This is a genomic window from Metabacillus idriensis (genome assembly GCF_050483325.1).
GTDB lineage: Bacteria > Bacillota > Bacilli > Bacillales > Bacillaceae > Bacillus_P > Bacillus_P idriensis_A.
The window spans coordinates 1-57,671 of sequence record NZ_JBCMYF010000026.1 but is presented as its reverse complement, the minus strand read 5'-3'; the positions used below and the strand labels follow the sequence as shown (position 1 = coordinate 57,671).

General features: G+C 38.3%; 52 protein-coding genes and 17 tRNA genes (1 of these 69 running past the window's edge). 8 read left to right on the top strand and 61 right to left on the bottom strand.

Annotated features, from left to right (window positions below; genetic code table 11):
* The 6 genes from ABEQ24_RS15190 to ABEQ24_RS15165 form a co-directional block, all read right to left on the bottom strand.
* A protein-coding gene (locus ABEQ24_RS15190; RefSeq protein ID WP_430007561.1) for a ThuA domain-containing protein crosses the window boundary here: on the bottom strand, positions 1-664 show its 5' portion. It extends 59 nt beyond the left edge of the window; only the first 664 of its 723 coding nucleotides appear in the window; the start codon lies at positions 662-664; the stop codon falls past the left edge of the window.
* A gap of 89 nt (positions 665-753) precedes the next feature.
* On the bottom strand, positions 754-1,575 hold the full coding sequence (locus ABEQ24_RS15185) for a carbohydrate ABC transporter permease (RefSeq protein WP_430007560.1): 822 nt from the start codon (positions 1,573-1,575) through the stop codon (positions 754-756).
* Positions 1,575-2,438 (bottom strand): carbohydrate ABC transporter permease, encoded by an 864-nt coding sequence (locus ABEQ24_RS15180; protein WP_133312166.1) that lies wholly within the window; start codon positions 2,436-2,438, stop codon positions 1,575-1,577. The genes ABEQ24_RS15185 and ABEQ24_RS15180 overlap by 1 nt, the downstream gene beginning before the upstream one ends.
* A 145-nt stretch (positions 2,439-2,583) precedes the next feature.
* A complete protein-coding gene (locus ABEQ24_RS15175; protein ID WP_430007559.1) occupies positions 2,584-3,816 on the bottom strand; it encodes an ABC transporter substrate-binding protein in 1,233 nt (410 codons plus the stop codon).
* 117 nt (positions 3,817-3,933) lie between these two features.
* Complete coding sequence (locus tag ABEQ24_RS15170; RefSeq protein WP_430007558.1) at positions 3,934-4,944, bottom strand: LacI family DNA-binding transcriptional regulator; 1,011 nt, start codon at positions 4,942-4,944, stop codon at positions 3,934-3,936.
* Between the two features lie 188 nt (positions 4,945-5,132).
* Positions 5,133-5,966 (bottom strand): alpha/beta fold hydrolase, encoded by an 834-nt coding sequence (locus ABEQ24_RS15165; protein WP_430007557.1) that lies wholly within the window; start codon positions 5,964-5,966, stop codon positions 5,133-5,135.
* A gap of 245 nt (positions 5,967-6,211) precedes the next feature.
* On the opposite strand from ABEQ24_RS15165, the gene ABEQ24_RS15160 reads away from it, so the two are divergent.
* Complete coding sequence (locus ABEQ24_RS15160; RefSeq protein ID WP_430007556.1) at positions 6,212-6,664, top strand: hypothetical protein; 453 nt, start codon at positions 6,212-6,214, stop codon at positions 6,662-6,664.
* Positions 6,665-6,695: 31 nt separating this feature from the next.
* Here ABEQ24_RS15160 and ABEQ24_RS15155 read toward each other — a convergent pair whose 3' ends face one another.
* From ABEQ24_RS15155 to ABEQ24_RS15135, 5 genes are read right to left on the bottom strand one after another with little or no spacing between them, the layout of a single operon-like run.
* Positions 6,696-6,908: a ferritin-like domain-containing protein gene (locus ABEQ24_RS15155; RefSeq protein WP_430007555.1), complete on the bottom strand. Its 213-nt coding sequence runs from the start codon at positions 6,906-6,908 to the stop codon at positions 6,696-6,698.
* A gap of 14 nt (positions 6,909-6,922) precedes the next feature.
* Entirely contained in the window at positions 6,923-7,135 is a 213-nt protein-coding gene (locus ABEQ24_RS15150; RefSeq protein ID WP_430007554.1) for a hypothetical protein, read from the bottom strand.
* Between the two features lie 10 nt (positions 7,136-7,145).
* A complete protein-coding gene (locus ABEQ24_RS15145; RefSeq protein ID WP_430007553.1) occupies positions 7,146-8,261 on the bottom strand; it encodes a GerAB/ArcD/ProY family transporter in 1,116 nt (371 codons plus the stop codon).
* Between the two features lie 12 nt (positions 8,262-8,273).
* A complete protein-coding gene (locus ABEQ24_RS15140; protein WP_430007552.1) occupies positions 8,274-9,455 on the bottom strand; it encodes a Ger(x)C family spore germination protein in 1,182 nt (393 codons plus the stop codon).
* A complete protein-coding gene (locus tag ABEQ24_RS15135; protein WP_430007551.1) occupies positions 9,452-10,861 on the bottom strand; it encodes a spore germination protein in 1,410 nt (469 codons plus the stop codon). The genes ABEQ24_RS15140 and ABEQ24_RS15135 overlap by 4 nt, the downstream gene beginning before the upstream one ends.
* Positions 10,862-11,020: 159 nt before the next feature.
* Between ABEQ24_RS15135 and ABEQ24_RS15130 the strand changes: the two genes are divergently transcribed.
* From ABEQ24_RS15130 to ABEQ24_RS15115, 4 genes are all read left to right on the top strand, one after another.
* Positions 11,021-11,206, top strand: a complete 186-nt coding sequence (locus ABEQ24_RS15130; RefSeq protein ID WP_430007550.1) for a hypothetical protein — start codon at positions 11,021-11,023, stop codon at positions 11,204-11,206.
* A 56-nt stretch (positions 11,207-11,262) separates the two neighbouring features.
* Positions 11,263-11,976: a response regulator transcription factor gene (locus tag ABEQ24_RS15125; RefSeq protein WP_430007567.1), complete on the top strand. Its 714-nt coding sequence runs from the start codon at positions 11,263-11,265 to the stop codon at positions 11,974-11,976.
* On the top strand, positions 11,973-13,703 hold the full coding sequence (locus ABEQ24_RS15120) for a sensor histidine kinase (protein ID WP_430007549.1): 1,731 nt from the start codon (positions 11,973-11,975) through the stop codon (positions 13,701-13,703). Before ABEQ24_RS15125 ends, ABEQ24_RS15120 begins: the two co-directional genes overlap by 4 nt.
* Before the next feature lie 167 nt (positions 13,704-13,870).
* Positions 13,871-14,893, top strand: coding sequence for an acyltransferase (locus ABEQ24_RS15115; RefSeq protein ID WP_430007548.1), 1,023 nt, complete (start codon positions 13,871-13,873; stop codon positions 14,891-14,893).
* Between the two features lie 82 nt (positions 14,894-14,975).
* On the opposite strand, the gene chbG is transcribed toward ABEQ24_RS15115, so the two are convergent.
* From chbG to gabT, 4 genes are all read right to left on the bottom strand, one after another.
* Complete coding sequence (chbG, locus tag ABEQ24_RS15110) at positions 14,976-15,665, bottom strand: chitin disaccharide deacetylase (RefSeq protein WP_430007547.1); 690 nt, start codon at positions 15,663-15,665, stop codon at positions 14,976-14,978.
* A gap of 224 nt (positions 15,666-15,889) precedes the next feature.
* Positions 15,890-17,281, bottom strand: a complete 1,392-nt coding sequence (locus tag ABEQ24_RS15105; protein ID WP_430007546.1) for an NAD-dependent succinate-semialdehyde dehydrogenase — start codon at positions 17,279-17,281, stop codon at positions 15,890-15,892.
* The gene (locus tag ABEQ24_RS15100) at positions 17,256-18,647 is read right to left on the bottom strand and encodes an APC family permease (RefSeq protein ID WP_430007545.1); all 1,392 of its coding nucleotides are present in this window, start codon (positions 18,645-18,647) and stop codon (positions 17,256-17,258) included. Before ABEQ24_RS15100 ends, ABEQ24_RS15105 begins: the two co-directional genes overlap by 26 nt.
* Positions 18,648-18,673: 26 nt before the next feature.
* Positions 18,674-19,975, bottom strand: coding sequence for a 4-aminobutyrate--2-oxoglutarate transaminase (gene gabT / locus ABEQ24_RS15095; protein ID WP_430007544.1), 1,302 nt, complete (start codon positions 19,973-19,975; stop codon positions 18,674-18,676).
* Between the two features lie 105 nt (positions 19,976-20,080).
* On the opposite strand from gabT, the gene ABEQ24_RS15090 reads away from it, so the two are divergent.
* Positions 20,081-21,502, top strand: coding sequence for a PLP-dependent aminotransferase family protein (locus ABEQ24_RS15090; protein ID WP_430007543.1), 1,422 nt, complete (start codon positions 20,081-20,083; stop codon positions 21,500-21,502).
* A gap of 357 nt (positions 21,503-21,859) precedes the next feature.
* Here the strand turns inward: ABEQ24_RS15090 and ABEQ24_RS15085 are convergent, their stop codons facing one another.
* From ABEQ24_RS15085 to queG, 7 genes are all read right to left on the bottom strand, one after another.
* Positions 21,860-23,245: a M48 family metallopeptidase gene (locus tag ABEQ24_RS15085; RefSeq protein ID WP_430007542.1), complete on the bottom strand. Its 1,386-nt coding sequence runs from the start codon at positions 23,243-23,245 to the stop codon at positions 21,860-21,862.
* 130 nt (positions 23,246-23,375) lie between these two features.
* Positions 23,376-24,548, bottom strand: coding sequence for a sporulation protein YhbH (gene yhbH / locus ABEQ24_RS15080; RefSeq protein WP_430007541.1), 1,173 nt, complete (start codon positions 24,546-24,548; stop codon positions 23,376-23,378).
* A 352-nt stretch (positions 24,549-24,900) separates the two neighbouring features.
* Positions 24,901-25,062: a hypothetical protein gene (locus tag ABEQ24_RS15075; RefSeq protein ID WP_154317796.1), complete on the bottom strand. Its 162-nt coding sequence runs from the start codon at positions 25,060-25,062 to the stop codon at positions 24,901-24,903.
* 163 nt (positions 25,063-25,225) lie between these two features.
* Positions 25,226-27,121 (bottom strand): PrkA family serine protein kinase, encoded by a 1,896-nt coding sequence (locus tag ABEQ24_RS15070; RefSeq protein ID WP_430007540.1) that lies wholly within the window; start codon positions 27,119-27,121, stop codon positions 25,226-25,228.
* A gap of 748 nt (positions 27,122-27,869) precedes the next feature.
* Complete coding sequence (trmL, locus tag ABEQ24_RS15065) at positions 27,870-28,355, bottom strand: tRNA (uridine(34)/cytosine(34)/5-carboxymethylaminomethyluridine(34)-2'-O)-methyltransferase TrmL (RefSeq protein ID WP_430007539.1); 486 nt, start codon at positions 28,353-28,355, stop codon at positions 27,870-27,872.
* A gap of 44 nt (positions 28,356-28,399) precedes the next feature.
* The gene (locus ABEQ24_RS15060) at positions 28,400-29,290 is read right to left on the bottom strand and encodes an amidase domain-containing protein (protein WP_430007538.1); all 891 of its coding nucleotides are present in this window, start codon (positions 29,288-29,290) and stop codon (positions 28,400-28,402) included.
* 65 nt (positions 29,291-29,355) lie between these two features.
* Positions 29,356-30,489, bottom strand: coding sequence for a tRNA epoxyqueuosine(34) reductase QueG (gene queG, locus ABEQ24_RS15055; protein WP_430007537.1), 1,134 nt, complete (start codon positions 30,487-30,489; stop codon positions 29,356-29,358).
* An 87-nt stretch (positions 30,490-30,576) separates the two neighbouring features.
* Here queG and ABEQ24_RS15050 point away from each other — a divergent pair, with 87 nt between their 5' ends.
* Positions 30,577-31,242 (top strand): B3/B4 domain-containing protein, encoded by a 666-nt coding sequence (locus ABEQ24_RS15050; protein ID WP_430007536.1) that lies wholly within the window; start codon positions 30,577-30,579, stop codon positions 31,240-31,242.
* Positions 31,243-31,354: 112 nt separating this feature from the next.
* On the opposite strand, the gene ABEQ24_RS15045 is transcribed toward ABEQ24_RS15050, so the two are convergent.
* The 18 genes from ABEQ24_RS15045 to ABEQ24_RS14960 form a co-directional block, all read right to left on the bottom strand.
* Positions 31,355-31,428 (bottom strand) — tRNA-Gly (locus tag ABEQ24_RS15045).
* A gap of 115 nt (positions 31,429-31,543) precedes the next feature.
* Positions 31,544-33,121: a response regulator transcription factor gene (locus ABEQ24_RS15040; RefSeq protein WP_430007535.1), complete on the bottom strand. Its 1,578-nt coding sequence runs from the start codon at positions 33,119-33,121 to the stop codon at positions 31,544-31,546.
* Positions 33,102-34,913 carry a cache domain-containing sensor histidine kinase gene (locus ABEQ24_RS15035; protein WP_430007534.1) on the bottom strand — a complete coding sequence of 604 codons (1,812 nt, stop codon included), beginning with the start codon at positions 34,911-34,913 and terminating at the stop codon, positions 33,102-33,104. Before ABEQ24_RS15035 ends, ABEQ24_RS15040 begins: the two co-directional genes overlap by 20 nt.
* A gap of 653 nt (positions 34,914-35,566) precedes the next feature.
* A complete protein-coding gene (locus tag ABEQ24_RS15030) occupies positions 35,567-36,850 on the bottom strand; it encodes an ABC transporter substrate-binding protein (RefSeq protein WP_430007533.1) in 1,284 nt (427 codons plus the stop codon).
* A gap of 82 nt (positions 36,851-36,932) precedes the next feature.
* Complete coding sequence (locus ABEQ24_RS15025; RefSeq protein WP_430007532.1) at positions 36,933-37,760, bottom strand: carbohydrate ABC transporter permease; 828 nt, start codon at positions 37,758-37,760, stop codon at positions 36,933-36,935.
* Positions 37,760-38,701 carry a carbohydrate ABC transporter permease gene (locus ABEQ24_RS15020; RefSeq protein ID WP_252203609.1) on the bottom strand — a complete coding sequence of 314 codons (942 nt, stop codon included), beginning with the start codon at positions 38,699-38,701 and terminating at the stop codon, positions 37,760-37,762. Before ABEQ24_RS15020 ends, ABEQ24_RS15025 begins: the two co-directional genes overlap by 1 nt.
* 269 nt (positions 38,702-38,970) lie before the next feature.
* Positions 38,971-40,878, bottom strand: a complete 1,908-nt coding sequence (locus tag ABEQ24_RS15015) for a cell wall-binding repeat-containing protein (RefSeq protein ID WP_430007531.1) — start codon at positions 40,876-40,878, stop codon at positions 38,971-38,973.
* A 506-nt stretch (positions 40,879-41,384) separates the two neighbouring features.
* The gene (locus tag ABEQ24_RS15010) at positions 41,385-41,783 is read right to left on the bottom strand and encodes a hypothetical protein (RefSeq protein ID WP_430007530.1); all 399 of its coding nucleotides are present in this window, start codon (positions 41,781-41,783) and stop codon (positions 41,385-41,387) included.
* Between the two features lie 226 nt (positions 41,784-42,009).
* Positions 42,010-42,747: a hypothetical protein gene (locus ABEQ24_RS15005; RefSeq protein ID WP_430007529.1), complete on the bottom strand. Its 738-nt coding sequence runs from the start codon at positions 42,745-42,747 to the stop codon at positions 42,010-42,012.
* A 216-nt stretch (positions 42,748-42,963) separates the two neighbouring features.
* On the bottom strand, positions 42,964-43,461 hold the full coding sequence (locus ABEQ24_RS15000) for a hypothetical protein (protein ID WP_430007528.1): 498 nt from the start codon (positions 43,459-43,461) through the stop codon (positions 42,964-42,966).
* Between the two features lie 144 nt (positions 43,462-43,605).
* Positions 43,606-44,298 (bottom strand): hypothetical protein, encoded by a 693-nt coding sequence (locus ABEQ24_RS14995; RefSeq protein ID WP_430007527.1) that lies wholly within the window; start codon positions 44,296-44,298, stop codon positions 43,606-43,608.
* Entirely contained in the window at positions 44,291-44,716 is a 426-nt protein-coding gene (locus ABEQ24_RS14990) for a hypothetical protein (RefSeq protein WP_430007526.1), read from the bottom strand. Before ABEQ24_RS14990 ends, ABEQ24_RS14995 begins: the two co-directional genes overlap by 8 nt.
* A 2-nt stretch (positions 44,717-44,718) precedes the next feature.
* A complete protein-coding gene (locus ABEQ24_RS14985; protein ID WP_430007525.1) occupies positions 44,719-45,531 on the bottom strand; it encodes a ParA family protein in 813 nt (270 codons plus the stop codon).
* 204 nt (positions 45,532-45,735) lie between these two features.
* Entirely contained in the window at positions 45,736-45,948 is a 213-nt protein-coding gene (locus tag ABEQ24_RS14980; RefSeq protein ID WP_430007524.1) for a hypothetical protein, read from the bottom strand.
* 1 nt (position 45,949) lies between these two features.
* The gene (locus ABEQ24_RS14975; protein ID WP_430007523.1) at positions 45,950-46,411 is read right to left on the bottom strand and encodes a hypothetical protein; all 462 of its coding nucleotides are present in this window, start codon (positions 46,409-46,411) and stop codon (positions 45,950-45,952) included.
* A gap of 550 nt (positions 46,412-46,961) precedes the next feature.
* Positions 46,962-48,485, bottom strand: a complete 1,524-nt coding sequence (locus tag ABEQ24_RS14970) for a phage major capsid protein (RefSeq protein ID WP_430007566.1) — start codon at positions 48,483-48,485, stop codon at positions 46,962-46,964.
* A gap of 623 nt (positions 48,486-49,108) precedes the next feature.
* Entirely contained in the window at positions 49,109-50,590 is a 1,482-nt protein-coding gene (locus tag ABEQ24_RS14965; protein ID WP_430007522.1) for a DEAD/DEAH box helicase family protein, read from the bottom strand.
* Positions 50,591-50,888: 298 nt separating this feature from the next.
* Complete coding sequence (locus tag ABEQ24_RS14960) at positions 50,889-51,080, bottom strand: hypothetical protein (protein ID WP_430007521.1); 192 nt, start codon at positions 51,078-51,080, stop codon at positions 50,889-50,891.
* Positions 51,081-51,315: 235 nt separating this feature from the next.
* Between ABEQ24_RS14960 and ABEQ24_RS14955 the strand changes: the two genes are divergently transcribed.
* Complete coding sequence (locus tag ABEQ24_RS14955) at positions 51,316-52,722, top strand: metal-binding protein (RefSeq protein WP_430007520.1); 1,407 nt, start codon at positions 51,316-51,318, stop codon at positions 52,720-52,722.
* 83 nt (positions 52,723-52,805) lie between these two features.
* Here ABEQ24_RS14955 and ABEQ24_RS14950 read toward each other — a convergent pair whose 3' ends face one another.
* The 21 genes from ABEQ24_RS14950 to ABEQ24_RS14850 form a co-directional block, all read right to left on the bottom strand.
* Positions 52,806-53,003 carry a hypothetical protein gene (locus ABEQ24_RS14950; protein ID WP_430007519.1) on the bottom strand — a complete coding sequence of 66 codons (198 nt, stop codon included), beginning with the start codon at positions 53,001-53,003 and terminating at the stop codon, positions 52,806-52,808.
* Positions 53,004-53,099: 96 nt separating this feature from the next.
* Positions 53,100-53,312: a hypothetical protein gene (locus ABEQ24_RS14945; RefSeq protein ID WP_430007518.1), complete on the bottom strand. Its 213-nt coding sequence runs from the start codon at positions 53,310-53,312 to the stop codon at positions 53,100-53,102.
* 171 nt (positions 53,313-53,483) lie between these two features.
* Positions 53,484-53,840, bottom strand: coding sequence for a MerR family transcriptional regulator (locus ABEQ24_RS14940; RefSeq protein ID WP_430007517.1), 357 nt, complete (start codon positions 53,838-53,840; stop codon positions 53,484-53,486).
* A 29-nt stretch (positions 53,841-53,869) separates the two neighbouring features.
* Entirely contained in the window at positions 53,870-54,733 is an 864-nt protein-coding gene (locus ABEQ24_RS14935; RefSeq protein WP_430007516.1) for a hypothetical protein, read from the bottom strand.
* Positions 54,734-54,886: 153 nt separating this feature from the next.
* Positions 54,887-55,813: a tyrosine-type recombinase/integrase gene (locus ABEQ24_RS14930; protein ID WP_430007515.1), complete on the bottom strand. Its 927-nt coding sequence runs from the start codon at positions 55,811-55,813 to the stop codon at positions 54,887-54,889.
* A 118-nt stretch (positions 55,814-55,931) separates the two neighbouring features.
* Positions 55,932-56,012 (bottom strand) — tRNA-Leu (locus ABEQ24_RS14925).
* Between the two features lie 20 nt (positions 56,013-56,032).
* A tRNA-Leu gene (locus tag ABEQ24_RS14920) sits at positions 56,033-56,121 on the bottom strand.
* Positions 56,122-56,140: 19 nt separating this feature from the next.
* A tRNA-Cys gene (locus ABEQ24_RS14915) sits at positions 56,141-56,214 on the bottom strand.
* An 8-nt stretch (positions 56,215-56,222) separates the two neighbouring features.
* A tRNA-Gly gene (locus tag ABEQ24_RS14910) sits at positions 56,223-56,297 on the bottom strand.
* Between the two features lie 59 nt (positions 56,298-56,356).
* Positions 56,357-56,431 (bottom strand) — tRNA-Gln (locus ABEQ24_RS14905).
* Between the two features lie 32 nt (positions 56,432-56,463).
* A tRNA-His gene (locus ABEQ24_RS14900) sits at positions 56,464-56,539 on the bottom strand.
* 27 nt (positions 56,540-56,566) lie between these two features.
* Positions 56,567-56,640: transfer RNA gene (locus tag ABEQ24_RS14895), tRNA-Trp, on the bottom strand.
* Positions 56,641-56,657: 17 nt separating this feature from the next.
* Positions 56,658-56,742 (bottom strand) — tRNA-Tyr (locus ABEQ24_RS14890).
* A gap of 10 nt (positions 56,743-56,752) precedes the next feature.
* Positions 56,753-56,828 (bottom strand) — tRNA-Thr (locus tag ABEQ24_RS14885).
* A gap of 13 nt (positions 56,829-56,841) precedes the next feature.
* Positions 56,842-56,917, bottom strand: a tRNA-Phe gene (locus tag ABEQ24_RS14880).
* 172 nt (positions 56,918-57,089) lie between these two features.
* Positions 57,090-57,165: transfer RNA gene (locus tag ABEQ24_RS14875), tRNA-Asp, on the bottom strand.
* Positions 57,166-57,168: 3 nt separating this feature from the next.
* Positions 57,169-57,245 (bottom strand) — tRNA-Met (locus ABEQ24_RS14870).
* Positions 57,246-57,288: 43 nt separating this feature from the next.
* Positions 57,289-57,364 (bottom strand) — tRNA-Val (locus ABEQ24_RS14865).
* Positions 57,365-57,380: 16 nt separating this feature from the next.
* Positions 57,381-57,455 (bottom strand) — tRNA-Glu (locus ABEQ24_RS14860).
* Positions 57,456-57,469: 14 nt separating this feature from the next.
* Positions 57,470-57,559: transfer RNA gene (locus tag ABEQ24_RS14855), tRNA-Ser, on the bottom strand.
* A 4-nt stretch (positions 57,560-57,563) separates the two neighbouring features.
* Positions 57,564-57,638: transfer RNA gene (locus tag ABEQ24_RS14850), tRNA-Asn, on the bottom strand.
* Positions 57,639-57,671: the final 33 nt, after the last annotated feature.

Below are 57,671 nucleotides of genomic sequence, written 5' to 3'. Positions count from 1 at the left end.
GTTTTGTAGGTGCTGCCCATTTAGCAGCATTGACTAATACTTTTTGAACCTCTTTGTTGTGGTAAGTCGGGTATGTTTCATGTCCTGGACGGAAGTAGAAAATCTTTCCGTTGCCTCTTTGGTATGTGCAGCCTGAACGGAACACTTCGCCGCCTTCAAACCAGCTGACAAATACTAATTGATCAGGAGCCGGAATATCAAAGTGCTCTCCGTACATTTCTTCCTTTTCAATTTCGATGTATTCGCCGATTCCTTCTGCAATCGGATGAGAAGGATCAACTACCCATAGACGCTCTTTGTCATCAGCCTCGCGCCATTTAAGGTCACAAGATGTACCCATCAGCTTTTTGAAGATTTTTGAGAAGTGTCCTGAATGAAGAACAACTAAGCCCATTCCTTCAAGTACACGTTTTTGAACACGCTCAACGATTTCGTCAGAAACCTCATCATGAGCAAGATGCCCCCACCAGAAAAGAACGTCTGTCTCGTTTAATACTTCTTCTGTTAACCCGTGCTCAGGCTGATCTAATGTAGCTGTCGCAGCATCAAGACCGTTGTCTTTTAAGAAGTTAGCGATAGCGCCGTGGATGCCTTCTGGATAAATTTCTGCTACTGCTGGATTTTTTTGTTCATGGCGGTTTTCGTTCCAAACTGTAATTTTCATTGTAAAATCTCCCTATAATAATTTTTTTAATATTTATGCTAATCTTTCTATTTCAATATACAATAAACCGGCCTATTAATTAAGCCATATTATTTAATTGATCCCTTCATGACTCCGCTGATGATCCATTTTTGTGCAAAGACATAGACAATAATCATCGGGATCAGTGCAAGAAGGTACGAGGCAAATGCCAGGTTATAATCTGTGCTGAACTGCGATTGGAAAATATACTGCACAAGCGGCAATGTGGCCATGTCGCTGTCGCTCAGTACGACGAGAGGCAGAAGAAAATCGTTCCACGCCCCAAGACATGTAAGGATGGCGACAGTTGCATTCATAGGTGCAAGCAGCGGGAAAATGACCTTCCAGAAAACTCCCCATGTTGTTGCGCCATCTACGATTGCTGCTTCTTCCAGCTCTTTCGGAATGGATCTTATATACCCTACATAAATAAAGATATTAAAAGATAAATTGTAGACGATGTACAAAATCACTAGTCCCAATAGGTTATCCATACCCCATAATGCTGTTTGTCTTACAATCGGAAGCATGATGATCGGAAATGGAATAAACATCGCACTAACAAAATAGTAAAAAGTGAATTTATAAAACTTCTTATGCATGTTGCGTGCAATCGCATATGCGACCATTGAATTCGTCAGAACCGTAAAGATGACGACTAATACAGTGACGAATACGCTGTTTTTTAATGCATTGAAGAAATTCGTCATTTCGATTGCTTTAGTAAAGTTATCAAAAGACCATGACTGCGGCAGGGCAAGCAGATTTCCAGCAAGCTCCTGCGGTGTTTTAAAGGCAATGGTAACGGTTAAATAAAGCGGCAGGATAATGAACATGGCCCCTAAAATCAAGAGAATGGTGACAGGCCAGTTTGTCTTTTTGCTGATCATCAGTTCCCCACCTCTCTTTTTTCAAGGATTTTAAGCTGAAAGATTGAAAAGATCACAATCACAATAAAGTAAATGACTGCATTTGCAGACTGATAGGCAAATTCTCCGCCCTGGAAGCCGCCTCTGTAGATCAGAAGTGAAATCGATTCTGTTGATTGACCCGGTCCTCCGCCTGTAAGGGCAACAATCTGGTCAAACACCATCAGAAAGCCTTTCATTGATAAAATCATATTGATGGTGAAAAATGGAGCAATCAGCGGAAACGTGATTTTCCAGAACTTTGTCCAAATCCCGGCACCGTCAATGCTTGCCGCTTCATATAAATCCTCTGTAATGGTAACAAGACCTGCAAGGTACAAGATTGTATTAAACGCGATAGCCTGCCAAACAGCTACGATCACGATACCGACCCAGGCAAGGTTCGGGTCACCAAGAATATTTTTAGATAATGCCTCAATTCCAAGGCCTCCTGCAATATCAGGCAGGAAATGCGTGAAAATGAAGTTGAAGATAAAACCAACGATCAGAATACTTAAGATATAAGGCATGAAATACACAGCCCGAAGTGTTTTCTGAAACTTAATCTTCGCATTAAGCCCCATCGCCACAAGCAAGCTGAAAAAATTCACGAGAATCGTTGAAATGATGGCAAATTTAAACGTAAAACCATACGCATCAAGTGCTCTTTCGTCTTTAAAGACATTCAGATAATTTTTAAATCCGACAAAGTTCCATTCCCCGTACCCTCTCCAGTCTGTAAAACTGTAGAATATCCCCTGAAGCGCAGGATAGGTATGAAAGATAAAGAACAGGATTACGGCAGGAATGGTCATGATCAGAAATACTCTGTTTTTAGTGTTCATCGATTCATCTCCTTTACTAGAAATGCGCCCGTTTAGACCCTGCAGGCAGATAAGGATTCATACCGTGAAAGTCAGATTTTGACTTTATTTTGGAATCTATTCTGACCGAGGGGAGCGGGCTGTGCGGCTGGACAATATCGCCCGATCAGCGATCCTCTACTTTCTCCCACTCTCTATCCATTTTCTTTAAGAAAGCGCCTTTCTTTTTCTCAATCAGAAATTCCTGAAGAATGTTTTCTGCACCCATTCCTGCTGGATAATAGTGATCTTGGAAGCTTGTAATCTTTCCTTTTTCAAAGTTCTCTTTTATTCCTTCAAAAACCGGATCCTCTTGATAAACGCCTTCTATTGCAGAGAAAGCTTTTTGCTCATCGATATAACGTTTTGCTGTCTCTTTCTCAAGCATAAATTCGAGGAATTTTTCAGCTTCTCTTTTGTGCTCGCTGTCTTTGCTGATCGTAAGCAGAACATCAACACCTGAAACAAGTTTGTTTTGCTCCGGGTCGTTTGTTACAGGCATTGGGAAAACGCCAAGCTCTGCTTCAGGATTCGCTTTTAAGATCTCAGGAATCGCCCAGTTTCCTTGAATATACATGACACCCTCACCTGCTGCGAACGCATTGTTGCCATCGCCGTAAGCAATCCCAAAGTTGTCTTTGTGTCCGTATTCAGCGAGGGTCAGCAGCTTGTCAGCGACTTCATCGTAGCTTTTTACAAAAGAGGTCTTTCCGGAGCTTTTCTTTTCTGCAAATTCTTCACCAGCAAGATTACCTCCAAGTGAGTTCAAGGAAATCATGCCAGTCCAGGCATCCTTAAGAGTTAAATAGATTGGTATTTCGCCTGCAGCTTTTGCTTTTTCCAATACGGCAATGAATTCATCCCATGTTTTCGGAACTTCAAGACCAAGCTCTTCAAATTTCTGTTTGTTATAAATAACCGTGTTTGCGTTTGTCGCATAAGGCAGCCCGTAGACACCATCTTTTTCAGGGCCTACTAAGCGGTCAATCATGTCAAGATAGGAAGGCTGAATCGAGTCAATCAGCTCTGAATCAGCAAAATCCTCAAGCACTCCTGCCCTGCCCAATTCTCCGTAGGTAGCGTTCCCTGCAATCAGCATGACGTCAGGAATATCATTCTTTATAAGCTTTGTCCGCAGCACAGTCTCTGCTTCCGGAGGAGAATCAAATTTAATTCTGATATCTGGATTCTCTGCTTCAAACTCTTCTATCAAACCTTTATACGTATTGATGTTTTCAGATTTGTTGGAGAAAAGATTCAGTGTTACTTTCCCTTCTTTCTCCTCTCCCGAAGAGCATCCTGCTAGTATCGATACGCCAAGTACAATGCCAGCGGCGATGGCGGTTACCTTTTTGATCATTCATTTCGCCTCCCAATTCAGAATAAGTAAACGTTTACTCTTTTCTTCAAAAAAAGAACCATTTGATCACTTTATCAACGTAAACGTTTACGTCATGAGCTAAAAAAAGAAGAAAATCTAGTCCTCTTTTTCCGCCACACTGCTTCTTTCCATGATCGAATGCGGCATAATCCGGCTCTCTACGAGCTGCTCGCCGTTTATCATGTCAAATATCATGTTTGCAGCCTTTTTTCCCATTTCATAAAACGGCTGAGCAAGTGATGTTAAAGGGGGAATCGACATTTCAGCGATGCTTAAATTATCATAGCCGATAATCGATAATTCTTCTGGTATTCTTATGCCCTGCTGATAAGCCGCTGAAATCGCTCCGAATGCAATTTCATCGCTTGCTGCAAAGATTGCTGTCACATCAGCTGCCTGGTCTTTCATTTTCTTTAATCCTTTTATTCCGTCTGCAAAGGTAAATCCCCCGCAGCTGACAATCCGGCTGTCATCAACGGACAATTCATGGTCAATTAACGCATCCTTGAAACCGTCAATTCTCGGTTTTCCAGCGATAAGATCGTTTTGATTTCCGCTGATCATGCCGATGCGAGTGTGTCCTTTTTTGATTAAGTACTGTGTGGCGGAATACGCTGCATGCCTGTCATCCACTTTGACGTAAGGCACTGAATAAGCACGTGATTCAGTTGATAAAAGAACGAGGGGAATATTCATTTTCAGAATAAATTCGTAGTATTCTTCTTTTAAGATCTCACTCGTAAAAATAATTCCGTCAACACGCTTTTCACTTAGCAATTGCAGATATTTCATTGTTTTCGAACCATTGGACTCTGTATGGCAGACAATCACGCTTGATCCAAGCTGATGAGCTGCTTTTTCGATTCCGGCTAACAGTTCCGTCACGAGCATACTTGAAAGTGCCGGAAATAATACACCAATCGTTGACGTTTTTTTATTGATCAATCCTCTTGCAATCGCGTTTGGATGGTAGTCCAATTCTTCTATGGCTAAAAGAACCTTCCGTTTCGTTTTCTCAGAGTAACCCTTCTGATTATTGAGAATTCTTGAAACAGTTGCAATCGAAACATTGGCCTTTTTTGCTACATCTTTGATGGTATAATTCATTTCCCACCTTCTCTCTGCTGAAACGTAAACGTTTTCGTAAATTTATAGTACCACCTAATGAAAGCATTTACAATATGAAAATAATTAAATTTTTCTCCTCAAATAAAGCGGCAAAGCTGGAACTGCCATTTGATTATTGAAAGAGTTGCCATATTAATGCAAAAAAAAAGCCCTCTCTGGACTTTTTCTTACTTCCACAAAAACCTGCCGACTTCCTCGTCGACTTCCTTATTTTCATGAAGGCCATTATGAGTAGCTTTCTTGGATACAATAATTTGCTCACGGTAATGGTCTGCTGCGACTACCTTTTTCAGGGATGTTGCACTTTGAACAGAGACCAGACCGTCTCCGTCTTCTTTTTTACTGATTTTCCCTGCGATTGAATACACTTGTACATTTGGATCGAAGTTACCTTTTTCTGCATATAATTCCTGAATTGCCTGAGAATCTGCGATTAAATCATGCTTTTTCTCATGATATCTTTTTTCAAATACTTCTCTTTTGATGCCCTTAAATGGAGTTCCGATTGTGACAAGCTTTTCTACCTTCGGGAACTCTTCTTCCTGTCTAGTTTCTTGAATATAATTGACTGAAACAAGGCCTCCCATGGAATGGGCAACGATATTGATTTTATCATACCCGTATTTTTCTTTTAAAAGCTTCAGGATATTGCCAAGTTCTATGCTAGTATTCTCAAAGTTTGAATCGTTGTCTTCAAAATAAACTTGAATAAGAGGATTTTTCACCTTTTCCTCTGTAAGGGCACTACATTCTGCTACTCGATTATCCGATGTGCACACAAGTTTTTTTTCTCCCCATTCGTAATCGGACTGAAATCTCTCCATCATGCCTTCGAACGAATTCAGGGACCCTCTGTAGCCGTGCACGAAAACCGTCGGCGTTTCTTCATGCTTTACCTCACTTGCTCCATTTGAAATCTCAGGCTTTATAATCTCTGCGATTATAACAACGGCTAATAAACAAATACCTGTAATAAGTGCAATATTCTTTTTTGATTTCATTAAGGAATCCTTTCATCTTCCGCGATTTTCTTGTCGTAAGATATATTTTTACCCTTTTCTTCTTTCCTTTAAACGATTCCTAAGGTATCTGTAGTTTGTATGAGAATTCCTGCGCGTGGATGTGTCTCTTTCTTTAATTAACCGCATCATTTTCAATATCCTGCCGGCAACTCTCTATCCTTTGCTTCTTTCCCCCTTTTTAGGCGATAATAAGAGAGAGAGTTTATAACAGGAAGGGATCTGCTATGAAGAAATTGAAATTAAGCCTTTTGTTTGTTGCTGCCGCTGCATTCATTCTGTCTGGATGCAACCGCCCGCAGCTTCAGAACGAAGATTACAGTATGCAGGGCATCTATAACGGGACTTGGGTAGACCGGGTTAAAGTGAAAGAAGAAGGCAATTTTGCCATTGTTGCGTTTCCTGAAGATGGACAGGTTGCTGAGCTGACACTCGGACTGAAGTCGAAAGACAACAAGATTCTGAAAGAACACAAAACAAAAACGACCATCCGCGGAAATGGAGATGGCCCTTTTACAATAGAAGATACTGCAATTAAAAAACCTGTTGAAGGAACGATTTCCCTGCGCGGTGACGAAATTGTAATCAGTATTAACGGTCTTAATGAAGACCAGGAAAAAAAGCTTGGGCTTCACAACGGAACGAGGCTATACAGCAAAGTCGATTATCAATTGAAGTGACATCAGGCATCAGCGATGATAATGCCCTCAGCTATTTCTGCATTAAATAATACAGGAACCATACGGCATGATTCTGTTCATCTGCTGATGCTCTTTTTAATTGTTTTCGAATATAGAGGCTGCTTGCATTCTCCGCAATATCAAGATAGAAATCCACAGTTTCCTGCACGTCTTTAAAAGCAGCTGTCAGCGCAGCATAATAATCCCCCGGGCATTCTTCTATTTGTGCAGGATTGTACGGCATCCCTGACAGGCTTATTATTGCTGATTGGGGACTTTGATCAAATAAAAGATCAATAAACCAAGCCATATGGACATTGAAAAATAATCATCCAGTTTAAGCGTTCCGAAATGAAATTTTGCTTCTTTAAAAAAAACACTCCATTTCATTCCCTGGATCAGGTCCATTCCGACCGCAAGACCAAATAATGAAATAAAACTTATCGCGACAAAACCAATCATCTTTATCATTTTCCCCCTCCTATTGCTTAAGCGGCATTTTCCTTTGTTTTTCCAAATACGACTTTACTGCAAGCGATAAAAATAAAAGTACAGGCAAGACGATCTGAAAGGGAATATGAAGAAAGTACGGAACGACTTCAATTCCTTCTTTAATATGTTCAATGTAATCTGGTGCCATGAGCACTGCTAAAAGAATGACGAAAATACCGAAAACAACAGAGATTTGCTTGATTTTCACTCCTGATGCCTCTTCTGCCATTCTGGTTGCTCCGTAGAAGAAAATATAAACTTTCATAAAGCCTGTGACAATCATCAATATCACAACAAATGCATCAAGTCTTTCAATAAAATCTGAAATGCTGACGAGAGAAACGGTGGTTAAAATAGGAAACATGGACCTTTCGACCATATCGGCACCTAAAATGGCAGCATGCAAAAACGCTGTTGTCATTAATACAAATGTCGCCATAATCAGTGCTGTGAATGTTACCTTTAATGCCTTCTTTTTCTCATCCAGCAGTGGGAAAATCATTAAAAATACGACCATTTCTCCAAATGGAAAGGTCAGGATTGTTGGAAAGATCGTTTTTAATACTGGCCCCCATCCGTTTCCGAGGATGGGCTTAACATACTCCACATGAACAAGCTGCGAGAGAATTTCAAACATAATAATGACAAAGAACGGAACGATAATTAACACAAATAATAGAACACCGAGCTTTGCAACAACCTGAAAGGACTTTAGCGAAAAATAGATAACGCAGAGAATCATGAAGCTATTGATCACAATCATGGACGTATCCTTATACGCAGAAATGATCAGCAGCTCTCCAAAATCTCTTAATACTCGTGCACTTATGTAGAGAAAATAAATCATATACGCAAAGCAGAGCAGGAGACCGATTTTCTTTCCAAATCCTTTCATTAATAGACCAGTAAGAGTTAGTTTCGGATTTTTCCGGTAGAGAGAAAGATATAATAATATCAGCGGAATCGCCGCAGTAAAACCAAGCAGGATTGCAATCCATGCATCCTGCCTGGCACCTTTAGCCGCATCAAGCAAAATGGCGCTTCCTATTTCAAATATAAATATGGTAAACAGCAATTGGTTTGATGTAATGGAAGGAATTTGCATAGCATCTGTCCCTTAATTTGAATTTGTGATATTGCCCGTTCGTTTAATCTCCGCTTCCGCATGTACTTCAACATCTGCACCGGAAAATAACTCTTTCCACTCGCCCTTAAGCTTTTTCCACTGATCAGGATTTTGACGGTAAATCGTTTCTCCAAATCCATAGATATCGGTTTGACGATCTTGGGCTTCTTTGATTGACGCCATTATTTCTTGTTCAATGAGCCCTTCCAGCTCTTGCTCAAAGTCTGTAATTGTCCTTTTTTTATTCATTTTTTGATTCTCACAGCCTAAACCGTCTATTTCAGCTTCCGTTTTAATGTTGACGCTCAGTTTAATGTGATCACCTGTCATACTGGCTTTCTTTTTAGCTTTTGCATACGTCACCTTAATTGTTGTTGAATTTTCATCGTCGCAGGGCACCGTGATGAATGCCTGCTGTATCCTGTTTTCCAGAAAAAGAACACTTCTTTTTTGCTCCTCATCAAGCCAATAAAGAAATTTCCCTTCTTGGTCAAAAACAGCCAGTCCTGACACAAGACTTGATTTTGGAGCTGCCTGTTCAAGGTTCACTTTTTGACTTGTCTTTTCCGTATAGTCTGGAGTTTTCACCCCGCTGACGATAGGATATCCAGCTTCAGAATCTTTCTTTATGAGGAATTCTTTAATAGACACAGTCATCGTATTCCCGAAGCTCTCCTCATTCATTTTCAGCTTGCCTTTGATGGAGAATGCCGGAAGTTTATTGATCATTGTCAAAGAGTTAAGAACCTGAAAGGCTGATGCCTGATTCCCTATCACAATCGGAATGTTTTCCCTGATCTCAGGTTCTCTTTCTAAAATATCAAGAAGCGGAAAGATTCCCCGCTCAGCTAAATCCTGCCCGATGACAATTAAGGCCACATGAGTGTAAAAAGTGCTGCGGGATACTTGCTTTGCTGCATCCTCCAGGGCCTCGATAAAGGTTGGCCCCACACCTGTATAGTTAACAATCGGAATGGAAGTTGTACCGCTTGTGGCACCTGTAATAGATATAATTTCACTCGGATCAGCAATTTGAAGGGTGACCCGATAGCCGCTGTCATCATATACGTCCACTCCAAGCGACAAAATTAAGGCAAGCTCATTTAACTCTTTTTGAGTGCCGCAGCCGCTCATAAATAAGACAAAACAGATCATCATCGCGATTTTCTTCATGTTGAACTCTTCCTGACTTTTTTGCCCGAATCTTTATAGGTAAAATAAGGCATATTGAGTGATTTTAAACTCATTAAATGTCCCATTAAAATAAGCATTGCGAGAAGCAGACCGTAAAACCCGAGAAAATAAGAAACGAACATGAAGATAAACCTGAGCATCCTTGCAGTTGTAGCCAAGCTGTAGTTTGGTGTTGTAAAGCTTGAGATTGCCGTAATGGAGACCACAATCACAACCGCTGTGGATACAAGACCCGCCTCTACTGCCGTTTGTCCAATAACTAATGCGCCAACAATGGATACGGCCTGACCGATTGCTCTAGGCATTCGGATTCCTGCTTCCCTTAATATTTCAAAAGTTGTCTCCATAATAAGAGCCTCGATTAAGGAAGGAAATGGAATCCCTTCCCTTTGAGCATAGAGACTCAGCAGCAGACTGTTTGGAATCATTGCCTGATGATGAGTCACAAGTCCAACATAGATTGAAGGGGCAAACAAGGACAGGAAAAAAGCAAAATATCTTAGGCCCTGCATGAATTTATCAATGCTGAACTGCTGAAAATAATCCTCCGTTGTCTGAAAAAAAGTACGGAATTCGATTGGGCAATAGAGAACAAAAGGAGTACCGTCAATAAAGATGGCGATTCTTCCCTCATACAGGTTACTGACAATTTCATCAGGTCTTTCTGTATGATTAATCACTGGAAATGGAGTAATCTGATCGTTTTGAACAATTTTTTCGATATAGGCAGATTCCATGATAATATTCGGATCTTTATTCACCAGCTTTTCTTTTACTGCTTTAAGAGCTTTCTCATTCACCTTATCTTTTAAATACATCAATTCAACTTTTGTATGGGAGTATTTGCCTTCTTCAAGCTTTTCCACACAAAGTCCAGTACATTTCAGACGTCTTCTGACGAGTGAAGTATTTACTCTGATATCTTCTATAAAACTATCCTTCGGTCCGCGGATAACTGTTTGGGATGTAGGTTCTGAAATTGGTCTTTTTTCTCCGCCTGATGTTCCTACAATTAATGCAAATCCAATTTGATCAAAAAAGAGTATAGTATTACCGTCCAGCAGCTCTTTCGTGATGTTCTCCCACTTATTTTCGATCTGAATGTCATCGATTGCGATGATCGTATCTTTTAATTCTTTTAAATATTCGGGGGATGCATACTGTTTTTTTTCAGCGAGCGATTCGATGAGAGGCTTTAAAGTAAATTCAAACACTTTTGTATCATCCGATATTCCGTCAATCCTTGTCATAATTCCTTTGATGTTTGAATGGCTGAATGATTGGATCTGGTGAATAATCATGTCAGCGCTTCCGCCTGTAATTTCTTTCACCAACTCACAGTTCAGTGTTAAAACGGACGAGATCTTGTCATCAGTTATGGTCATTTAACCACCGCAATTGTTTTTAAGTAGTATGTCTCCTGCATTCTTAAATATGTATTTTTATCCTATTTTTAACAATTAAGCTGGTATTAAGGTTTCGATAACCATGTGTAAAGCTAATACTGCTAGACTGGGGATAGTGTAAAAAAAGGAGCTGGCTAAATGAAGGCAATTTTCAGATATACCGCAACGGCTGCGTGTCTTTTGATGATTTCAAGACATTTTGGAGTATCAATCGCATCCCAGTATTATTGGTGGCTTGCTGCTCTATTCTTGGGCAGTCTAACCGGAAACATCATTTGTCGCCTGATTGAAAAAAACAAACTGAAACATACAGGAAGCTCTTAACAAATGAACGGATTTAAATTAAGGTTATGAAAGACAGAAAGGGGAAGGTTTCCTTGATTCATACTTGCAGAATTCTATTAGTGGACGATGAAGAAGCGATTATTAAGCTAGTCCGCACAGTGTTGCAAAAAGAAGGCTTTTTACATATAGATGAATGCTTAACAGGAGCAAACGCTCTTAAAGCAATAGAGCGAAAACAGTATGATTTAATCGTTCTCGACATCATGCTTCCTGATATAAGCGGATTTGATCTTTGCCCGCTTATCAAACAAAAAACAGATGCGCCAATCATCTTTTTAAGCGCAAAAAGCAGTGATCTCGACAAATTATCAGGCTTTGCATATGGCGCCGATGACTATATTACAAAGCCTTTTAACCCTCTCGAAGTGGCGGCACGCGCTAAAGCCCTGTTAAAGCGCACGTTGCCTCAAATCAATCAAAAGACTGCTCTAGAAGAGCTTTATGAGTACGATCGCTTCACATTAAATGTTTCTTCAGCTGAATTGACCGTAGCTAATCAGACAGTTGACTGTTCGGCACAGCTCTTTCAGCTGCTGATTTTCTTTTGCAAGCATCCAAATCGCGTATTTACCAAACATCAGCTTTATGAGAACGTCTGGAATGAGCATTATATGGTTGATGACAACACGGTTATGGTCCACATCAGAAAACTCCGCGAGAAAATTGAAGAAAATCCAAGTCAGCCGCGCTACATTAAAACAATCAGAGGCCTTGGCTATAAATTTGTTGATAACAGGGTCAAACCATGAACTTAAAAAGAAAGCTTACACGTTTCTTCATTTTTCATATGATTGTCTGGTTTCTTCTGTTTTTAACCATTACCGGAGCATCACTTGCAATTTTGATGACACAGGATTTCAATAACATGCTTGAAAAAGAAGTGAAACGGATTGACCCGCTGTATATTGGAGATATCTTTCATTTTTCAGATCATGATGACATAACGCTTGATGAGTCAGCCAGAAATGCAATCAAAAAGCAGAACGGCTGGCTGCAGGTCATTGATGAGAAGGGACAAGTTGTCTTTTCATACTTGACACCTTCTTCAATTCCAAAGAAGTATGCACTGACTAACTTTTTTGCAGATGCAGAAAAAGCATTCCATTATGATCAGACATATTGGATGCTTCACCAGGAAGAAGAGTCCTATATCGTCCTCTACGGAAAGCACTCTGCTAATACGGACCTGATGACATCACTTATAGAAAAAGGCACTGCACTTAATAAGAAGCCCTTGCTTTCAAAAGAAATGCAGGCTGATTTTAAAAAACAAAAAGCTTGGCTTGCAATCTATGATTCTGAGTACGCTCTAATTTACTCTTTTAATAAAGACAATAAAAATCTGCCTCAATACTTCGAATTGATGTCTTATAAGAAAGAACCATGGAACCATAAGGTGTCTATTTCCACTTACGACGATCCGGAAACTGGAAATAAATACATCATTGGGTCCCCAAATAAAGAGTACTTCCCCGATGATCAATTTGACAACAGTCTCATGGTTTCCTTATTCAAATGGATTATCGTTTTCGTTCTTTTCACTGGAATCTTATTTTTCATTATCTCTATCTGGTATTCAAATAAGCTTGGAAAGCCGCTGCTTCATATGATTCTATGGCTTGAAAATCTTGCGACAGGAAGATATGAGGAGCCTCTTTCTAAAAAAGGCGTCCGGGCAAGCTCACGTCAAAACGGAAAATTAAAAAATTCGTTTAGAATCTATCATGATATTATCTACTCCCTCAACGTGCTTACCTCAAATTTAATTCAAAAAGATAAGGACCGGGCAATGATGGATGAAAGAAGGGAAGACTGGATTACAGGCCTGTCCCATGATCTGAAAACGCCTTTAAGCTCTCTGTACGGATATGCATACATGCTTGAGTCCGATCAATATGACTGGACAAAGGAAGAAGTTCAGGAGTTTGCCTGCATTATGAAAGACAAAGCAAGCTATATGACGTCTTTGATTGATGACTTCAATCTGACCTATCGCCTGAAAAATAAGGCTCTGCCTCTCCAGATTGAGAAAGAGGAAATGAACGAAACAATCAGAAGATCCATCGTGCATGTTTTAAATGATCCGCAATATCAAGAACGGGAAATCGATTTTCACCCTTCTGATGATGAAATCTATTTCCCTATCGATAAACGGTGGTTTCACCGTATTGTTGAAAACCTTGTCGCTAATGCGTTCAAGCATAATCCTTCTTCAACAGAGGTTGGTATTTCTCTGAAGAAAGAAGCAGCCTTCTTCTCTATCCTGATTAAAGACACCGGAAACGGGATGGACGAGGCAACAAAGGATAATCTTTTTGACCGTTATTTCAGAGGAACAAATACAGAAGAATCTACAAAAGGGACCGGACTCGGACTTGCTATTGCAAAGCAGCTGATCCTTGCTCATAATGGCGAGATTACCGTCTGGAGCGAGCTTGGAAAAGGGACAGTCATTACACTTAAATTCCCCCTTTAATTTATTTGGAGCAGTCCTGATCCATCTTATTTAAAAATAAGAGCAGTGCTAAACTTAAAAAACGTCCGTCTGCTGTAAATCAGACGGACGTTTTTTTAATGATAAAAGCTATATTTGCAAATAATAAAACAATTCTCAATCAAGGTGAAAATCGAAGGGGTTAAATAATGGAGAGAAATTATGCAATAGACTTTATAAAATTTTTTGCAATATTTGCTGTAGTAGTGATTCATACATTTCCATTAGACAGCAGGATTGAATGGTTTGTTCTCGACAACCTTTCCAGATTTGCTGTGCCTTTTTTCTTTGTTGCTTCTGGTTACTTGTTTGGAAATAAAATCATCAATACCCGGGAGTCTGTGCTGTATTTCAGAAGGTATGTTATCAAAATTGTTAAAATTTACGTATGCTGGCTCATTTTTTATACAATATATGATGTTCTCGTCATATATCTTGGTGATTCTGATGTACTTCAGGAATTAATGAAGTATTTTGATGAATTCACCTTGCTGAATCTACTTTATTATGGAAAAGGGACCAGCGGATACCAATTATGGTTTTTAACATCTTTAATTTGGAGTATCATCATTCTATTTATTGCTTATAGACTAAAAAAAATAAATGTCCTATTAACCCTTAGCTTCATTTTGAACATAATTGGACTCTTCGGACAATCCTATTCCATGTTCTTTAACCTTCCAATCAGTTCCAGGGATGCTATATTCTTAGGATTATTTTATACAACTCTGGGATGTTTCTTTGCTTTACATTCACAAATGATTAAATCCCTGAAAATAAACGCAGCTGCTTTTTTCTATTTATTTCTTGTCTTTTCATTTCTGCAAGTGATGGAGGGCTACACTTTAGAAAAGGGATTATCAGGCAGTCACGGGGAATATTTTATATCCACCATTTTTCTAACCGTGTTTTTATTTTCCTTTGCCCTGAATAATAGCCAGCTGGGAAAAGGGATGCTTATAACAAAAATCGGAAGTAACGCTCTTGGTATTTACATTATCCATGTTTTTTTCATAAAAGTAATGGACATGTTAGTAACTATTTTGAGACTGAAAAGCATGACAGAAAATTCAATTTGGCCACAGCTGTATTCTCTGTTTATTTTTGTCATTTCGTATCTTGCATATAATGGTATTCAATCTATAAAACTGACAATCAGGGAGCAGAAATGAAACAAAAAGGCGTTTTTGAATATAAATGGTGTCCGCAGTGGTCCGGGTAACATAGACTCCAATGCGCTTTGAGCTCAGGAAGCTACTCAAACCGGGCTGCCATTAATATGGACAGTTCCTTGCTTCTCTGCAAACAATAGGAAGAACCCTTTATTAGAGCTTCATCAATATACGCTGGGTGGCACATTACTTCAACAATGATATCCCCTTGATAATTCTCTTTTAAAGCAGAAAAATAATCCGGGTTTAAATCATCTCCGTAAAAATCAAACAAAAACACATCTGAAAGCGCCTTGAGCCCCTCTATTTCCCCTTTCCAAAAACGCCTGACCGGAAGTTCATACTGATTTGAAAGCTTTTTAATGACCGGTTCAAGAATTGGCCAGGAATGAACGTGATGATGGCTGTCCAAATGGGATGGTGTTAAACCAAAAGACAAAAACCGCTGAATCTGACTCTCCCATTCTGCTTCCACTTCATCCGCATTCAAATCTTGGTATTGGCTTTGGTCATTTTTAATTCTAAAAAAACCATTATCATCAACCAATGATGGCACTTGAGAGCTTACTGCCTTACCGCAAGTCAGGGTTAAATGGACACCCGTCTTAAGCTTGGGGTGTTTTTTAGCAAGCGAAGCTGCGTGAAGAGCACCTGGCATGTTCACCATCATTGTCGCTGAATTTACAATCCCGTCTGCATGGGCATCAATTATTCCGTAATTCACCCCTCTGGAATAGCCAAAATCATCTGCATTGATAATAAATTGAGGCATGATCTTCCCCCTCTGTCATAAACGATTTAATTGTTCTTTGAAGCGGTTCCATTTTGTCCTTCCAATCTAAATATACTTATGCTTCGAATACCATATGATTCAATCCTGCAAAATCACTATGTATTCCTCCAATTTGATATTAAGAATACAAAAAACCTAATTCCTCCGTGATTCATGAGAGAAATTAGGCTTTCATTTCTATTACCTATTTTGGGAAATACAATCTATAAATTCCCGATCGAAATAAATTTTGTTTCTAAATATGGCTCAATGCCTTCCGTACCGCCTTCTCGTCCCAGACCGCTTTCTTTCATTCCGCCAAACGGCACATGCGCAGCAGAAGGAGCTCCATCATTCCAGCCAATAATACCAAAGTCTAAATGTTCACTTAAATAGGTTCCGATTTTGTAATCATTGGTGAAGAAATACGCAGCAAGTCCATAAGGGGTACTGTTAGCAATTTCTGCAGCTTCTTCAATATCTTTAAAGCTCATAATCGGCGCTACAGGTCCAAATGTCTCTTCCCGCATGATTTTCATGTCTTCATGAACATTTTGCAAGACTGTTGGATAGACAAAGAAATAACCCTGTTCCTTGCTTGCGCGGAATTCATTGCCAGTCAGTACTTTCGCCCCTTTATCAAGAGCATCATTGATTTGTTCAACAATCTTGTTAAATCCTTTTTCATTGATAATAGGACCTATTTGAGTACCCTCTTCAAGACCGTTTCCTACTTTTAATTCTTTCACTTTCTCTGTCAGTTTTTGAGAAAATTCTTCAATAATCGTTTCATGAACGATAATACGGTTAGCACATACACATGTTTGTCCCGCGTTTCTGAATTTAGAGGCGATGGTTTGCTGAACAGCAAACTCAAGGTCTGCATCCTCCGCAATGATTAGAGGAGCATGTCCGCCTAATTCCATTGTGACATGTTTGACCGTATCTGCACTGTTTTTGATGAGAGACTTTCCTACAGGAGTCGACCCCGTAAACGTAATTTTTCTTACATATTCACTTGAAGTAAATAAGTCTCCCACTTCTTTTCCGTCACCGATCACATATTGAATGGCATCCTCCGGAATCCCTGCTTCATGTGCGAGTTCAATAACCTTTATAGCAGTTAAAGGCGTATCTTCTGCAGGTTTCACAATAAAGGTACAGCCGGCTGCAAGGGCCGGGGCTGCTTTTCTGGTCATCATTGCAGCCGGGAAATTCCACGGGGTAATCGCAGCGACCAGCCCTATTGGCTGTTTGCTTACAATAATACGTTTTGATTCTGAAGATGCGGGAATGGTGCGGCCATAGATGCGTTTGGCTTCTTCAGCATACCAGTCGATATAGCTTGCGGCGTAGTCGACTTCACCCAAGGATTCCTTTAAAGGTTTCCCGTTCTCCAGTGTCATGACTTCAGCAATTTCGCTTTTATTTTCCTGTATTTTTCGGGACCATTCTTTTAACAGTCTTGATCGTTCGTGAGCGTTTATTTTAGACCAGCTTTTAAAGCTATCATGTCCTTTTTTCAGTGATTGTTTGATTTGCTCTTCAGAATGAATGCTAACTTCTGCAATCATCTGCCCTGTAGCAGGATTATTTACTTTCAACGATTCCGGCATTCGTATTCATCTCTTTTCTATTTTCATTTGGACTTGTGAAATATAAAGCAGCTCCTATTAAACACCATACAGCAAGGATGATCCATTCCATCGGCCAGACAAGAGCAGAAGGCATGCCGGGCAAATAGAAACTTAAGAAAATGATGCTTAATATGATAGCAATAGTTCCTGTTGTTTTCCAGTATTTCACTTTATATGGACGTTCTAAATTCGGTTCTGCTTTCCGAAGCTTTAAAAAAGCAATAGACACGATCAAATACCCGACGACGATTCCAACCCCGCCTGCATCTACAATCCAAACGAGAGCCGGTCTGCCCAAGAAAGGAGCGATGAAGGCAAGCAGCCCCAGAAAGAGAATGGCATTTGTCGGAGTTTTATATTTTGGATGGATATGAGCAAACCATTTAGGGATCATATCCCGAATGGCCATCGCATAGAGAATCCGGCTGCCCCCGATAATAAAGGCGTTCCAGCTTGTAACGATTCCTGCTACGCCTCCCAGGACAAGAATGGTGCCAAACCATTGATTCCCGAATAAATTGACCATGGCATCAGCAGTAGCTAATTGAGAACTGGCAATCTGTGACTCTGTTAACCCTGTTGTAACCCCAAATACGATAAATAAATAAAACACGACAGAGGTGATAATAGAAATAATCAAGATCCGGCCAATAATCTTCGGCGGAGCGTTAATTTCAGACGCGACTTGCGGAATAACATCAAAGCCGACGAACAGGAATGGAATCATAACCAATACGGCCATTGTTCCTCCGGCTCCGTTCTTAAAAAGAGGCTCAAGGTTAGCTGTATTCCCATTTTTAATCGCCCCAAATACTAACAGGAGGCCAACTGCGACAATAGCAACTGTAAAAACAGACTGGAAAATGGCTGCCGGTTTTATCCCAAAATAATTTAAAGCTGTTAAAAGAACGGCTCCGACAGATCCGATCAGGGCCCAGGTTAAGTAAACATCCCATCCCCCCAATGTCCAGAGAAAGACTTGATGCTGAACGGGATAAATATAATCTAAAACGGTAGGAAGCGCGACGGCTTCGAAGGTGATAACAGAAACATATCCAAATAAAACAGCCCAGGCTGCTACAAATGAACTCCGTTTTCCAAATGCGCGCAAGACGAAAACCAGTCCCCCGCCTGTTTCCGGAATCGCTGCTGCAAGTTCTGCATAAGTTAAGCCAATGAAAATAACCAATAGTCCGCCAATCAAAAAGGCGATGATGCTTCCTAAAAATCCTGCTTTAGATACCCATTCACCTGAAAGAACAACCCATCCCCAACCAAGCATGGCACCCATGGCTAAAAATAAGACATCTACCTTCGACATTGATTTCGAAAAATTCTTCTCCATCTAATTCCCCCCCTTGTCATTCAGAATTATTGAAACGCCTTTTTCAAAATAGCCAGTCCTTTTGCCAATTCCTCCTCCGTAATCACAAGCGGCATAAGGAAACGAATAACATTGCCTTTTAAACCTGCAGAGAGAAGCAATAAACCATTTTCATTTGCGTACTTCACAATTTCTGCTGTCTTCTTTTTATCAGGCAGCTTACTTATGCGGTCTTCCACAATTTCAACCGCGACCATAGAACCTAATCGGCGAATATCTCCCATGTAATCATGTTTTTCATAGAGTTCATGTAAAACGTCTTCCATTTTTTGTCCAAGCACTTCTGCCTTTTCCACCAGTTTTTCTTCCTCCATGATATCAATTACCGCCAATGCTGCAGCACATGCGACCGGACTTCCTGCATATGTGCCTCCGAGTTCTCCTGGATCAGCTACATTTAACATTTCCGTTTTGCCGACAACACCGCTTAATGGCAAACCGGCTGCCAATGACTTTGATACTGTTATCAGATCAGGGGCTACATTAAAATGCTCAATTGCAAATAACTTGCCTGTTCTTCCAAACCCAGTCTGAATTTCATCCGCTACGAAAACAATCCCGTTCTCCTGACAAAAATCATAAACGGCTTGTACAAATTTAACAGGTGGAATAATAAATCCGCCCTCACCCTGTACAGGCTCCATGACAACACAAGCAACTGTTTCCGGAGCAACTGTAGCAATGAAGAACTCCTTAAATTCCTCAATTTTCATGTTTACATAGGATTCTTCCGTCATTTCATTTGGTTTTTGATAGAGATATGGAAATGGAGCCTGATAGATTTCCGGAGCAAACGGCCCAAATCCAAATTTATATGGTTTTACTTTGCTGGTCATCGTCATTGTCAAATTCGTTCTGCCATGATAACCGCGGACAAAGGAAACGACAGCTTGTCTTCCTGTATAGCGGCGGGCTATTTTGATTGCATTTTCCACAGCTTCAGCACCTGAATTAAATAAAATAGCTTGCTTGTCAAAGGTGCCTGGAGTAATGCGGCATAATTTTTCTGCCAAATTAATATAGCCTTCATACATCATGACATTAAATCCAGGATGCAAAAATTTATCGACTTGCTCTTTCACTGCCTGAGTTACTTTTGGATGACTGTGCCCTACATTCAAAGTGCCGATCGCACCTGCAAAATCTATCCATTCATTCTGATCCATATCTGTAACTGTTGCACCGGAAGCATATTGGGCAATGTTCAAGTTTCCATTGCTCACACCTTTCGGGACATACTTCCTTCTTTTCTCTTGTAATTCTTTAGTAGTTGAATGTGCAGTTATCATAATAATCCTCCTTATCAGAATTTATTCATAATTATGATAACTATCTGGTATAATGAAAAGTACCAAATAGAAAATATTTTAGGTACCAGATGAAGAGGGATAATCATGATTAACTTTTCAATTAATAAAAAAATGGATTCCCATTTTATTTATCAGCAAATTTATAAGGGGATTAAAGCAAATATATTAGAAGGAAGAATGAAGCCGGATGATAAGCTCCCTTCTAAACGGATTTTGGCAAAACAATTAGAGGTCAGTGTCAATTCAGTGATGAATGCCTATGATCAATTATTGGCTGAAGGTTATATTTATCCCGTTGAAAGAAAGGGATATTATGTCGAAAATATTACTCAGTTTATTAATCAAAGAGCATCAGTGAAAAATACATTGCCGGCTGATCTAAGAGAAACTAAATCCGGCAGCGGAGATTCACTATCCCTTTCTCATATGACTTCAAGTTTATCGTTATTTCCATTTAAAGAGTGGGTGAGATGTCAGGAAAAAGCCATAAAGAATCACGCAAGAGAGCTTTCGGAAATGCCCCATCCTCAGGGGCCATACTCAGTCAGGAAATCGATTTGCCATTTGATCGCGTTAACACGAGGGGTCATATGTGAACCAGAACAAATTGTGATTGGGGCAGGGACAAAATCATTAGTCCGCCAATTAATGGAGCTCCGTAATAAAGAGACCATCATTGCCATGGAAGATCCAGGATATTCAAGACTCTATCATTTACTGAAAAAGATGGAATTTGACATCCGTCCAGTTAAAATGGATAAAAAAGGGATTAACATCAATGAAGTGGAACGGTCCGGTGCAAATTTTGCAGTCGTCACACCTTCACACCAATTTCCAACCGGTAAAATCATGCCGATTGCAAGACGAATTGAACTATTAAACTGGTCGATTTCTTCTATTGACCGGTACATTATCGAAGATGATTATGACAGTGAATTTAAATATGAAACAGATCATATTCCCTCTTTGCAAAGCTTAGATCGAAATCAGCGGGTCATCTATACAGGCACATTTTCAAAAACAATGTTTCCGGGACTGCGGATCAGTTATATGGTCCTTCCCCCCAATTTATTAAGGGAACATCGCGGGTATTATGCTGATTTAATTCAATCGAGCAATACACTGAGTCTATTTACGATGCATTACTTTATAGAAAGCGGCGAATACATCCGGCATGTTAAACGGATGAATCACCATTATGAAATCAAAAGAAAAACGTTAATCAAAGAACTGCAGCACCGCTTTAAACATAATGTCTCAATAGAAAATGTCCCCGCCGGACTTCACTTTCTTGCTCATTTCAAGACGCAGCTGGATTATGGGGAGATTGAAAAGAGAGCAATTGCAGAAAATCTGGAAATCTATACAATGAAGCGTTTCATGCTAAAACACAGAATAATAGAAGAAAACAAAATCAGTCTCGTTCTCGGATTTGCCAATATTCAAGAGGAAAAAATAAAAGAAGCGGTGAATCGGCTGTATGCGATATTTTCTTGTAAGGTATAGAAAAAAGTCCAAATCATATCTGATTTGGACTTTTAATGCATCTATTAATCAATATATTTCTTATCTAGAACGAAGTTCCTGATAAGACTGGACAGCAGGCAAATGACCGGAGGCCATTTGCACACGCGGCGGATTGTTTACTTCTAAGGTTAAAATACTGAGAACAAACAGAATCACGAGTACAATAAATGTAAGTGATATGTGCAGTCTCCTTCAACTATCAAGATCCAACTAAAACCGTTTCTCCTTTTATGGTAAATTTAGATAAGAATATAGAAGAACGATTTACTTACACGGTGTATCTCCCTTTCAACTGTAAATTACCAAAATTATATCATTTTCTGTGAAAATTGCAATCTACTTGTTTAACAGGGCAGTAATTTCCGGCACCTTTAATTCCTCTGCAATCGATCGCGCCGTTTCACTTTCACTTGTGGCATAATCGGGATCCGCTCCTGCATTCAACAGCAATTCGACCATTTTTACATCCTCTTCATAAACTGCAGCAATAAGCGCTGTTTGCCCGTAGCCGTCTTCAAGATTGATATCGGCATTCTTTTCAAGCAGCAGTTCGGCTAAATCAAGATCACCTGAGTAAATGATATCTACCGTAGCCACATCTCCATTATCTGACATGATATTCGGATCTGCCCCATTTTTAAGGAGGAGCTCCACCATTTCTGCATTGATGATCAACTCTTCTTCGTACTCATCTGCCGGCGGATAACTTGCGTACATAAGCGGAGTCATGCCAATGGAATCCAGTGCGTTTACGTCTTCCCCGCTTTCTATAAGCTCTTTTGCACGTTCTAAATCATTCTCTGAAGCTGCAAGCATAAGCTGGGTTGTTCCCTCGCTGTCCAGTACAAAATCACTGTAAAGACTTGTTTTAGCAAGCATTTGAACCAAAAAGACACTTCCGGCTCCTAAAAGCAAGATTAAGGCAAATGCTCCAGCTAAGCCCGCTTTAAACAAAGCAGTTGTCTTAAATGAGATTGATGGATCAGACTCGCCAAATTTCACATTCAGGTGATGTATCCGCTTTGGCAGTACAGGGTGTGTAGAAACTTTTTCACTGAACCAGACAAACAGATTTTTCTCACGGCTGCTTGCCTGCAGATAGTCCGTTTCATTCACATGTTTATAAAGCACTGGACCAATCGCAAGGACAGTCAAAGCCCGTTTTGAGGCATCCAGATCTTCCGTGTAATAGTGAGCGAGAGTATCACACGTATACTCGCAGGCTCTTGAATAAGCGCTGCCGAGGAACGGCACCCAGTTTCCAAACAGAACAAGGAGATTTTTGAACAGATGATTTCTTTTAATGTGTGCAAGCTCGTGCGCAATGACAAAATCAAGTTCCTCTTTTCCGCCCTTTACGTGCAGTTCGGCTATTCCCGAATAGAGCACAACCATGTTTCTCCCTAAAAATCTTGTCGCAAACGCATTAAGCATGCCTTCTGATTCAATGATGAAAATATCAGGAAGCTTCTTCATTTCCATTTTGACGGCAAGATCATTCACCTTTGCATAAATCTCGGGAAACTGAATTGGAGTAACCTTCACTCCATTGCCGCGGATCATTCCAATAGAAAGCAAATGAGCAATGAGCGGGATCAGGATAAAGGGAATTAAGATGAAAAGACCGACTCCTGTGATAATAAATAATAAGTACATTGGAATACTGATTAAAAGCAGGATAATGAAATAAATATGTTCTTTTCTGTGTATATGCTCTGACATTTGATCCTCCGGATAATGTAATTTTCATGTGTGATATGAACTATCCTATTTTACCTATTTTTCTGTTAGATTGGAAGGTCATTTATTCATAGAAAACTAGAAAAAGAGGACGATATTTCGTCCTCTTTTTCTATGCATACATCTGCTCTTCATCTTTTCGGAAAAATCCTTTCATCGCGTGAAACACATCGACTTTTTGTTTGAGGATATAATGGCGGAATCTTTCATCAGAGATATTCTTATAAGCGGACATTAGAGTAGAATGGCGGTTGTACTGATTAACTTCCCCGTATCCAAACATGTTGGAAACCTTCATAATTTCTCCCACAAGCTTCACGCAGCGGGCGTTGTCAGATGTTAAGTTATCCCCATCTGAAAAATGGAAAGGATAAATATTATAGCGGCTCGGATGGTACTTTTCTTCAATGATTTCCAGCGCTTTCCGGTAGGCAGATGAACAGATCGTTCCTCCGCTTTCCCCTTTTGAAAAGAAATCTTCTTCTGAGACGACTTTTGCTTCTGTATGGTGGGCAATGAACTCAATTTCAACTTTTTCATACTTGGAGCGCAAAAATCTTGTCATCCAAAAGAAAAAGCTTCGAGCCATATACTTCTCCCAAATACCCATGGATCCGCTTGTATCCATCATCGCTAAAACGACTGCGCGTGATTCAGGCTTCACCACTTCATTCCATGTTTTAAACTTTAAATCCTCAGGATAGATCGGATGAAACTTCGGTGCCCCTGATATCGCATTGCGCTTATAGGCAGATAGCATCGTTCGTTTTTTATCAATATTCCCCATCAATCCTGTTTTTCTAATATCATTGAATTCAATATTTTCTACAACAATCTGGTCCAGCTCTTTTCTCTTAAGGTTTGGCAGTTCAAGCTCTTTGAACAGCGCTTCCTCAAGCTCCATCAGCGATACTTCTGCTTCGTAATAATCCTCGCCCGCCTGATCGCCCGCGCCCTGCCCTTTTCCGGGACCATTTGCATTTGACTGAGAACCGTCTCTTGCTACAACATCGCCGACTTTGCTGTCTCCATCTCCCTGACCAACATGTTTGTTTTTATCATAATTGTATCTGATTTTATATTCATCCAGTGACCTGATCGGAATCTTAACAACATCTTTACCATTTGACATCACAATATTTTCTTCTGTAATTAAATCTGGCAAATTGCTTTTAATAGCTTCCTGAACCTTCTCCTGGTGACGTTTTTGATCGTCGTGGCCTTTGCGATGGAGGGACCAATCTTCATTCGAAATGACAAAGTTGCGCCCATTTCCTTCTATCATCTTATTTTCTCCCCCTCCAAAAATAAATTTTGGAATAGATTCACCAAACTGCACCTATATACATAAAATAGCCTTGGGTCTAGATTCGGTATTGTTTAGATTACTCTATCCTATGCTGAAAAAAGAGATAATTGACAAATAATTTAGAAAATAAGGCTTGCCCTCATAAAAAATAGACAAGTTTCATTGTGCATAATTATTTAACGAGAATACCAGTTTATTCAGCAAAGAGCTTTAATCTTGCACAGTTAAAAGAAACCGCCTTCATACATATGCATTATTCTTTGATCAAGCATGTTCTTGATTTAAAAAAGGACAGAAAAAAACTCTCTGACATTCATATCAGAGAGTGTTATTTTTTATCTTCATGCTGAGCAGGATCAGGTTTTTTACCGCTTTTTTTCACTTCCTGATTTGTTTTCATATGCTCCATGATCTTCGAATGCTCTACTAAATCCTTCATATTGCGCACCATTGAGCCGTTTTCTGTTTCTGTTTCATTTCTTTTTGTCATGGTAAGCACCTCCCGTCTTATTTTCACTTTTCCCGTTATTATCCAAATTGAAACCTTAACTAAGCTGCATCAGGCTTTGTCGAAAATTTCCACGCTTAGAACGGAAACCGTTCACCCTCCCATTTCTGCGTCAAAAAACCGGGCACAATCACCCGGCTTTCGTTTACCGATTTAACAGACTGCCTACATAACGCAGCAGATCATTTGCGGATGTTGAGTTATACCCGTGCTCATCAATGAGTCTTTTTACAACCTCATTGATTTTCTTCAGCTGCAGCTCATCAGGTGTTTTCGAAGATGTTGTAATTTTCACTACATCCTTCAGATCAGCAAAGAGCTTTTTCTGAATGGCTTCACGAAGACGTTCATGGGAGTTGTAATCAAATCGTTTTCCTTTACGGGCATAAGCAGAGATTCGGATAAGAATTTCTTCCCTGAACGCTTTTTTCGCATTTTCAGAAATTCCAATTTGTTCTTCAATGGAGCGCATCAATTTGTCGTCCGGATTCATCTCTTCCCCAGTCAGCGGATCGCGGATCTTGTTCTTATTGCAATAAGCTTCCACATTATCCAAGTAGTTATCCATAAGTGTTTTGGCAGACTCCTCGTATGAGTAAACGAATGCCTTTTGCACTTCTTTTTTCGCAAGATCATCGTATTCTTTTCTCGCAACGGAGATAAAGTTCAAATAGCGCTCACGATCTTCATTTGAGATGGATGCGTGCTGATCCAATCCTTCTTTTAATGATCTGAGGACATCCAGGGCATTAATAGAAGGAATTTCTTTTCTGATGATGGTCGAAGAAATCCGGTTGATGACATAGCGCGGATCAATCCCGCTCATTCCCTCATCCACATGCTCCTTTTGCAGCTCTTCTACATCGACGCTATTGTAGCCTTCAACACTTTCACCATCATACAGCCGCATCTTTTTGACGAGGTCAATATCGCCCCGCTTAGGATCCTTTAATCTGGTCAGAATGGTAAACATGGCCGCAACCCGCATCGTGTGAGGGGCAATATGAACATTTGCTACATCACTCTCACTGATCATCTTCTCATAAATTCTTTCTTCCTCAGAAGCTCTTAAATTATACGGAACAGGCATCACGATAATTCTGGAATGCAAAGCTTCATTTTTCTTATTCGATATAAACGAACGGTACTCTGTTTCATTCGTATGGGCAACGATCAGTTCATCCGCTGAAATTAAGGCGAATCTGCCTGCTTTAAAATTGCCTTCCTGTGTGAGCGATAATAAATGCCATAAGAATTTTTCATCACATTTCAGCATTTCCTGAAACTCCATCATTCCCCGGTTTGCCTTATTCAGCTCGCCGTCAAAACGATAGGCCCGCGGATCTGACTCTGAACCGAACTCAGCGATTGTTGAAAAATCAATGCTTCCTGTTAAGTCTGCAATATCCTGTGATTTCGGATCTGACGGGCTGAATGTTCCGATGCCGGTCCGTTTATCTTCCGAGAAAAAGATCCGCTCAATCAATACATCTTCTATTCTGCCTCCGTACTCCTGCTCAAGTCTCATCAGGTTAAGAGGCGAAAGATTCCCTTCAATGCGAATGCCATACTCATCAAAGAAATCTTCTCTTAGATGGTGGGGAATTAAATGCAGAGGATCCTCATGCATCGGGCAGCCTTTAATCGCATAAACTGCACCGCGATCCGTCAGAGAATATGACTCAAGCCCCCTCTTCAGCATGGTCACAAGCGTTGATTTACCGCCGCTGACCGGCCCCATAAGCAGCAAAATCCGTTTCCGGACATCAAGCCGCTTAGCTGCCGGGTGGAAGTACTCCTCTACAAGTCGTTCCAGTGACTCTTCAAGTCCAAACAGCTTATGATCAAAGAACTTGTAGCGTTTCGATCCATTTTCTTCCTCTATACCGGCATCTTTGATCATATTGTAAACTCGTGAGTGAGCCGATTGTGCAACCCATGGTTTCTCTTTTAACATCTCTAAATACTCAACGAAGGTTCCTTCCCACTTCAGTCGCTGTTCATCTTCTCTGTACTTTTCAATTTTTTTTAAGATATCCATAAGGACCTCCTCCATCATTGGTGATACTTGAGCGCGATTAATACACTTTATGCGAGGATGTCCTTTAACATTCTTGTTTAATTTAGAAAAGCGGAACCGACTGGTTAGACCCGACAGACAGATAAGGATTCGGCAGAAAAGGCGCTTTTTGCCTTTGCTGACGAATCCGTTCTGGCCGAGGGGCTAGGAGGTGGAGCTGGACAATAAGAAAAGCGTAATCACCCGTTTAGCTCCGACAGACAGATAAGGATCCGGCTGAAAAGGCGCTTTTTGCCTTTACAGACGGAGCCGTTCTGGCCGAGGAGTTGGGTGATGGAGCTAGACAATAGAAAAGCGGAACCGACTGGTTAGACCCGACAGACAGATAAGGATTCGGCAGAAAATGCGCTTTTTGCCTTTGCTGACGAATCCGTTCTGGCCGAGGAGTTGAGCGATGGATCTGGGCATAAGAAAAGCGGAACTGACTGTTCAGCTCCAGAGTTCATTCAAGACCATCTTAAAAATCATACATAAAAAGATAATTCAGGAAATGTTCCCATTTTTATTCACATGATATTAGGGATAAGATATAATAGGACTAGCTATGTAAGGGTCATCATTTACATATAAGGGAGGAATCCGCACGATGAAATTGGCATTAATCTTAGGGGTATGCATCACTTTTCTGGTTTCGATATTCACTGCTGGGTACAACGATAAGCCGGGCGTGAAAAAATAAACATAAAAAAAGCGGCCTGAGAAGCATTTCTCAGGTCGTTTTTTTAAGTAATCCGGGATAGTTCTGCTGTCTTAATGCTTCGTAGATTAAGATTGCAGCGGTGTTCGATAAATTGAGGGATCTCACATTACCTGTCATCGGCAAACGGAGACATTTTTCCAGATTTTCAGCAATTAAGTCTTTCGGAAGCCCTGTCGTTTCTTTCCCGAAAACAAAGAAGGTATCTTCCTCATGATTGCTGTAATCAAATGTTGTATGCGGTTTTTCTCCGAATTTCGTTATATAGTAGAATTCCCCTTCCGGATAGGCTTTAAAAAGCTCATCTAAGGAATCGTGATAAACAACATTTACAAATTCCCAATAATCAAGCCCTGCACGCTTCAGCATTTTATCATCTGTGCTGAATCCAAGAGGACGGATTAAGTGCAGCGTGGTATTGGTTGCAGCGCAGGTGCGCGCAATATTTCCTGTGTTTGCCGGAATTTCCGGCTGATAGAGTACGACATGTAATGCCACTTTCTTCACCTCATCTAAATCTGTTACCCGTATTATACCACTTATTATTTTTTAGAACCTGAATCATCTTCGATATGAAAAAATCTATACTTTATATTCGGTGTATAAGCTGTTGAATCTTCATAATCCCAATAACGCATCCGGCTGTTATACGTATTTGCATTTACAAGAGGCATGTTTGCCTGATCCTTTGCTACAACAATCGTTGTATGATCAAACCTGCCGTCTCCTTGAAAATCATAACAGATGACATCCCCAGGCATTAATACCTCTGGCGCACGGACAGCGGTAGCCCTCAAGCCTGTTTTTGAATTTCCGAGATGCAGAGTAAGGGAATGGGCAACTGTCCAGCTGTAGCTCCATATATTATTCTGCATCCACCATCCATTTGATCGTCCCGGGTACCCTCTCATCGGAGCGCCGCCAGCGTGAAGACATTGGGAAACATAGTTCGTGCAGTTCACATCGAAGTTTTTAAACTTGGGATTGTGGGTGTTCCACCATCTCTCGGCATATTGAACGGCAGCGAGCCTGTCATAAAAGAAAGATACTCTTTCATTAGGAGCATCTTCGCTTTCTGCAAAAGGTTCATCATACTCATGCTCGATTTTAAAATCCCTTATGATCGTTCCATTCTGAAACAAAGCTATGCGGTTTTCCGCTTTTTCTTCGAGATAAAAGAATTCCTTATCTTTATGAAAGTATTTATAGTGGCACCGGTAGAGAACACGCTGCTCACCTTCTGATACGTTCTCAAGCGAAAGCAATTGGACAGAGGCATTTCCTTTTAAAATCTCGACATCCCGGTCTTTTAGAATCTTTTTTTTCCGCAGCATCGCTTTGCTGTCTTCTATAAAATCAAGCTCTTTAGCACGCCGATTATTAATAAGAAGCTCTAACTTCGCCTTTATTGCAGCTGAAAGATCATTTTTCATCAATGCTTCACCGCCATATTTGTCTTTAGTTAGACCATATGAAAGGAGATTGGCAAGTATGAAACTTACGCTTCTATTAGCGATATTCCTTTTTCGATTTCATTCCGGACTTCTTCGTCTTCTTCAAGCTGAAGGGCTTTTTGCAAGTCAATCAGCCTTTCTTTCTCCCCAATTGAGCCAATTGCCCAAGCAGCTGTTCCGCGGATAACCGGACGGGGATCTTTTTGCATCAGCTGGATCAGTTCAGGGATCGCGGTTTGATCTTTAAAGTGAGCGAGTGCAATAATCGCATTTCTCTGAATCGGTTTCTTCCCTCTCCATGACCCGGATACATGACCAAACTTTTCTTTAAACTCTCTGTTGCTCATAGTAAGCAGGGGCTTCAGCTTCGGCTTTGCAATCTCTGGGTCCGGCTCCATTTCTGCATGAAGATGAAAATCCTTGCCTTTGTTTTCAGGACAAACGGTTTGGCACGTATCACAGCCATATAAACGATTGCCAAGCTTCTTTCTGTATTTATCCGCTAAAAAGCCTTTCGTCTGTGTTAAAAAAGCGATGCATTTAGTTGAATCAAGCTGGCCGCCCTGTACAAGAGCTCCCGTCGGACAAGCATCCACACAAATATTACAGCTGCCGCAGCGGTCTTCCATCGGTGTATCCGGTGAAAATGGGATATTCGTTACGATTTCACCCAAGTATACATAAGATCCAAATTCAGGAGTGATGATCGCGCAGTTTTTCCCGCTCCAGCCAATGCCCGCTCTTTCAGCCACAGCCCGGTCGGACAATTCACCTGTATCAACCATTGATTTAAACTCAGCATTCGGAACCCGCTCCCGTATATATGCCTCGAGCTTATTAAGGCGATCTCTTAACACATGGTGATAGTCCTGTCCCCAGGAAGCTCTGCAGAAGATACCTCTTCTATCTTCCTTCGTGCTTCTGGGTGCATCCTTCAGCTTCGATGGATATGCAAGTGCAATGGATATAATCGATTTTGCCCCCGGAAGGAGAATGTCGGGGTTTGTCCGCTTTTCTAGATCAGGCTCTTCAAAACCGGATTGAAATCCTTTTTGTTCATGAACAATCAGCCTCTGTTTCAGCTCATCGAAAACAGAAGCTTGTGCAAATCCGATTTTGTCAATGCCAATGTTCTTGCAAAATGAAAGAATATCCTGTTTAAGTTCTTCATAATTCATGTCCTGCACCTCCCTTCGGTTCGTATTTTCGAAAAGACATTATCTTATATGGTAAAATAAGTTCATTAAAAAGTGGAGGATAAAATGATGGAAATTTCCATAAACCCTGAAATCAAACAGCATTTCCCTGATTTCAAATTGGGCGTTATTGAGTATACAGCGATAAGTGTATCAGAATCCCCGCAAATGCTTAAAGGAAGAATGCGTCTCTTCCAGGAATCGATCTTCTTTGAAATGGAAGACAAAAAAGTACAGGATCTAAAACCAATTCTGGAATGGCGCAGCATTTTTAAAAAGCTTGGCGCAGATCCAGGCCGTTATCGTCCTTCAAGCGAAGCGCTGTACCGCAGAATTCAAAAGCAGCAGTATCTTGAACCTATCCATTCAGCCGTCGATTTAAATAACTTCTTCTCTTTGCAGCATCAGATTCCATTCGGCATTTACGATTTCGATAAGCTGTCCGGGAATATTGAAATCAGGACAGGAAAAGAAGCGGATGTTTATATGGCCATCAATGGACGGGATGTATCCATGAATGGAAAACTTCTTTCATCAGATAATACTGGTCCTTTTGGCAGCCCTTACGTGGATTCAAAGCGGACCGCAGTCACTGAGGAAACGGTAAACGCACTTCACTTGATCTACCTCCAGCCGAGCATGAATGATGAAAATGCAGATGAAATGTTATCATCTTTAACGAAAATGTTCATTCAGATTCATGGCGGGGATGGAAAGTACAGGTTAGTTAAATAATTCATCAGATCCAGCATTTCCTCTCTGTTTTCAGGGAGGGATTTTTCATTAAAAAATGAAAAAACGCAATGCCCCGTTTGTCAAAAAACGAAACACTGCGTTGTATATGTATTGGAGCGGGTGATGGGAATCGAACCCACGACATTAGCTTGGAAGGCTAGAGTTTTACCATTAAACTACACCCGCAAGAGATAATAAAAATAGTATAGCAAAAATTGAACCCTTCTTCAACCGAAATATCACATTTTGTCGAAATAACGATAAAGAAAAAACAGAAATCCTGTTTTTTCTCCATCGTCATTTATGATTTAGATGTCAGGGAATGCCGGTATTCATTTGGAGTAAGTCCAACATGTTTCTTAAATACCTTACTGAAGTACTTTTCATTTTGATAGCCTACGCCATAGGCCACTTCATATATTTTCAAATATGGATTCAAAAGCAGGTTTTTGGCTTTCTCCATGCGGATATTTGTCAGGTAATCCGTAAGTGTTGCATGATAATCCTGTTTGAATTTCCTCGAAATGTATTCGCGGCTCAGAAAAAAACGGTCGGCAATATCCTGGAGATTGATATCTTCCTGATAATGCTGCTGCAGGTATTCTTCAATTTGCTGCATGTTGTTTTTTTCTTTCTGATACTTCACATTGGATAAAATCTTGATAAGCTCGCTGAATTCCTTTTTCTTTTCTTCCTTAAATTTTTCAAAAGAAAAAGAACCGTCTTCCTTCCAATAATCTGTGCCTTGATAAAAAACAGGATGGTGATGAACCTCATATTCTTTCATCCAGTTGTTTCTCAGCAAATCAAATTGATTTTCCCAGAGTTCAATCTGTTCTAATGAAAGAGTATGTTCATTAACCAGCTTAATGAAAATCTGCTCCAGCTGTTTTTCTGCCTGTGCCATACTTCCCGATTTAATCGACCACTTCAGTTCGTTTGAATAATCAAACAGATGCAAAAGCGGCTTTGTATCCGTCTCTTGACCCGTCACAATCCTTTTCTGACTTAATAAATGATGTTTTATATATACTTGCTCAGCAGATGTATAAGCCTCGCTCAAGTCATTCGATTTCTTGCCAAGTGCAAGAATACAAGTAATTTTATGAGATTGATAGATGGCTGAGCTGATCTCCTCAGCGAGGTACGCCACATTCTTATTCTTCCAAAAGAGAATAACAAGCTCTTCTTCCTTGTTGATGTTCCGGAAACATACACCGTCATTCTGCTTTCTTACTAAATTGTTGCAGATGCAGGTCAAGGTCGAATAGGCAAGCTCATAATCTCCTTTGAATGATTTCATGACAATTGATTTTAAAGGAAGAATGGCAACTGTTTTTTCTGCAAGCGGCATGGATATGCCAAATTCTTTTTCAATTTTCTTTTCCGCGGATTCGGATCTTTCTTTTTTTGCACAGAGACCTGATAACAGCCGGTCCCAATAGAGCGGCTTCACTTCGTTCATGACAAGGCTTTCCTCAGCCTGAGAGGTTCTTGATCTTGCCTGCTCTTTCCATTCTGCAACGGCCCGTTCAAGCGTTTCATTTAAAACATCAGGTTCAATTGGCTTAAGAATATAATCAAAGCTTTTATATGCAATCGCATTTCTCATATAATCAAAATCATCATACCCGCTCACAACAATCGTTTTGCTGCCGAAATCAGAGGAATGAAGCCATTTTAACAGACTTATTCCATCCCTCCTTGGCATTCTCATATCTGTAAAAATAATTTCCGGCCTGTGCTCGGTGATTAGTGCGGCGGCTTCTTCACCGTCTTCTGCTTCCATAATGGTATCAATGCCATGCTTTTCCCAGTCAGCGAGCAGCATGAGCCCTTCACGCACATGCTTTTCATCATCAATTATGATGGCCTTCAATTCTCTCACCTTCCAGCTGGACGGGCAGCCTCATGGTGACCATGAATCCGCCTTCCTCTTTATTTTCAAGAAAAAGCTTTGCTTTGTGATCATAATAAAGCTTCAGCCGCGAATAGACGTTTTTCAGTCCGATATTTGTCTTTGGACCTTTTTTATTCAGCGCATCCGCTCTAAAGTGCTTATAAATCTCATTCAGTCTTTGCGGAGTCACACCAAATCCGTTGTCAGATATCCTCAGCACAAGCTCATCATCGTCCCTGTAACACTTCAGCTCTATACTACCAACTCCTTCACGGATATCAAACCCGTGCTTGAAATAATTTTCAATGATAGGCTGCAGAATCATTTTAGGGACAGGAATTTGCTGAACGTTTTGCTCGACCTCAACATGATAATGAAGATGGTCGCCAAACCGCTCTTTTTGCAAAAGCAGATAAGCATTTGTGTAGGTAATTTCTTTGTTCAGCGGAACGAGATCTTCCTCCATATTCATCCCATATCTCATAATCTTTGAGAGATGAGTAATCAATGAATAGATTTGCGGAACTTTATTTTTTAATGCAACCGTCCCGATGGACTGCAGGGCATTATAAAGGAAATGCGGATTAATCTGCGACTGCAGCACTTTAATCTGATTTGTTTTGTTTTCCAGCTCAAGCTTGTATTCCCTTGTAATCAGCTGATTAATCCGCTCGATCATCTGCTGGAAACGGGAGCCGAGTATGCCGATTTCATCCGATCCAAAAGACTGGGAGGCAATCTTCATGTTCCCTTTTTCGACCTGTTCGATATTTTGCAGAAGAATCCGGATCGGAGACGTAATTTTAAACGAAACAAACAAGACCGCAAGCACGACGAGCGACAAACCGAGAACACCAAAAAGAATGTTAATTTTCGCTACGCTGTATGCGCTGTCATATAAAATATGAAACGGCACACGTTTTACTAGAATCCAGCCTCCAGAGGAATCAGACAGCCTGTCATACATCATCACGCCATTAAACGAATCCTCTTTCCACTCAAGAGTGCCTGATGTGCTGTCTGCTTTCATTACGCTGTCAATCCACTTCTGATCATTCTGGAGATCCGCAATCTCTTCATTTGAGCTGTAGATCATCTCTCCTTCTGATGAAAGCAGAAAAAACTCCTCTGCTTCGCGGTTGTACAAGTTTCTGCTCATATCAATGATCGAATCCGGAGAGATTCCAAGGGTAATGTAGCCGAGTACATCGCTTCCGGGAACATTTGTGAGGGCCCTGTGCATCATGATAATGTCTCTTCCTTTACTGGCACTATTTTCATGACTCGCATATATAGGCTCAATATACATATTGTAAGGACTGCGCTCAGCACTGTTGAACGCCTCATTCTTCTCGTCTTCAACGCTGGTTGAAAATACAACAGTCGATCGTTTCGTTGCGGAGATCACTCTGTCATCTTTTGCAAAAGAGATTTTCACTTCGTTGATCGTATCTCCAGTATAAAGAATCGTCTGCATCACATTTTTCACAATGCCGACATTTTGATAGTCATTTTTTTCATCAGGAGACCTCAAATAATTAATGAAATCCGGATTGTTGTATAAGGAGAGGGTCAGCCCGTTAAGCTCATTCAAATAGCTTTCCAGATTGATTTTCCCCTGATACAGCAGGTTGCTGCTTTCTTTGACAACCTGATCTTCAAGCGACCCTTTTGTATATAAATACGTTATTAAAATCGAACTGCCGAATGGCACAATCGTTGTAATCATCAATAAAATAATCAGCTTATTGCGGATGCTTCTCTTCAGCATGGGGTCTGACCTCCAGGGACTCGCTTATTCTTTAGTATATAACTAGGTTCATATGCTTAAAAGAACTTTTTGGAATCTTCCTGCAAATACCTTTGGAGTTGATAGGGGGTTTTGTGGATGGCATTACATTGCAGTCTTAAAATGATCTATTTTGAAGCGAATTTTTATAGTTAGCGTTGCGTAAGCCTTTTGATGCGCCACTCGGCACTTATACACTCCAGTTCGTGCTGCTAACTTCTTTTTACAATACTTAATCGCGCTTGAACACTCCAGTTTGTGCTGCTAACTCCTTTTTACAACACTTAATCGCTCTTGTACGCTCCAGTTTGTGCTGCTAACTCCTTTTTACAACACTTAATCGCTCTTGTACGCTCCAGTTCGTGCTGCTAACTCCTTTTTACAACACTTAATAACTCTTGAACACTTCAGTTCGTGCTGCTAACTCCTTTTTACAACACTTAACCGCTCTTGATCACTCCAGATCGTGCTGCTAACTCCTTTTTTTACAACACTTAATCGCTCTTAAACACTCCAGTTCGTGCTGCTAACTCAAATTTTTTCGCCAGCCAGGTTTGAACCTATTTGTTCGTGCATAAAGTCAGCTAATATGAAAAGAAAGCACACCCATAACAGGCGTGCTTTCTATCAGTCTATTACTTCAAGTTATCCCATGAAGATTGGAATCTCTCAAGCAATGTATCATAATCAATTTTGCCTGCAGCGTATTCCTGAATAGCAGCTGCGAATTCTTTATTTGCTCCATCCGGCCATTTGAACCAAGTCCAAGGAATTGTTTTCTCTTCCTTAGAGTAATCAAGGATTGACGTTCCAAGATCGCCAAGACCTGCCGGCTCAATGTTATCAAATGCTGGAATGAAAGCAAATTCTTCTGTGATGTAGCGTTTACCAGTTTCAGAAGAAACCATCCAGTCTAAGAATAATTTAGCTTCTTCAAGATGTTCTGAGTTTTTATTCAATACCCAGTTATTTGGAACGCCTACAGGAAGGTTTCCTGCACTTTCATCATTGCTGATTGGAATTGGAAGGAAGCCCATGTTGATTTCAGGATTGATTTCAGTGATCATGTTCTCAGTCCAGTTTCCTTGTTGAAGCATTGCTGTTTCACCAGAAGCAAAAAGTGTTACTTGAGTGTTGTAATCTGTTGTTAATGGGTTGTCGTTTGCATATTTAAGCTCTGTATCAAGTACTTCTTTGAATTCTTTAAATTGCTTGTTGCCGACGATTTTCTCAGATCCATCATATAATCCAGCGATAAATGCTTCTGGGTCTTCCTGCTGAGCAAATGGAATGTTAAGTAAATGCTGTCCAATTACCCACCACTCGCCATAACCGGCAGAGAATGGAGTGATCTTTTTAGCTTCAAGCTTTTTCGCAGCTTCTTTTAACTCGTCAATCGTTTTAGGCGGCTCAGTAATCCCCGCTTTTTCAAATAAATCTTTATTGTAAACAAATCCATATCCTTCAAGGTTTACAGGCATACCATAAAGCTTGCCGTCTGCATCTGTCATTGGCACTTTACCAATTGGAAGAACATGCTCAACCCATGGCTCGCCTGAAAGGTCAGCTAACTTTTCTTTCCAAAGCTCTAATTCTTTAAATCCGCCGTTGTTGAAAATGTCCGGCTCTTCACCTGAAGCAAATTTTGCTTTAAGCGCTGCGCCGTAATCGGCACCGCCGCCCACTGTTTCAAGCTTAACTTTAATATTTGGATGCTCAGCTTCGAATTCTTTAATCATCGCTTGAAGCTGATCCGCGATTTCAACTTTGAACTGGAAGAAATTAAGCGTTACTACTTCATCGCCAGACTTTGAATCTCCGCCTGATCCACCATCTTTAGCCGTTTCTTTAGAAGAACAGCCAGCCATAATACCAAATACGAATACTAAAGACATACATAATAACAGAAAGCGTTTCATGAATGGATTGACCTCCTTGATTACTTTAATATTATATAATTTTCTGCATCCATTACAGTCAATGAATGCAGAAACTTTATATCTACTTGATTGAACCTGAAGCAATGCCCTTGATAATGTGCTTTTGCAAGAATAAGAAGAAGATTACTACTGGTGTAATACCGAGCACTAAAGCTGCAAGACCCATATCCCACTGCTTTGTATATTGAGCAAAGAATGAGCTTGCTGCAAGCGGTATCGTCCGCAGTTCAGCATCCTGAAGCACAAGCAATGGAAGCAGATAATCATTCCAGATCCATAGCGTGTTCAAAATAACAACTGTAACAGTAATCGGTTTTAGAAGAGGGAAAACGATTCTCCAAAACACTCCGAACTCGCTGCATCCGTCAATTTTCGCTGATTCTTCAATCTCCACAGGAACTGTTTTCACGAAGCCATGATATAAGAACAGCGAAAGCGGAACACCAAATCCAAAATACATCATGATTAAGCCTGGAATACTATTTGTGATTCCGAGCGTGCCGCCAAGCTTCATGAGAGGAATCATGACCGTCTGGAACGGGATGACCATGGCAGCTACGAAAAGAATGAATAAAATCTTGCTGAACTTCCCTGGCGTGCGGACCATTTTCCACGCAGCCATCGAGCTGATGATAACTAAACCAATATTACTGAAAACAGTAATCACAAAGGAGTTCCAGAAAGCGCGCGGGAAGTTAATAACCTCCCAAACTTTAGCATAGTTCGAAAACATGAATTCCTTCGGCCAAGCTGCTGCATCAATAAGAATTGCTGCAAACGGCTTGACTGAGTTGACCAGCACAAAGTAAAACGGGATAAGGAAAATGAGCGCGACGGCAATCGCTATCAGCTCTAATAGAAACGTTCTGCTAGTATACCGGCTGCCCATTATGCCTCAACCTCCCTCTTCTTCGTCATCATAACCTGAACGGTAGTAAAGATTGCCACTACTACAAAGAACAGAATGGACTTCGCTGTACCTAATCCATAACGATTGTTCTGGAAGGCTTCCTGATAAATATTAATTGCTACAGACTGCGTTGAATTGAATGGCCCTCCGCCTGTAAGGGAAATATTCAGATCAAAGATCTTGAATGCCATCGAAATCGTTAAGAACAGACAAATCGTAAATGCCGGTAAAATTAACGGAATAATAATTTTTGTTAAAAGGGTAAAGCTTGATGCACCGTCCATTTTTGCAGCCTCGAGCAATGAATTATCTACACCTTGAAGCGCTGCAATATAGATGACCATCATATAACCGCTTGTCTGCCATGCAAACACGATGACAATCCCCCAGAACGCTGTGGTTTCATCCCCAAGCCACGGCATTTTGAAAAATTCGATGCCCGTCATGTTCCCAATCGAAGCAAATCCTTTTACAAAAATGAACTGCCAGATAAACCCGAGCAGCAATCCGCCGATAACATTCGGAATAAAAAACACGGTCCGCAATATGTTCTTGGTTTTAAGCGCAGCATTTAAAATCAGCGCAAACGCAAAACCTATTAAGTTACTGATAATAACAGCCGCAAACATAAATTTCGTCGTAAACATAAAAGAATTAAAAAAGGCCGGATCGTTCGTAAAGATTTTCTTATAATTCTCAATTCCTACCCACTCAACAGCCGAGCTGACTCCATTCCATGAAGTAAATGAATAATAAAGACCCATCAAGAATGGAAGAATCTGAATCACCAGGAAAAATAAAAGTGCCGGTCCAACAAAGGCAGCGTATGTTAGTAAACTCTTATACTTAAATTTCTTTTTAGGCACTGCCTCCAAATGAGATTTCGTGCTTACCGGATCCGTTTGAATTTTCGTTTCCAACCGTATCACCACCCCTTTCATTGTAATCGCTTTCTTTTATTATAATGGCAGCGCTTACTTACATGGGGAGACTAAATTGACGTAGAAGGTGCAATATTTTGACTATATTCAATAAATAACCTCAGTTCCTCCTCATGATAAGCACTTTACTTAAATGTACAACAAAAAAGCCAATACTCTGATTGCTCAAAGCATTGACTTATAAAGGTTTATACTTTTTTAATACTGGTGGGCCGCGGTCGTACCGACACTCCAGAGAAACACGAATTTTATGGGTACTGTGGATAAGAGATAACCGTAACTTCCCGATTAAAAACAGTCAGATCATTTTCAGGTTTTGAGAGATCAATTTTATTATAGTCTATTTTAAAATAAAGAAGGCTTTTTATCTTTCCATTCTTCACTGCAGTAATAATTGGCTCAATCGTCCTTATTTGATTATGACTGACTATAATGCGGATCAAATTCAAGCTTGTTAATGCTGAAATGTCTTTAATATTATTTGCTTCAAGGTTTACATACTTCAGGTTGGTATTTTGTTTAAATGGCGTAAGGTCTGATATATCGTTTTGACTCAAGTCAATATCAACTAAACTGCTCATATAGCCTATTGGTCTAATATCAGAAATGAAATTTTCCTGCAAATATAGATTCTTAACTTTCTTCAAATTCTTTAATGGGGAAAGATCATATAATTCATTGTTGCTTGCATTAAGAGTAGTCAAGCTATTTAAACCTTGAAGACCATTCAGACTGGTTAACAGAGTATTAGATAGATCTAGTGTTTCAAGCTTTGTTAACTTACCAATCGAAGCAAGATCATTAATATTTGTAGAATCCAGGGTCAAGGTTTGTAACTTTGTTAAACTGTTTAACGGTCTGAAGTCACGCAAATAGTAATTGTTGCCTAAATACAGTTTGGTTAACTCTGTTAGGCCTGAAATTGGTGTTACATCTGAAATCGGGTTGTAACTTACATTTAACTCCTTTAAATTGATTGCATATTGTAGTCCTTCTAAGCTTTCAATCCCATTAGAGTTCATGGATAAAGTTATAAGCGCTTGTAAGTCTTTATTGGTTATACTTCCATTAGGTTTATTCAGAGAATACCGAAGATTTGATTCAAGGCTAGGATCTAATCCTGTAAACTCAAATAATGGCTGATAGGCGTTAACTAGTCTTTCTGAAACAGCTTGAACTCCACCAAGCACGTATACATGTTTGTTTAATTTTGCAATATATGCTTCTACCTTCGAATTCACTGTATCTGGAGGTGTAAGAACGATGGGTGCTTGTAGTTTTTTAGCCAATCCTGAGGCTGCCACTGCATCAGGGTAGTCCTCTGTCTGTGTACTCGTTGATTGACCGCGTACTAAAATGATGTTTTCAAAGCTGTTGGAAAGTGAGTGAATCGCTTCTATATTCGTATCATATCGGTTACTGCCAGATATTCTTGTAACTTTTTTCGTTTTTGCTATTTCAACTTCTACACTTTTACTAATTGCAGCTTCTCCACCGTATAAAATAACTTCCTTAATATGACTCGGTAATGCTGTTGGAATACTGTTCTTCGTTGCCAAATAGATAGGTATTCCATTAAGTGCAGCATTAGTTGAAGCTGATAAGGCGTCAGCGACAGTAACTCCGTTGACAACAATTGCTTTTGGATTTGCAGTAAGTCCTGCAGCCTCATTAATTTTTTCGGCTGTTTGATAGCGGTTACTCCCGCTTATTCTCAATACCTGTTTACCTGCCTCTTTTAGATCACTCACAACTTTTTCTGATACCGCACTTGTTCCTCCAAGGACATATACCTTTTTAGCTTGCAGGCGATTCAATTCTGTTATAACAATAGGTTCTAGTTTAGCAGGGCTTGTAAGTAAAATGGGTGCATCCTTCACCCCTGCAAGACCCGCTGCTGCTAAAGCATCTGCAGGGTTATCTGACCTTGCTAATATTACTGCTTTCTCACTGCTATCTAAGCCACTTGGCCAACCTTTTTTTGATATTTCTATTGCTGTATGGTACCGGCTTTGACCCTGTACCCTCTCAAATGGTAGAGGCTCTGCCTCAGCGTTTTTCGGTAAAAAGATTACTAAAACAAATGCTAAGATAAACCCAACTATGGAATACTTTTTCATTTTTTTCTCCTGATCCTTATTCTTTTTATATATCATACAATAAATTCTCTGATTATCCTTTTAAAAGTTTATAGATTTTTACTCTTTGATAACATTCCATATTTGAATTACCAGAACGTTTCTTATAATTCAATATCCGTGAAAATACAGGCAGGAAATCAGCTTGAACTGCTTCTTTAATTTCACTTGAAATGCCCACCACCTATACCCATTTATAAAATTAAATGTCTTTTTTAAGACTAAAATAAACTTTACGATCATGGAAGATTTTTCATTCTAAAAATTTCAAGTGGAGTCAATAGGAGTCAGCATTTTTTTTTAGACAAACTAAAAAGGTATCAAAGCTTAAAAGCTTTGATACCAATAGGATACCGGTGGCCGGGGTCGAACCGGCACTCCAGAGGAACACGATTTTGAGTCCCAATCTGAACGGTAATCTATATATTCTCAATCATATCAATGATTAGTTGAATTTAGGTATTTTTTAAAGAACACGATTATGAACTATTATGCCTCTGTTCATAAGTTCAGTCAAGTCAAGACTACCTTGTATGTTTATTGAAAATTGCTTGTCCTAACTTTTTGTATTTCTTAATTAGCTGATGTTCATAATGTCTTGCATCTTCTTCTTTTTCAAATTCAGCGACAATTTTATAAGTAAGGATTCCATTATGCATTAACTGTCTATGTTCCGAGTTTCTTCTATTAGTATATCTTCTGCATCGATACCAAACACCACTTCCAATATAATAGATTTCTCCATTAAACCAATGTTCATAAACAATATATTTATTTACTTGTCTAAGTTCATTAGAATTAAGATCATACTTTTTAATAAGCTGTATGATTTTCTGAAAAGTTGTTCCATAAATTTTGGCAATATCTTGGTTCGTCATTTTATCGGATAAATGTTGTTTAAGCTGCACTTTTGTTGGAAACAAGCTAATCACCTCCAATATTGTTTTATCGGAATATTTGAAGATGTAAAGCTGTTATTTTTCAAAAGAAAAAAGACTGATGCTATCAGTCTCCTACCAGCAAGGTATATTTAATTTAGTATTTTGATCAGATCAATAACTATTTACCACAAACACACTCAAATACTAGAATCGCTTTTAAATCTATTATCCCTTTCTTTCGGAGGTGAATAATAGAATCTTAAACTCTTCATTCTTCATTTGAAAGTTCTTTTCTCATTTGTATTTTTAGGTTTTTTCTTTTTTCCGGGAGAATTTCATTTCGATATTTTGTGTTCTCTTGGGTCATTTCTGGACTTAAAGATAAACCTGGTTCAAGATTATTTAAATATTTATAAAGGTTTTTAAATAAGTCTTCAGTTTGAATATGTACCGTTTGAGAAAAGTATAACGAATTTGATATAAAATAGTTGTTCGCATCTGTCCAACTTTGACGCGCTTGTGTAAAACGTAACTTTTTCACCAACTCACGAATTTTCTCAATTGCAATAAATTTGTCTTGTCTCCATTCCGCCAATAGCCTTTCTTTATCATAATTAGTCATTTTCTCTTCTTCAAAATAGATAGATAAGTCCACTTCATTTACATTTTCAAATGTGAAAGAGTATCCTAATCCCCTTAAACTAAAAATTTGACCATATGCCTCCTCAACCTGATAGTAAAGTTCAGGATATTTTTCGTGTTTTTTCGATGTGTAGAGATCAAAATCTTTTAATAGTTTTTGTTGGTTATGTTTTAATTCTTCAATTTCTTTGTTTAATTTCGTTCTATACTCATCGTTTATTTTATCAAGATTCGATTTGTTTTTTTGAAGGGCTTTTGCGAATCCACTTTGTATTCCAAATCTTATTAGGAACGTAATAAATAGACCTGCAATTGAAGTTGCACCTAAAAAGCTCAATAAATCATTCTTAATTACTTCCAACATTGTTTATTTACCTCTTTCAAAAATAGGATTTTGCAACAAGAAAATGTTCCTTTATTAATCAACAAATTTTTGGGAAGAAAAATTATCATTAAAATGTAAAATAAAATGGGTATTTTATAATAAAAACCTTCATGTCTTAAAGATTGATCACAGTGCCTTTATTAAAATGAGAGTATTTTTCAATATTTCTTCATATGTAAATGAACAACAAAACTTTCATCGATTCATCATAATAAATTTCATTTTAGTGTCAATAACAATTACATCAGTAGGATTGACGAAGAACGTATACCATTCAATGTCAGGTTCTTCGTTAGGACCTGGTCCAAAGACACTGTACCCCTGTTCATTACCGTAAATTTGTTCTACGCCTTTCTCATAAACAGCAAATGTTCCACCTAGTTCATGATCAGCAGGTTGAACTTGGTAGATTCCTGGAGGAAGTTCCTTGCTCATGGGTTCACCAACAGTATGGGCACCAGGCTCCAGAACGAAGATTTTACTTTCTTGCTCTTCATTTCCCTTCTCGTATTTAGCAAGTTCTTCTTTAGTTTGAACTAGTTTTTTTTTAGTTGAAGTTAGTTGCTTCTCAAGTTCTTCATACGAAACTTTTTCTTTTCCTTGAATAGCAGCTGGAACAATTGTGGCTGCACCGACTACGATTGCTAACCCTAAACCAAGACTTGTAAATAGAACTTTCTTCGAATACTTCATTGAATGATCCCCCACGTTTTCTAAAAACCTTAAGATGAATATCGTTAAAACTAGGATAGAGAACCATAGAATTACACTTGTCTGTTTTCCAACAAATATTCATTCCTTCTCTTTGTACGTTTTTTTGCTAATAAAATATACTTGTCATTCATCTAAAACAAGATTTAAATCTCTTTGATAAGGTTCTTTTAGCTGCTCAATAATAAATGCTTGTTGGTGTTTATTAAGGCGTAAGAAATCCCTTTTATATTGACATATAATTATAAAAATCATATTTTCTAATACTCTTAATATCTGGTTAGTAATAATGTTTAGCTCACTTCGGTCTATTAACTTAAAGTCATCTAAGACCAATTTATTTGTAAAGTTATTATTGTCTGAAACGTGTGTAAAATTACACAATTGCTTGTAGTCACTTAATAACTGAGAAATTTTTCCATGTACATAATTTACTGTTTTATACTTTTTTTTCACATTTTCGTTTATCTTATATACGCCAAGTCCTTCTACGTCCTCTTTAATTTTAACTAACAGCAATCGATTGAATTCTTCAATTGATGCCCGAAGTCCCATTCTTGCAGGTTTCATATAATTTAGAGAGAGAAGATCCATGCATAGAATTAAGTCTGTGACCACCTCGTTAAAGTAACCTTTTTCGTTTGTAGTCATGGAGATTGATTTAGCCAGATCATTTAAATAATAAATTTTTCTATGAATAACCTTTAGTTTTTCTAATATATCGCTATTTGTAGTAGTAGTATTTCTATCTTTCAAATGTGATAAGTAATAATTAAAATCTTTTTCGTGGGGTTTTTGTAAAAAAATAGACCTATTCATTATTCCTACTGATTACCTTTCTCCATCTATCAATTGTATCGATAGTATTACCTTTACCCTTTTTATTTGTTTTGTTTGGTACAGTTTTAAGACCGTTATCTATATTAGCTGGTTTCTCGAGGTATAGATAAGTACTATCAATATATTTCTTTAGTTCATCCTTTTCAGATGATTCAATAATTCTTATAATCCTAGATAAAAGAAGGGTTCGTGATTTAAAAAGATAATCCAATGGATTTATTTTGAAGACTTCCTTAATAAAGCTCTTTAACTCCTCATTTCTTTTGAATAATTCCTTAGACAATAGCAATTCAGCAACAACACCCATAAATACTGCTCTATCTTCTAATTCCTGTGATGAAAAATTTTTTGAGTTAGAAAGCTTTATTTCTGATATATAATTTAATATTTTTTTCACCCTTATTCTAACTCCTTTATAAATTCTTCTGTAATTTCCACGATCCTATCTTTAGTAGTAACCATATCATACATAAAGGTTTCAATTCTTCCTGTTTCATTATATTGAAAATACAACATCTCTTTTTCAAACACCTTAATACTGTTGTATTTCTCTCTTACACTTTCTATAATTCTTCTTTGAGTAACAGAATTTGGTCTAACCATCGTAAAAATAAGGCCTAAACATTGCACCTTAGCTCTATTCATTGTATTAACATTACTTACTACACTCTGAAGTAGTTCTACTCCTAAAAGAGAATACATATCCGGTTTGACTGGTGCCAGGTAATAGTTTGAAGCAATCAAACTAGATGTTGTATAAAATGAATGAGTGGGTGGACAATCGATAAATATATAATCATAATCCTCTTCTTCTATAACTCTTTGAATGAATCCATCAAGAAGATTTTCTGTTCCTCTAGTGCTAGATTCAATCATAATAAGGTCTAAATCTCCACAAATAATTGATAAGTTATCCTCCAACGACTGGATAATATCTTGGGGAGGTACAATTTTTTCCTCAACTCTTTGAATTACGCTGGTTGTGTTCTGAAATATTTTCAGCACAGTCTTTTTCTCTTCAACTAGGTCAAGGTAGTCTTCTGAACTGCGATATTTCTCCATTAATGCTTGAGTTGTATTAAATTGTGGATCCATATCTATTACTAAAATCTTTTTATTAAAATGATTTGCTGCAGTATATGCCATGTTAAAGCATAAAGTTGATTTCCCAACTCCGCCTTTCATGTTTAAAAATGAAATTACTTTCGCCATAATGAACCCCCAATATATTTCCTATACATCTAATATTTTACATTAAATAAAGGGTTAAAAATATAAATTTTTTTAGGGGAAAATCACTTTTTAGGAAATACATAGGGTTTCAAATAAACTTCTTTCTTGAAGAAAGGAATTTGTACTGCTTAATCAAACATTTCACCATCCAATTCTTTAACGATATTCATAAAAGTTTGATTCTTAGATTTGATTGCTTTGTTCTTCATAAGAGCAACATATTCTTTGTAAGAAACGGCATCTTGACAGAAGGAATAAAAGAGGATCTAAAAGTTCAGGTGTCATAAGCAGAATCTTAAATGCTTCTTTTTGAGTGTGTTTGCCATTTTTCGTTGAACTCATAGTATCCAGGCAATTGTCTGTTGTTGTTGGATATTCTCTGTTGTATGCTTTCATATCAGTCCAACCTTTCCATGATGCTGTTTAGCAATTCATCATCTTCATCATCTTCTCCATCAAGCATATTTACGTCATTCAAAACTGATTGAGTAAGTAGCTGTCTTGAAGTTGGATCTAACTGCAAAGACTTTAGCTGAGACTGAAGTAAGTTAAGCTGAGTACTTCTCATTTGAACATATGGGGAAGCAACTACTTTCTCAAATCCTTCACGAGTCATGATTGTTTGTACTGCGCCATGCTTCACAAGACCAATTTCAATTTCATTCAATAAGTCAATTGTATTTGCTGCAGCTGCTAAAGAGAAAATATCAATGTCTTTCAAATGGAATCCGAGTCCTAAATCTTTCAAATTAGAAACTAGAGCTGCGTAAACTTTTTCATTTCTTAGAACGATATGATCTGGCAGATTCGACAAATTTGAAGATGAAAACTGCTGCTTCATTTCATGCTTCTGTTGCATGTTCTTTTCTTTTCTGTATGGATTACTATCTTGTTTAAGATGTGCCGGTTTTAGATTAATTTTATTCAGTCCTTTCTAGGTATGATACGACGGGACAGGGTTCAAAATGTACTGTGGGAAAACCGTTCACTCCACTGTTATTATCGTGGCTGTTCATCTTTTTTTCGCGGAGGTAGGCGGTTTCGTTTTGGCCAATCATTTTTTTAGAAGCCAACATTTCTGAGGTACCCATACGAAACTTTTTCACTGCCATGTGTTGTCAGTATTAAGTTGACTTTTGATAGCACCGAACTTCTACTTAGCTTCATGTCTCTTGACTTCATTGCTTCGATGTAATCATTGACCACAATCTTCACTAAAGAAAACTTAAATGCTTTCTCTCCGATGTCTGCTCTTACTGCTTCTAAACAGTTAATCTTCTCATTCATACTTCATCTATCCTTTCTCGACAAATTATTACCTCTTTCGGTTTGTTTTTTAAAAAGAAAAAGAGCAGCCGAATTAACGACCACTCAAAGTTTGTAAAATATTTAGCATAAATTCTTATAGTTTAAGCAGTGATTGTTAGTTTTGATAGTGCTTCTGGATTGTAAACAGTTCCATCCATATAAGCGTCCAGCATGAATCCGGCAGTACCGCGCAACGCTGACTCAATATCTTGAATTGTAATGATCTGTGGACCTTTCTTAACCATTACTGCGTAGCCTGATTCAACATTTCCGAACACGCATGGAACTTGTCCAACAGTGTCTCCAGCATCCAATGAATCTGTAACGATTACTTCTAAACCGATGAATGTATAAGATAGGCGGCCGTTTACTTCACCGTTCTGCATGTAGAAATGTCCTGCGCCATCTTTCAATTTAGCAAGTCTATTGAAGAATGGTCTTGAAACAATAAACGCTGAACCTTGTAGGTAATCTGGATGAATTGATGTTACAATTTCGTTCATCTTATCCAACAGTTTTACATCTGTATTTTCTGATGCCTTCGACAAAGTGAACTTGTTAATTTCTTCATTAGGAACAATACCTTTGAATTCTTCAGTAGATGTTCCACGAAGGATTGATCTTTCAACAGCTTTGAATGTACTTTTCGCCAGTCTGTTAGGAACGTATTCAGCCATATTTAAAGCAGCATCATTAATTAATTGTTTAGTAAGAGCCATATGAGCTCCGACTCGCTTCTGACTGAGTTCTACATGACCTAGAGCAATTAAACCTTCAGTAAGAGGTTGTCCTTCTCCTACGAAAGAACCAACACCTGTTGATGTTTCTCTAGCAACCTTTAATCTTCCGTGAACTGATGGGAACTTACGAGCACGAGCGAATACTGGAGAACTTTCTTCGAGCTTCTCAACGATAATGTCAGCAACTGCTTCTGGAATAACAGCTCCATTACCTGCAACTGTTTGTAGACCAAGCGCACGAGCCTCTTGAACATCACCTGCAACATATGCATTAAAAGCTTTGTTATCTAAAGTCCGTTTTTCCTCTGCTTCATTTTTGTTAGTAGTTCCATATCTGTATACTGTTTTCATTTTGTTTTGCTCCTCTTTTTTTATTTTTGATACCGGAATATCAACTTCTGTAACTAAGTCGATTCCTCGTGCTGCAATAGTACTGTCACTATAGGCAGGATCCCGAACAACGCTGATTTCAAAGAGATCAAGCTCTTCAATGGTTCGCTCATAAAGACCAGCTTCAAGATTACGCCAACTATCTTTGATAGTTCGGAAACCAAATGACATATTTTGATAGATTCTTGAATCAATCAATGTATACGCGTCCTTGCCCCAAGTCGTTGGAGCAATAGTAGCTTCCATCCATAAACCTTGTTCATCTTCTCGAAGAGTTAAAGACTTATTTCGAGTTGATGCCAGGATTTTTTCTTGTTTATGCTCGGCAAGAAAATCAATGTCTCTTGTGGCATTTTGAATTGCTCGACTGAATGCGCCTTTTGCAATCTTTTCAACGAATTTCTTTCCAGAACCTAAGACATTGCTTAGCTTTTCGGTCTTATTGACATATCCCGATACCTTCATAATTCCGTTCTTATCTGAACGTAGTTCCATATTCAGAACTCTAAGTTCGATATTTTTCTTCAAGATCTTCATCCTTTCGTTTTCTTTTTTGCTGAATGAACAGCTATCTATTTCTGTAAATAGTCATTTAAATAAAAAAAGACGTATCCGAAGATACGCCAAGGCTTTGAAAGTGAATCAAGCTTTCAAAGAACTCCTCTAATGCTCGAGAAGTCAAAGATACGAACCTAAATACGAGACCTAATAATTCTGTAAGCTATCTGTAAGATAGTTAAGTAGTCACTGCAAAAGCAGTGCCGATTTTATTAATAAGATTGCTTGTCCAAGCAATACTAAAAGTTCATAAAAGAAGAAGCCGAGACATGGAAGTGACCGGCTCATTGTGTTGCAATTAAAATAGGAAGTATTCAATGAATCTAAAGCATTAAAGAAAAACGTAAAGCTTTCAATGTCTCAATCTTGAAAGTTCTACCAATAACAAATAACTAGAAACTATAATCGAATGAATAGAGAATAATTGCACGTCTGTGCAACACTCTCTATTTTATATATACATAGGTAGAAGATCCTGTACGACATCTATTTAGCTGACTTAGAATGAAACCATATTTGTTATTGTTCTATTTTAAATAAGAAAGGTAACTTTTTTGGTTTCAGTTATTTTCAAGGATCCAATATCTTTTACCATAAGTTTCTGAGCTTCTTGCATTATCCTTTTCGCTCTTGATAACAAACGAAATATTATTTTCTTCAAAGAATGAATTGACAGTTTTCATACCGACCTTTATTGAACCGTTCTTACCTCGAAGTCCATATTTGTTACAGATTACATCCACTAATGCTTGTTGCTGTTCTTTGAAGATTTTCTTCTCAAGATAATTATCAATGATATCAAGTTGAATATAATTTTCTTTTTTTAGCTGTTCAAGATCGACATATTGAATGTTAGGAAAATATTTATCAAAGAACGCTTCAAATCCGTAAACATCCATAAACTCATACATTTCTGCTTGATATTCTAAGTAGGCTAATCCAGTTGTATGAACCCTTAGTCGAGTATATTTTTGATTACTGATTGGATCCATTATCGTATCAAGATAGAATGCTTTCATGCATTTGCTTATTACATCAATTCCATATTCTTCAATGAAATCAATTTCACCCAATCGATTATATTCGTCATAATAAAATAGCTGTTTTTCTAAATATCGCATCTTAGCTAAAATGGATCTCTTGGAAACTTTTTTATAAAATACGTTTACTTTTTGAGTTCTAACTCGTCCAGTAGATTGAACAAAAGCATCAATATCACTGATTCCATGAATAACAACAGTTTCTACAGAAGCATCCTTAATTTCAGTTGCTTCAGTCATAAGCTTTGTTGTATTTAGTACATCACATTCGAATTGTTGATTATCAGCAATCTGCTTGAATTCTAAAGATCCTTCTTGATTTCCAGAATGTAAGACCTTACTGTTTCCAATATTAAAATTTGTTGTAGTATCAAGAGAATTATGAAAAATGATAGCCTTATTTCCTTTTTCAACTTCTTTATGAACTACTGCAGCAACTGTTTCATCTTGCTCATATCGAAACATATCTTTTACTGAATTGTTGTAGTAATTCGCTTCTTTAAGTACTTCTAGCTGATTATTCCAAGGTAAGTAGTAAAGACCATCATAAGTCCCAGTCATAAAGATTTTAACTGCTTCAACGTTTTGATTTAGAAAGTTAAAAGATAGCTCTGTCTTTGTATTAAAAGAGCTGTCACTCACAAAGTAATGAGCTTCATCACAAATGATATAATCGAAACTTTTAATCATTGGATCTCTTCGTTGAATCATCTTCTGAAAACCTTGAATTGACTTTATTTCGAACATACCGCCTTTAAATTGGCGAATGCATTCTTCTTTATATTCTTCAAGATAATTTGATTGCTGCTTTAATGATTGAAGTCTATGAGATAAAAATAAAGTTCGTTTGTTATTTTCTAGTGCGAATGGAAGCAGAACGTTTCTTGCCCAGTAATTTTTGCCACTGTTCATTTCCGACCCAATTAGATAATTTTTTCCTTTTTCTAATTTTTCTACAACATCTTCTGTAATAAAATCGCTTACGTAAGTTTTACCGATCAAATTGATTCCCTCCGATTAAATAAAATTTCTTTATATATGCTTTCTATCAGAAGAAACAAAAACGTAAATCATAACAGGAAAATAATTCACAAATTATTCTTCATAAGTTCCTGGAAATAAATAAAAATAGAGCCCTCAGAAAAGGCTCTAAATCAACATTTTATAAAATTATGTATATCATTTAAAATTCCGCACTTAAAGAAAGCTAGCAATCATCAGTGTTCTTGAAGATTGCCAACTTCTTATAGCTGACTTTATGTTAACTAGCTCTGTATCTTTCATTCATTAAGATGAATAACTAATTTTGGTTAAATATGCTCATTTTTCCAGAATATAAAAATTCATTAACAATTTTAGCATCAATAAAATCAGCTTCTGTTATTCCGGGCATAAGTTCTTGAAAAGTATCGTAACCCTCAATAAATTCTTTTCTCCATCTTTTTATTTCTAAGTCTCTGTACTTCTTTTTTTTCTTCTGATTATTTGCCATTATCAATCACCTCGTCATTTGATACTGCTGTTATATGGCAAAATGAGAAAGTGTAAACTAAAAGTGAAAAAAATATTTAAGAATTGATTTAATACTCGTAAAGTTCAATAGAAACACTACTCACTAATAAAATGAGAATTTTATTTTATGGAGTACAGATGGATAATTATGTATAGTGTATTATTATAATAAAACGTAGTATGAAGAAATTTCTTGTATATGAAGGATGAGTCTAATGGTAATTACAAATGATTTTCAATGTAATGTTTGCGATAGCATTACTCGTATAAAGGTTCAACTAGGTTGGTTAGAAAATTATCCTGTTAGAATTAAATGTGGCAAATGTAATATTTCAATATTCGGCAACGTCTATTTAGACCAACAAAATGCAGGATATTCTATTAAACTAAAAAATGTAACTCCTTTAGAAGACATTGGAAAACCTGATTATTTAATTGAAGTATCTGGAGAGCTTTTGACTGAAAAAATGCGTCCATATACTGGAGATATTGATACTTTTTTCTCGCCCTTTTTCAAAAGTGGTGTCTTCTCTATGGGAGAAAATATTGAAAATTTTAAAGAAAGTACCATTAGCTTTTTAGATAAAATTGAATATGAATGGCCTACTGTAAAACGAATAAATGAATTATGGTTTAATGGCAATCATACCTACTTACCTAAAGAAATTCATAAATTATTAGATAAAACACAATTCCCGGCAGATAACGAGCTAGAATTATTACGAGCGGTTCATGTCTTAAATTTCTTGTTTACCAATGCTTTTGCGCGTAATTATTTTAAAGAAATTACTACCCACATTTTCAATGAGTTTCGAAATATTAATAATAGTAACCAATTAATTTTATTGGCAAAACATTTTGAAAGTCATTTGAATGATTATGAACAAAAATTTTTCGGTATTATCAATAAGTTTATTGAAAAATTCCACATGTTTATACCAATTTACGGATTAGACTTTTATTCAGAAAAAAATCACAAAGAAGATGTAATCAAGAAATTAGGATTAACAACTGTTGATTTTGAAGATATTAAGGATTTTTATATAGATACTTTTGAGGATATAGGTGATATTTTAAATTTAGTCGTTGCCTATAATAATTTAAAACATCGAGCAGATTTTAAAAAAATGAAAGAAAATGTAATCAAAGAAATTCTAGTCATTGAAGATTACATAAAAATGCGTAATAAAGGAAGAAAATTAGAATTTATTAATGGTGACGAAAGCTTTGATAAAATTTTTGTTTCCAAAGTTGATAATAGATTGCGAAATGCAATAGGTCATAGAAGTTATACTTATGATGTTATTACGCAAGAGATAATTTACTATCCTTCTGGCGATCCAAAAAAGGGTACCTCCGAAAGTTTATATTTAACAGAGTTTGTACTTGAATGTTTTCAGTTAATGCGGTCGTGTATTGGACTTGCAGAGATTGTTTATCAAACCCGTAAGTTTATGTATGTCAATCAAGGTATTATACCTAGAGCTTTACAAGATTACTATCCATCATCTGCAGAAAAAAGTGCCTATAGTTTTCAAGCTAAAAACAAAAAACGTTCTAGTAAAATCAAAAACAAAAAGAAAATATCAAAAAAAGCTCGTCAACAAAATAGAAAAAGGTAAGCTAAAAGGGGCCTATGTGGTCCCTTCTGTTTTTAAAAAAAATATGGATTTTATTCAAAAAAGGCCGAGCATACAGCTCGATCTCATTTAAAATGTTTAGCTGAATAACCATGTAATTGACTGTTTTTTGGTGGAACCCAACCTCTAAGAAGCAGTTTGACTCCTTCGTTTAAATACCCATCAATTTCTCTCTCTAAAAATTTTGTTGCTTCAATAATTGATTTAAAAGTTCCGATTTCTTGGTTATCCTTATAGATGATACAAGCAATCCTTCGTGCCATAACTACGCTTCCCCCATTAACTTAATCTATAAGTGATTATAGGAGTATTTTAAACTAAAATTCAATTTTATAAGGAATATAAATCAGATTTAGAAATTATTCTTCTTTATGAATTCGATTGAAGTACATATCATGTATTCCAATTTTTTCCGAAAGGAACTCTACATCCTTCTCTAAGTTAGAAAGTCGCTCTTCCATGTTTGGATTATTTCTAACATTATAATACTCGTCATACATCATATCTAATAGCTTCCAACGCTCACCATTCTCTAATTCCTTAATCATTTGGAATAATTTTTCTGCAGTCATATTAAATCATCTCCCATTTTTAATTTAAAGATAAAAACACACTAGATAATATAATTCTATTATCCGGCATATTTCTGTTTAATCAGGGTCATCCAGTATCTTCTGAAGGCTATCCGTTGATATCCCATTACCTCGTTATCTAACCTTCTTGAATTTCTTATCAACTAACGCTTATAGCTTATCTACTTTTTTATTTAATTTCTTAATCTTATTATCAATTTCTTTAATACTATCTAAAATAATATCTAGCTGTATTCCTTGTTGAATCATTAATTGCTTTAAATCAAGCTCTTTGTTCACTTGTGACTCCTTATTCAGTAAAATTTCTACTGACTTTTCCACAGTATTTCCAGGGACATTCTTTAAATGGATTAGCTTTCTAAACAACTCAACTTCATATTCAGAAAAAACAAGCTGACCTTGCTTACTTCTAGTGAACTTATAATTATTCTTTTCAAACAGGAGATAATACTTTTTTAAAACTGAAGTACTTAAGCCTAGCATAGCAGACACTTCATTAATTTTCATTATGAGCCTCCTAAGAAAAAATAAAATAATCAAACTTCTAACCAGTTAAATAAGTGACTATTTTTAGTCTTGTTGTTTGAAAGCTCGTACATCGTTTCTTTATACTCAGCAAATTCTTCGGAATGTTTATAGTCTGAGTTATTCGTGATTATTTCTAAAGACTTAAAAGCATATCCTTTAATCTTATGTAATGGTACCTTTAAATACCTGTTGCTTTCAATTGTATCATTTACAAATTTTTCAATAAGTGTATTCCATTGCTTCTTAGAATACCTTCCAATAGAAAACTTGGTATACAGTTCATTAGAAGCTTTGGTTAACAAAACTTTAAATTGATCTGATGTCAGAGGTTCCTTGTAATTACAATTGAAATTATTTATATCTTTATCTTGTTCTTTTTTATTATTTATTTTTAGGGTTCCCTTTTGGTCAGGCATGGTGTTCCCTTTGGGTAAGGGTAGGTATTCCCTTTCGTCATACCTGTGAGACTGCTTCTTGACTTTCGATTCAATAGTTAACGGTTTAATCAGGTCTTCCCTTTTGGAAGAGCTAGGTATTCCTACTAATTTAATTTCAATTTTAGAAGTGATATGAAAGTATTTCTTTGAAGGCATCCCCATTACCCTTGTTTCTATGTAGCCATGATCTTCTAATTCTTTAGCTGCTTTGAGTTGCTGTTTGTATGTGAGTGCCGTTTCTTCTTCCAACATTTCAGATGTTAAGAAGAAATATTCTTTATCATTCTTGATAGTTAACATATTCTTGCTGCTAAAACTTTCGTAACTGGAGCACAATTGGCCGAATATAATGGATCCGTTAACTGAAACCTCATGTGCAAGTTGTTTGTTATACATTACAAACCCTTTACCACTTAGAATAGATATTAACTTCATTGTTCTTCTCCCTTTGACACAACAAAGAAGACCTGTAATAATTAGAATACAGAGGTAAACCTTCTGTGTCTTGTATTTAGAGATGGTAGAGCCGCAAACTCATATACCATCTCTTTTATTAATTTTATAACACGAACACAAGCTCGTACACTTTTATAATTTAATCCCTCTTAATGCTCCATACTCCTTATGTTTCTTTTCTATATCAGATCCCCATAAGTTTACATACTTCTTTGTTATTGCTATGTCTTGATGGCCCAAAATTGCCATAAGACTAAATGCATCGATTCCTGCTACTATCATTCGTTTTGCCATTGTATGTCTAAAGGTATGTGGACTTACACGTTTAGTTATTCGAGCATCCTTACCATACTTCGTAAACCTCGTTTGTATACTATGAGGCTTCAACTCTCCATTATCTTGAGTAATAAAAAGTTTATCTGTTTCAACGTTTGCTCTGATCTTAATGTATCTCTTCAATTGCTCAACAGTAGCATCAGATAGGTAAACTGTTCTTTCAAATAAATTTTTAGTTTTTCTAACTATAATAGAATTATCGATTACATCATTTACTTCTATTCCTACTAGCTCAGATAAACGAACTCCTGTATCTAAAAATATTAATAGTATTACTTCATCCCTAAAACCAATGAATGATTTTTGTTGTCGTATTATTTTTAGCAAATTTTCTATCTCTTTATTATCTAAGGTTTCAATTGTCTTTTGTCTATCTCTTAGCAGCTTTATATTTTTCATTGCATTTTTATCAATATGCTTGTACTTAAATAAAAAATTGTAAAAAGATCTAAGCGCTCTTAAACGAGTATTTATACTTGTTACTTTCATGAATTGTTTGCTTTTTAAAATGAATGTTTCAATATCAATCTGCTGACAATCAACTAGTTGCTTATTAATAATTTTCTTCGCTGCATGGAATTCGTTTTTATAATACTCAATGGTAGCTGGTCTCAAGTTTCTTAAATAACAATCTCTAAAGAAGACTTCAAAAGCTTCATCATCTGTTATTTTTTTCTTAAGGATTAGTAATTCTTCATTTGTAAGCTTTCCTCTTCTTCCCACCACAACCTCCTACGCACACGATTCGACGCACACGATTTTGAATTATTTATGTCGTGTTAGAAAACAAAAAAAAGACCTCAACATAATCGTTGAAGTCTTGATTTCTATAGATTTTTGATACCGGTGGCCGGGGTCGAACCGGCACTCCAGAGGAACACGATTTTGAGTCGTGCGCGTCTGCCAATTCCGCCACACCGGCAAATGAAATTGTGATGGATATGGTGCCGAGGACCGGAATCGAACCGGTACGGTAGTCACCTACCGCAGGATTTTAAGTCCTGTGCGTCTGCCAGTTCCGCCACCCCGGCAAGGGTGATAATTAAAAATTGGAGGCGACACCCGGATTTGAACCGGGGATAAAGGTTTTGCAGACCTCTGCCTTACCACTTGGCTATGCCGCCTCAACTATTGGAGCGGAAGACGGGATTCGAACCCGCGACCCCCACCTTGGCAAGGTGGTGTTCTACCACTGAACTACTTCCGCAAATCGCTTTGTAATGTATCTTATGCATTAGCTGCACAAAGATGACTCTTAATGAAAAATGGCTGGGCTAGCTGGATTCGAACCAGCGCATGACGGAGTCAAAGTCCGTTGCCTTACCGCTTGGCTATAGCCCAAAACAGAAATAAAAACCCTATTAAGTAAAAAATGGGGCGACTGATGGGAATCGAACCCACGAATGCCAGAGCCACAATCTGGTGCGTTAACCACTTCGCCACAACCGCCATTATACTATATAAGATTAATTAAATTGGCAGGGGTAGTAGGACTCGAACCCACACCGGAGGTTTTGGAGACCTCTGTTCTACCTTTAAACTATACCCCTATATTCTTTTTTAAAAGTGGTGGAGGGGGACGGATTCGAACCGCCGAACCCGGAGGGAGCGGATTTACAGTCCGCCGCGTTTAGCCACTTCGCTACCCCTCCACACTGTAAGTGGTGCCGGCAAGAGGACTTGAACCCCCAACCTACTGATTACAAGTCAGTTGCTCTACCAATTGAGCTACACCGGCATTTAAGTGTAAATGGTGGCTTGGGACGGAATCGAACCGCCGACACAAGGATTTTCAGTCCTTTGCTCTACCGACTGAGCTACCAAGCCATTTTATAATTTGCAGTACAATGATGTTACATTCTTGAAACCTTCGCCCAAATTTCAGTAAGCTTAGCCGAGGAGCAGCTCAATTTGTGCGCTGATGCTTATGCTTCGAAGCTTATTCGATCGTGCTCTACCGACTGAGCTACCAAGCCATTTTATTCTTTTTAATTAAGAATGGCGGTCCCGACCGGGATCGAACCGGCGATCTCCTGCGTGACAGGCAGGCATGTTAACCGCTACACCACGGGACCATTTGGTTGCGGGGACAGGATTTGAACCTGCGACCTTCGGGTTATGAGCCCGACGAGCTACCAGACTGCTCCACCCCGCGACAATAATAAATGAAGTTTTTGTGCTGCTGTATTCAGTGGAAATGGTGGAGGATGACGGGCTCGAACCGCCGACCCTCTGCTTGTAAGGCAGATGCTCTCCCAGCTGAGCTAATCCTCCGCAGTGAAAATGATGTTGGTGACCCGTACGGGATTCGAACCCGTGTTACCGCCGTGAAAGGGCGGTGTCTTAACCGCTTGACCAACGGGCCATTTATATAAGTAGTGGCGGAGAGCAAGGGATTCGAACCCTTGAGACGGGTTACCGCCTACACGATTTCCAATCGTGCTCCTTCGGCCACTCGGACAGCTCTCCAAAATGGCTCCGCAGGTAGGACTCGAACCTACGACCGATCGGTTAACAGCCGATAGCTCTACCACTGAGCTACTGCGGAATAATATTTTCACTAGCCTGGCAACGTCCTACT

Coding starts and splice junctions, on each gene's coding strand:
- ABEQ24_RS15185 (WP_430007560.1), bottom strand. CDS start 1,575: ATGATCAGCAAAAAGACAAACTGGCCTGTCACCATTCTCTTGATTTTA.
- ABEQ24_RS15180 (WP_133312166.1), bottom strand. CDS start 2,438: ATGAACACTAAAAACAGAGTATTTCTGATCATGACCATTCCTGCCGTA.
- ABEQ24_RS15175 (WP_430007559.1), bottom strand. CDS start 3,816: ATGATCAAAAAGGTAACCGCCATCGCCGCTGGCATTGTACTTGGCGTA.
- ABEQ24_RS15170 (WP_430007558.1), bottom strand. CDS start 4,944: ATGAATTATACCATCAAAGATGTAGCAAAAAAGGCCAATGTTTCGATT.
- ABEQ24_RS15165 (WP_430007557.1), bottom strand. CDS start 5,966: ATGAAATCAAAAAAGAATATTGCACTTATTACAGGTATTTGTTTATTA.
- ABEQ24_RS15160 (WP_430007556.1), top strand. CDS start 6,212: ATGAAGAAATTGAAATTAAGCCTTTTGTTTGTTGCTGCCGCTGCATTC.
- ABEQ24_RS15155 (WP_430007555.1), bottom strand. CDS start 6,908: ATGCCGTACAATCCTGCACAAATAGAAGAATGCCCGGGGGATTATTAT.
- ABEQ24_RS15150 (WP_430007554.1), bottom strand. CDS start 7,135: ATGATAAAGATGATTGGTTTTGTCGCGATAAGTTTTATTTCATTATTT.
- ABEQ24_RS15145 (WP_430007553.1), bottom strand. CDS start 8,261: ATGCAAATTCCTTCCATTACATCAAACCAATTGCTGTTTACCATATTT.
- ABEQ24_RS15140 (WP_430007552.1), bottom strand. CDS start 9,455: ATGAAGAAAATCGCGATGATGATCTGTTTTGTCTTATTTATGAGCGGC.
- ABEQ24_RS15135 (WP_430007551.1), bottom strand. CDS start 10,861: ATGACCATAACTGATGACAAGATCTCGTCCGTTTTAACACTGAACTGT.
- ABEQ24_RS15130 (WP_430007550.1), top strand. CDS start 11,021: ATGAAGGCAATTTTCAGATATACCGCAACGGCTGCGTGTCTTTTGATG.
- ABEQ24_RS15120 (WP_430007549.1), top strand. CDS start 11,973: ATGAACTTAAAAAGAAAGCTTACACGTTTCTTCATTTTTCATATGATT.
- ABEQ24_RS15115 (WP_430007548.1), top strand. CDS start 13,871: ATGGAGAGAAATTATGCAATAGACTTTATAAAATTTTTTGCAATATTT.
- chbG (WP_430007547.1), bottom strand. CDS start 15,665: ATGCCTCAATTTATTATCAATGCAGATGATTTTGGCTATTCCAGAGGG.
- ABEQ24_RS15105 (WP_430007546.1), bottom strand. CDS start 17,281: ATGCCGGAATCGTTGAAAGTAAATAATCCTGCTACAGGGCAGATGATT.
- ABEQ24_RS15100 (WP_430007545.1), bottom strand. CDS start 18,647: ATGGAGAAGAATTTTTCGAAATCAATGTCGAAGGTAGATGTCTTATTT.
- gabT (WP_430007544.1), bottom strand. CDS start 19,975: ATGATAACTGCACATTCAACTACTAAAGAATTACAAGAGAAAAGAAGG.
- ABEQ24_RS15090 (WP_430007543.1), top strand. CDS start 20,081: ATGATTAACTTTTCAATTAATAAAAAAATGGATTCCCATTTTATTTAT.
- ABEQ24_RS15085 (WP_430007542.1), bottom strand. CDS start 23,245: ATGTCAGAGCATATACACAGAAAAGAACATATTTATTTCATTATCCTG.
- yhbH (WP_430007541.1), bottom strand. CDS start 24,548: ATGATAGAAGGAAATGGGCGCAACTTTGTCATTTCGAATGAAGATTGG.
- ABEQ24_RS15075 (WP_154317796.1), bottom strand. CDS start 25,062: ATGACAAAAAGAAATGAAACAGAAACAGAAAACGGCTCAATGGTGCGC.
- ABEQ24_RS15070 (WP_430007540.1), bottom strand. CDS start 27,121: ATGGATATCTTAAAAAAAATTGAAAAGTACAGAGAAGATGAACAGCGA.
- ABEQ24_RS15060 (WP_430007538.1), bottom strand. CDS start 29,290: ATGAAAAATGATCTTTCAGCTGCAATAAAGGCGAAGTTAGAGCTTCTT.
- queG (WP_430007537.1), bottom strand. CDS start 30,489: ATGAATTATGAAGAACTTAAACAGGATATTCTTTCATTTTGCAAGAAC.
- ABEQ24_RS15050 (WP_430007536.1), top strand. CDS start 30,577: ATGGAAATTTCCATAAACCCTGAAATCAAACAGCATTTCCCTGATTTC.
- ABEQ24_RS15035 (WP_430007534.1), bottom strand. CDS start 34,913: ATGCTGAAGAGAAGCATCCGCAATAAGCTGATTATTTTATTGATGATT.
- ABEQ24_RS15030 (WP_430007533.1), bottom strand. CDS start 36,850: ATGAAACGCTTTCTGTTATTATGTATGTCTTTAGTATTCGTATTTGGT.
- ABEQ24_RS15025 (WP_430007532.1), bottom strand. CDS start 37,760: ATGGGCAGCCGGTATACTAGCAGAACGTTTCTATTAGAGCTGATAGCG.
- ABEQ24_RS15015 (WP_430007531.1), bottom strand. CDS start 40,878: ATGATATATAAAAAGAATAAGGATCAGGAGAAAAAAATGAAAAAGTAT.
- ABEQ24_RS15005 (WP_430007529.1), bottom strand. CDS start 42,747: ATGTTGGAAGTAATTAAGAATGATTTATTGAGCTTTTTAGGTGCAACT.
- ABEQ24_RS15000 (WP_430007528.1), bottom strand. CDS start 43,461: ATGAAGTATTCGAAGAAAGTTCTATTTACAAGTCTTGGTTTAGGGTTA.
- ABEQ24_RS14995 (WP_430007527.1), bottom strand. CDS start 44,298: ATGAATAGGTCTATTTTTTTACAAAAACCCCACGAAAAAGATTTTAAT.
- ABEQ24_RS14985 (WP_430007525.1), bottom strand. CDS start 45,531: ATGGCGAAAGTAATTTCATTTTTAAACATGAAAGGCGGAGTTGGGAAA.
- ABEQ24_RS14980 (WP_430007524.1), bottom strand. CDS start 45,948: ATGAAAGCATACAACAGAGAATATCCAACAACAACAGACAATTGCCTG.
- ABEQ24_RS14975 (WP_430007523.1), bottom strand. CDS start 46,411: ATGCAACAGAAGCATGAAATGAAGCAGCAGTTTTCATCTTCAAATTTG.
- ABEQ24_RS14970 (WP_430007566.1), bottom strand. CDS start 48,485: ATGGAACTACGTTCAGATAAGAACGGAATTATGAAGGTATCGGGATAT.
- ABEQ24_RS14960 (WP_430007521.1), bottom strand. CDS start 51,080: ATGGCAAATAATCAGAAGAAAAAAAAGAAGTACAGAGACTTAGAAATA.
- ABEQ24_RS14955 (WP_430007520.1), top strand. CDS start 51,316: ATGGTAATTACAAATGATTTTCAATGTAATGTTTGCGATAGCATTACT.
- ABEQ24_RS14950 (WP_430007519.1), bottom strand. CDS start 53,003: ATGGCACGAAGGATTGCTTGTATCATCTATAAGGATAACCAAGAAATC.
- ABEQ24_RS14945 (WP_430007518.1), bottom strand. CDS start 53,312: ATGACTGCAGAAAAATTATTCCAAATGATTAAGGAATTAGAGAATGGT.
- ABEQ24_RS14940 (WP_430007517.1), bottom strand. CDS start 53,840: ATGAAAATTAATGAAGTGTCTGCTATGCTAGGCTTAAGTACTTCAGTT.
- ABEQ24_RS14935 (WP_430007516.1), bottom strand. CDS start 54,733: ATGAAGTTAATATCTATTCTAAGTGGTAAAGGGTTTGTAATGTATAAC.